Annotated in this window: 25 protein-coding genes and 2 pseudogenes (1 of these 27 running past the window's edge); 14 read left to right on the top strand and 13 right to left on the bottom strand. The window is 70.5% G+C overall.

From position 1 onward, the window contains the following. The 5 genes from CED_RS15635 to CED_RS15610 form a co-directional block, all read right to left on the bottom strand. Positions 1-243 (bottom strand): transposase domain-containing protein (locus tag CED_RS15635; RefSeq protein WP_035911804.1); only part of this gene is annotated, 243 nt, incomplete at its 3' end. Positions 244-548: 305 nt separating this feature from the next. After that, positions 549-3,638 (bottom strand): type I restriction endonuclease subunit R, encoded by a 3,090-nt coding sequence (locus CED_RS15630; RefSeq protein WP_035911801.1) that lies wholly within the window; start codon positions 3,636-3,638, stop codon positions 549-551. Between the two features lie 1,204 nt (positions 3,639-4,842). Further along, positions 4,843-6,357, bottom strand: coding sequence for a class I SAM-dependent DNA methyltransferase (locus tag CED_RS15620; protein WP_035911799.1), 1,515 nt, complete (start codon positions 6,355-6,357; stop codon positions 4,843-4,845). A gap of 327 nt (positions 6,358-6,684) precedes the next feature. Further along, on the bottom strand, positions 6,685-7,716 hold the full coding sequence (locus tag CED_RS15615; protein ID WP_035911797.1) for a replication-relaxation family protein: 1,032 nt from the start codon (positions 7,714-7,716) through the stop codon (positions 6,685-6,687). Between the two features lie 177 nt (positions 7,717-7,893). After that, complete coding sequence (locus tag CED_RS15610) at positions 7,894-8,319, bottom strand: hypothetical protein (RefSeq protein WP_152569768.1); 426 nt, start codon at positions 8,317-8,319, stop codon at positions 7,894-7,896. A gap of 250 nt (positions 8,320-8,569) precedes the next feature. Between CED_RS15610 and CED_RS15605 the strand changes: the two genes are divergently transcribed. The 4 genes from CED_RS15605 (at position 8,570) to CED_RS26280 (ending at position 14,421) form a co-directional block, all read left to right on the top strand. Further along, complete coding sequence (locus tag CED_RS15605; protein WP_035911794.1) at positions 8,570-10,057, top strand: site-specific integrase; 1,488 nt, start codon at positions 8,570-8,572, stop codon at positions 10,055-10,057. Further along, entirely contained in the window at positions 10,057-11,766 is a 1,710-nt protein-coding gene (locus CED_RS26285; RefSeq protein ID WP_035911792.1) for a hypothetical protein, read from the top strand. The genes CED_RS15605 and CED_RS26285 overlap by 1 nt, the downstream gene beginning before the upstream one ends. Next, positions 11,763-13,955: a site-specific integrase gene (locus CED_RS15595; protein ID WP_035911790.1), complete on the top strand. Its 2,193-nt coding sequence runs from the start codon at positions 11,763-11,765 to the stop codon at positions 13,953-13,955. The genes CED_RS26285 and CED_RS15595 overlap by 4 nt, the downstream gene beginning before the upstream one ends. Positions 13,956-13,959: 4 nt before the next feature. Continuing rightward, the gene (locus CED_RS26280; RefSeq protein ID WP_035911789.1) at positions 13,960-14,421 is read left to right on the top strand and encodes a hypothetical protein; all 462 of its coding nucleotides are present in this window, start codon (positions 13,960-13,962) and stop codon (positions 14,419-14,421) included. Between the two features lie 120 nt (positions 14,422-14,541). On the opposite strand, the pseudogene CED_RS15585 reads toward CED_RS26280, so the two are convergent. Continuing rightward, positions 14,542-14,925 (bottom strand): annotated as a pseudogene (locus CED_RS15585) (hypothetical protein); the annotation flags it as partial. A 306-nt stretch (positions 14,926-15,231) separates the two neighbouring features. Here CED_RS15585 and CED_RS15580 point away from each other — a divergent pair. Then, positions 15,232-16,050, top strand: coding sequence for a DUF2127 domain-containing protein (locus CED_RS15580; protein WP_035911787.1), 819 nt, complete (start codon positions 15,232-15,234; stop codon positions 16,048-16,050). Between the two features lie 14 nt (positions 16,051-16,064). Here the strand turns inward: CED_RS15580 and CED_RS15575 are convergent, their stop codons facing one another. Next, a complete protein-coding gene (locus CED_RS15575) occupies positions 16,065-16,598 on the bottom strand; it encodes a DUF2231 domain-containing protein (protein ID WP_200875419.1) in 534 nt (177 codons plus the stop codon). An 866-nt stretch (positions 16,599-17,464) separates the two neighbouring features. Next, positions 17,465-18,349 carry an LLM class F420-dependent oxidoreductase gene (locus CED_RS15570; RefSeq protein WP_011438113.1) on the bottom strand — a complete coding sequence of 295 codons (885 nt, stop codon included), beginning with the start codon at positions 18,347-18,349 and terminating at the stop codon, positions 17,465-17,467. A 591-nt stretch (positions 18,350-18,940) separates the two neighbouring features. Here CED_RS15570 and CED_RS15565 point away from each other — a divergent pair. Continuing rightward, positions 18,941-21,322: a bifunctional diguanylate cyclase/phosphodiesterase gene (locus CED_RS15565; RefSeq protein WP_011438115.1), complete on the top strand. Its 2,382-nt coding sequence runs from the start codon at positions 18,941-18,943 to the stop codon at positions 21,320-21,322. Further along, entirely contained in the window at positions 21,313-22,215 is a 903-nt protein-coding gene (aat, locus tag CED_RS15560; RefSeq protein ID WP_035911783.1) for a leucyl/phenylalanyl-tRNA--protein transferase, read from the top strand. Before CED_RS15565 ends, aat begins: the two co-directional genes overlap by 10 nt. 115 nt (positions 22,216-22,330) lie before the next feature. On the opposite strand, the gene CED_RS15555 is transcribed toward aat, so the two are convergent. Next, positions 22,331-23,548, bottom strand: coding sequence for an aminotransferase class I/II-fold pyridoxal phosphate-dependent enzyme (locus CED_RS15555; protein ID WP_369807845.1), 1,218 nt, complete (start codon positions 23,546-23,548; stop codon positions 22,331-22,333). 791 nt (positions 23,549-24,339) lie between these two features. Between CED_RS15555 and CED_RS15550 the strand changes: the two genes are divergently transcribed. Beyond that, on the top strand, positions 24,340-25,077 hold the full coding sequence (locus CED_RS15550) for a class I SAM-dependent methyltransferase (RefSeq protein ID WP_035729926.1): 738 nt from the start codon (positions 24,340-24,342) through the stop codon (positions 25,075-25,077). Between the two features lie 47 nt (positions 25,078-25,124). Here the strand turns inward: CED_RS15550 and CED_RS15545 are convergent, their stop codons facing one another. Next, positions 25,125-28,487 carry a UvrD-helicase domain-containing protein gene (locus CED_RS15545; protein ID WP_035911778.1) on the bottom strand — a complete coding sequence of 1,121 codons (3,363 nt, stop codon included), beginning with the start codon at positions 28,485-28,487 and terminating at the stop codon, positions 25,125-25,127. 325 nt (positions 28,488-28,812) lie between these two features. Here CED_RS15545 and CED_RS15540 point away from each other — a divergent pair, with 325 nt between their 5' ends. Further along, positions 28,813-33,897 carry an AAA family ATPase gene (locus CED_RS15540; protein WP_035911775.1) on the top strand — a complete coding sequence of 1,695 codons (5,085 nt, stop codon included), beginning with the start codon at positions 28,813-28,815 and terminating at the stop codon, positions 33,895-33,897. Positions 33,898-33,939: 42 nt separating this feature from the next. On the opposite strand, the gene CED_RS15535 is transcribed toward CED_RS15540, so the two are convergent. Next, entirely contained in the window at positions 33,940-35,271 is a 1,332-nt protein-coding gene (locus CED_RS15535; protein WP_035911772.1) for an acetamidase/formamidase family protein, read from the bottom strand. Positions 35,272-35,663: 392 nt separating this feature from the next. On the opposite strand from CED_RS15535, the gene CED_RS15530 reads away from it, so the two are divergent. The 3 genes and pseudogenes from CED_RS15530 to CED_RS15520 all read left to right on the top strand — a co-directional run bounded on the left by CED_RS15530 (position 35,664) and on the right by CED_RS15520 (position 41,215). Continuing rightward, on the top strand, positions 35,664-36,698 hold the full coding sequence (locus CED_RS15530) for a thiamine-phosphate kinase (RefSeq protein WP_011438122.1): 1,035 nt from the start codon (positions 35,664-35,666) through the stop codon (positions 36,696-36,698). A gap of 457 nt (positions 36,699-37,155) precedes the next feature. Further along, a pseudogene (locus tag CED_RS15525) lies at positions 37,156-40,890 on the top strand (multifunctional oxoglutarate decarboxylase/oxoglutarate dehydrogenase thiamine pyrophosphate-binding subunit/dihydrolipoyllysine-residue succinyltransferase subunit). A gap of 145 nt (positions 40,891-41,035) precedes the next feature. Further along, positions 41,036-41,215 carry a DUF6104 family protein gene (locus CED_RS15520; RefSeq protein WP_011438124.1) on the top strand — a complete coding sequence of 60 codons (180 nt, stop codon included), beginning with the start codon at positions 41,036-41,038 and terminating at the stop codon, positions 41,213-41,215. A gap of 45 nt (positions 41,216-41,260) precedes the next feature. On the opposite strand, the gene CED_RS15515 is transcribed toward CED_RS15520, so the two are convergent. Beyond that, complete coding sequence (locus CED_RS15515; RefSeq protein WP_011438125.1) at positions 41,261-42,241, bottom strand: zinc-binding dehydrogenase; 981 nt, start codon at positions 42,239-42,241, stop codon at positions 41,261-41,263. A gap of 193 nt (positions 42,242-42,434) precedes the next feature. Between CED_RS15515 and CED_RS15510 the strand changes: the two genes are divergently transcribed. After that, positions 42,435-42,677: a hypothetical protein gene (locus CED_RS15510; RefSeq protein ID WP_235187101.1), complete on the top strand. Its 243-nt coding sequence runs from the start codon at positions 42,435-42,437 to the stop codon at positions 42,675-42,677. 205 nt (positions 42,678-42,882) lie between these two features. Here CED_RS15510 and CED_RS15505 read toward each other — a convergent pair whose 3' ends face one another. Further along, positions 42,883-44,109: an NADP-dependent malic enzyme gene (locus CED_RS15505; protein WP_011438126.1), complete on the bottom strand. Its 1,227-nt coding sequence runs from the start codon at positions 44,107-44,109 to the stop codon at positions 42,883-42,885. A gap of 950 nt (positions 44,110-45,059) precedes the next feature. Between CED_RS15505 and CED_RS15500 the strand changes: the two genes are divergently transcribed. Continuing rightward, positions 45,060-45,391, top strand: the 5' portion of a protein-coding gene (locus CED_RS15500) for a dTDP-4-dehydrorhamnose 3,5-epimerase family protein (RefSeq protein ID WP_035911810.1). It continues 292 nt past the right edge of the window; the window shows 332 of its 624 coding nt (coding positions 1-332); it begins with the start codon at positions 45,060-45,062; its stop codon lies off the right edge, out of view.

Raw genomic sequence — 45,391 nt, 5'->3', positions numbered from 1 at the left:
CACCACATCGAGATCGTCCAGGGTGGCGGCGAGCCGGCACGCGACCGCCTCGTAGTCGTCGTCCGCGAACAACGCGAGCGCCATCACGAAGTAGACCGCGACCCGCGGCGGGATCGTCGTGTCGGAACGCCGGGCACCTCTCCCGGTCGCCTCGANCGCCNCATCAACCGCGTCCCGCGAGACGAACGACGTCAGGACCCCCAACGANATCCAGTCCGTCAGCTGGCTACCCGTGTCCGTCACAGCCCAGGATCATGCCGTCAACCCGGCAGANCCACCCGAACCGACACACCACAGCCAGCCAAGATCCAAATAGTGGAAGTGGCATTGCCCGGAGCCCGCAAGCCCCCCTGACGCTTGAGGCCTTCCCTGGCGAAGCAGCTGCAGTGAAGGTCGGGTCGCCAGGCGGCCTCGACGCCGGCGGTTTCGGCGCCAAGGCCGCCGGTGCCGCCCGACCTGAGAAGCAGGCAGGTTAGACGAGTTCAGCCGCTGTCAGGCGACCTGTCGACTAACCTTGATCGACACCAAATATCCGACTCACCAGCCCGTCAGTAGTTCTTCTTCACGTATTCGTAGGTCTTCTCGAAGAGCACGCCAGTGACGGGCAGGCTGAAGTCCTTAAGTGTGGAGCGGATGGCCCTGCGCACCTCCCGGTCGCCGCGGTCGGAGCTGGTCCAGCCGGTGTAGGAGACCTCAACGACGATCTGGTCGATCCGTAAGGCGATGTCGGGCACGATCTTGTGCAACCCAGCAGGGGTGTTCTGCTCGACGATCTGTGTGAGTGCCCCGATCTTTGGGTCGTAGAGACGCCCGTCTTCGGCGAGCGTGCCTTCCTCGGCTGCGCGGTCGGCAGCGACGACGTCGTGGGCGACCTGGAGCGCGTCCTCGAGGAACTGCAGCGACTCCTCGACCGAGGTGATGGTGCGCTGCCGCAGCTTCTCGATCCGCTCGGCCAGGCTCTTGTACGCCGAGGACTCGATGTCCTGGCCGAGCCTGCGCTTGAGCCGGGCCTCGACGGAGTCGAGGATCTCCTCCACGATCTGCCCGGCAGCCTTCGGGTCGGGCACGGGCAGCGGTACCTGGAGCGACTCGGCGATCTTCTTGATCAGCGTGATCCCGGCCGCGTCCAGGGTGACGTTCCGAGAAACCAGCGGCTTCACCGAGATGTCACCCATGTGGGCGTGGATCAGCGCCTCGGTCTTCGCGCCGAGCTTGGCCCACAGCAGCCCCTTGTCGAGCCCCTTGGGCTGGATCGACGCATACAGCTTCGCCAGCCACAGATACGTGCTCTGGAACGGCGCCAGCATCGGGTTGGGGTCGAGGAACTCCCAGATCCGCTGCACCGCGGTGAACGTCTCCACGAACGTGGTCCGCGCCTCGCTGCCGACCGGGATCCGCTCGTGCGCTTCGGCCAACGCGGTGAACGACGCATCACGCGTGTCGATCCCGTCGAAGAACGAGGTGAGCACGGTCATGTCGGTCATGAAACGCCCGACCAGGCTGGCCACGTCGTGCACGGTCGGCTTCTCGGGCTCTGTTCCGTCCTTCGTCTTGGGGCCGAGCAGCGCGTCGCCGATGGCCTTGGCCAGGCCGATGTAGTCGACGACCCGGCCGTACTCCTTGCGTTGTCCGGTCAGCGGGTTCTTCCATGGCCGGTTGGGACGGGTGATGGTCTGGAACAGGTTGGCCGCTTTGAGCGGCTTGTCGAGGTAGAGCACGGCCTCGATCGGCGCGTTGAACCCGGTCATCCACTTCGCGGTGACGACCACGAACGAGAGCGGGTCGTCGACCTTCTTGANGCGTCGCTTGAGCCGTTCCTCGGCCTCGTCGGNGAGCAGGTACTTCTTGTACGCCGACGGGGTGCTCTTGGAGTTGTCCACGTGCATCACCACGCCGACCTCACGCAAGGCGCTGGACCCGTCCGGCAGTGTCATCGTCGCGGCGCGGCGGTCCAGTTCGGCCTGGATCGCGGTCGCGTACGCCACCACCAGCTCCTGGTTGTACGCCACGACCTGCGCCTTCTGCCCGAGCGGAGCCACGTAGGTGAGGTAGTGGTCGACGATGTCGGCGCAGACCGAGGCGACCCGCTCGGGGTTCTTCAGGATGGTGGCGATATGGCTGGCCTTGCCGGAGAGGTACTCCTTGGCCTCGTCGTCGAGCCCTTCGTCGTCGGCGAGCTCCTCGAACGCCTCGTCGAGCTGCTCCTTGCTCAGCTCGAACTTCACCGACCGGCCTTCGACGATGACGGGCTTGGTGAACCCGTCGGCGATCGAGTTCTCCATCGTGTACCGCGACAGCACCAGGTCGGGGTCCTCGGGGTTGCCGAAGAGCTTGAACGTGTCCCGTTCACCGGCTTTGACCGCGGTGCCGGTCATCCCGAAGAACGTCGCGTTCGGCACCGCCTTCCGCCACGCCTCGCCGAGCGTGCCCTCCTGGGAGCGGTGGGCCTCGTCGACAAGCACGATGATGTTGGACCGGTCGGTGAGGAGACCGGCCTCGGCGAACTTGTGCGGCGTGGTCACCACCACCCGCGGCCCGGGCTTCTTCAGCACGGTCCACAGCGACTGCTTGGTCTTCGGCACCTCAAGGGTCGGCATCCCGGCGGTGCGGAACATCTCCGCGGTCTGCCGGACCAGGTCCTTACGGTCCGCGATCACGATCACCGTCGGCGCCCCGACCTGCGGGTCGCGCAACAGCCGCGAGGCGGTGAACGCCATCAGCTCGGTTTTGCCCGACCCCTGGTGATGCCACACCAGTCCGCCGCCACCTTGGGCGTTCCTGGAACCGGCGAGCACCTTGTCATGGATCGCGACCGCGGCCTCGACCTGCGGATAGCGAGGCAGAAGCTTCACATCCTGCTCCGAGGCATCCCGGGCATGCCGGTACATGGCGAAGTCCCGCAGGATCGCCAGCACCATCGCCGGCGTTAGCAGAGTCCGGGCATCCCGTTCGACCCGCGCCGGCCCGGACAGGTTCGGGTCACCACCGGTCTCACCCCACGGCGCCCAGAACTCGCTCTCCGGATCCGGCTCGGCGCGCACCGGCGCCATCCGTAACTCAAGTCCCTCGGTCGCCACGTTGAACACGTTCGGCGCGAAGAACTGCGGATATTCCACCTCGTAGACATCGTAAAGATCCTTCGCCGCGTTGAACCACGACACCGTCTGCTTCACCGGCGTCTTCGTCTCCACCACCACGAGCGGGAACCCGTTGACGTAGTAGACGACGTCGAACCGCCGCGCCTCGTGCCCGCCCTTGATCGTCACCTCATCGGCCACGACCAGCCGGTTGGCCTCCGGGTCGTCGAAGTCGATGAACCGCCGCGGCACATGCTTCCCAGCCACCGTCACGAACGGCCGCTGCCCGCGCAGGATCACCGTCAGCGCCTCGTTGGCCGCGACCAGACCATTGGTGGCGTCGAGCATCGCCCGGTGGACCTCGGCGATCACTATATCGGTCGACTCCTCGTCGTTGACCAGGCCAGGGCTGTGCCGAAGCAGGGCGTCCCGCACCCACGACTCGACTATGACCTCGTGCTCNGCACGCGGCAGATCGGTGCCAGATATGTGTTCCCACCCGGCATCCTGCGCCCACTCCAGTAGAGCCGCTTGGATCGTCGAAGCCTCGCTCCAGCCCATGCGCTACGCGACCTCCCCCAAGAAGCGATCGTACGCCTCGGCGATCTCGGTCTCCTGCGTCAGCAAAGAGGTCAGCAAGCTCGCTCTCAGGGTGAGGGTCCGCTCATGCTCCCTCCACACCTCTCGAGCTACCTGACGCGCGGACATCACGGTGGCGGCGATCCGCTGCTGAGCGCTCCGCTCTGGGACGGGGATGGGTGTGGCACGAATCTTGCTCTGACTGATATTGAACATCGACGCGCTCGTGCCGGTCGCAGAACCCGTCAGATGGTCTCGCGCAGAAGCGAGGCTCATGGCAACTACCAGGAAATCCGGGTCCAAGTCGGGGCCAGGNGTGAGCCGAAGTGTCTTGTCGGAGAGAAAAAGCCCACCACGCACGTCTTCGGGAACTCTACAGACCGCGCCGACCTTCTGTGGGGTATTCGCGCGGGTGATGAGGACGTCACCTGGCCGAACCCTGGAGGAAAATGGCAGCGCCGTGTCCAGCAGCAAAGCTTTGGACTCGCCAGGAAGGAACTCGAATGGTGTCACAGCGCTGACTTTGAGGACGCCTTCCTCGGAAGCCGTCGGTGCAACGTTGGTCGTCTGCGGGCTCTTGCCTCCATCGATCTTGACGATGTGTCTGTCCGCGGGGACCCGCTCGACGTCGCGCAGTAGGTCCTCCGCCAAGGCAGATCCCAGCCCCTCGCCCTGCAAGGCTTCGCTGGCCAGCCCGGCGATCGTGGCGTCTACAGACGAGACGAGGTCGACGATCCGGCGCTGCTCGTCCAGCGGTGGAACCCTGATGGGGATCGCAGCGAAGGAAGTGTCGTTAACGGTCTTCCGACGTAGAACAGTTCCAGTAGCCCGGGCCTGCATCTCCCCCCAGAACCTAGGCGTCTGAAAGACAAGGCGTAGGTATTCAGGTAGCAAGNCTCGCGCGACCTCGTAGGTCAGGAACACCCCGGACACGTGAGCGCCGTCATGTGTTGATGTTGCGACGCCTACGGGGCTCTCGAAGGCCGTGATTGTCCGCAGGACGACATCGGCTGTTCGGACCCTGTACAGGGTCGAGTAATTCGTCTCTCCTCCGACGAAGGAATTTTTTGGGCCGAGGCCTTGACCGTCCTTGAGTACCGAGACTGCGCGGTACTCGACTCCTGGTTCGACTGTCACTCTTCGCCGTACTCTGCGAAGGTGCTGACCAAAGGTGGACTCTGGCCACTCAGCCATCGGCCACCCCGAAGGCGGTCAAGTCGATCCCGGCAGCGGTGAGCCGCTCGAACATCGCGGCCTCAGCTGCGATGCGCTGTGCGCGAGCATCGGCGTACGCCACTAGCGCCGTGCCGAGATCAACCGCTTCGCCTGCGGTCTTGGTGATGTAGCGGCCGATGTTGAGGTCGAAGCCGTTGGCCTTAAGCTCGTCGAAGTCGGCGACGTGGACGTACGCGCTGGGCTCGGGGCCGTCGGCGGCGAGCTCGGTGCGGTAGGCATCGGTGAGGGCCTTGATGTCGTCGTACGACATGGTGTTCTGGTTCTTGCCCTTGGCGAACCGTTCGGAGCCGTCGATGAAGACGACTTTGTCCTTGCGGTCGGCGGGCTTCTGGCGGCGGAAGACCAGGATGCAGGCCGGGATCGAGGTGGAGTAGAAGAGGTTCGGCGGGAGGCCGATGACGGCTTCGAGGAGGTCTCGCTCGATCAGGGACTGGCGGATCTTGGCCTCGGCGCCGCTACGGAAGAGGACGCNGTGGGGCATGACGACGCCGACGCGGCCGGTGCCGGGCCTCATCGAGGCGACCATGTGCTGGACGAAGGCGAAGTCGCCGTTCTTCGCCGGCGGTACGCCGCCGATGGCACGAGGATCGGAGGCCCACTGGTCGGCGCCCCAACTCTCCAGGGAGAACGGGGGATTGGCGATGACCACGTCGAACTGGGTCAGCGCGCCCGAGGGCTTCTTGAAGAGTGGCTTGCGCAGGGTGTCGCCGCGCTTGATCTCGAAGTCCTCGATCTCGTGGAGGAAGAGGTTCATCTTCGCGATCGCCGAGGTGGTCAGGTTGACCTCCTGGCCGTACAGGCGCAGGGTGCGATGGTCCTGGGCGGACTCGCGCACCTGGTTGATAGTGGCCACCAGCATGCCGCCGGAGCCGCAGGCCGGATCGTAGATCGTCTCGCCGGGCTCGGGTCGCAGGATGGCGACGAGGAGGTCGACCACCTCGCGCGGGGTGAAGAATTCGCCGGCCTTCTGGCCGGAGACGTCGGCGAACTTCTTGAGCAGGTACTCATAGCCGGCGCCGAGTAGGTCGTGGCTGACCGTGGACGGGTCGAGCGGGATGTCGTCGAATGCCTTCACCAGCCCGCGAAGAGCCGAGGGCGGCAGCCGCTCCTCGTTACCCCAGGAAGCGTCGCCGAAGATCCGGACGAGGGTCCTGGGGTTGGCCTGCTCGATGCGCTGGAACGCCCTCGCAACCGCGTCGCCGAGGTTGGCCTGGGTCTTGGTGACCACCGACCAGCGGGTGTTCCTCGGGAGCTTGAAGCGGTGGTAGTCGGCTTCGATCTCGTTGGTCAGCTCCTCGCCATACTCCTTGACCGCCTGCCTGTGCTCGTAGTCCCAGGTGTCGCTGATCCACTTCCAGAACAGCATCGGGAACACGTACGTCTTGTAGTCGGCCGCGTCGACGGGGCCGCGGAGTGCGTTAGCGGCAGCCCACAGCCGCGACTCAAGGTCGGTCTGTGTGATCACAGGCGGATGGGATCCTTCGTCGTGATGGCACTACTCCGATCATGCTGACGTTGCGCAGTGGTCGGACCGATCACGTACCGATCAGCCGATCGAACTTGTCGACCTTGTCTCGCTGGTCGGGCGATGTCGGGCGAAGCCCGGCTAGGAACTCATGAATCGTGACCGCCACCGCGCCAGTCTGCCGCAGGCACCGGCGCGCTCCTACGACCACCCAGCAGCGGACCGGTGGGCTCGCAGCCACCGCCGACCTCCCTTCCCTCACCGCTGCCGTACACGCCAGCTGGGCGATACGCCCAGCTGGCACGGCGGCGGGAGGTGAGCGGGGGGTCAGGCTGCGAGCTGTCGNCCGTCGAGTCTGGTGGGCGGCATCGCTTGGGGTGGCTGCAGGCGGTTGGACTTCCCGGGCAGCGGGNCATTCACAGGCATGGGGCTGTCAGGGCCTTGGTAGGGCCAGAGGCCGACCAGGTGGCCGAGCGTGTACCGGCCGGTGCCGGTCTGGTTCATGGGGAGCCAGCGGCGCAGGGTGGCATCGAGGTGTCGGTCGGGTTCGGCGAGGTCCGCGGCTGTGGTCGCGACGGGTACCCGTTCGGGCTGGTCGAGGTGGCGCAGCGCCTCGGCAAGCACGTCGCGGATCCTGGCCTCGCGGCGGGTCGTGGTGGTCCAGATCAGGACCGGCGTGTGGATACGGGTCGCCTTCGCGAGCCGGTGGTAGGCGTCGACCTTGAGGGCAAGGCGGCGTAGCGGTTCGGTGCCAAAGTCCAGTTCGACGAACCACTCGATCTCGGCGCCACCCTGCNCCCACNGGCCGTAGCCGTCCGGGCGGACGATGTCCCCGTACAGTCCCGCGCACCGTTCCTCTGACCACCAGGCCGTGAGCCGGCCGGGGGCGTCGGGCCGGCGGGCGCGGNGGATCAGCCGGGTGAACATCCCGTTGACCGCGATCCGGTGGGCCAGGTGCAGGGAGTGGGCGATGCCCATGGCCCGGTCGTGCTGATAGCCGATCTTCTTCGGGTCTAGGCCGTCCTCGTGCGCGAGGACGGCGGCGCCGGCGACGTCGAGGACGTAGTGCATGGGCGACAGGCCACTGACGGCCAGGGGCTGGAACCGGTCGAGGACCCGCCAGCGGTACAGCTCCAGCAGGCGGATGTTCGCCGACCGGCGGGTGACCCAGCCGAGTTCGACGATCTGGTGGGNAGTCAACACCCGGTGCTCGTGGATCATGCGGGTGATCCACCGGTCCCGTGGGGTGAGGTGGCGGGCCAGCCACAGTTGGTGCTCACCACTGGACACGATGCGGGCGGTGGGCCGGGCGTAGGTGCGGCGGCCGAGGTAGGTCTGCTGCGGAGGATTCGTGATCATGCGAAGAGGTCTCCCCAAAGAGGGTCGTCAGGCAGGCAGAGGTCGACGAACACGCAGGCAGGAATGGGCAGACGGCAGGCCAGGCCGAGGGGTGAGCGGGCTGTCGCGTCCGCGCCGGGACNCCCGCCCGCCAGCACACGGGGTGTGCGCCGGTCCCACCCGCCGGGGCGGGGGCCCTCATCCGACGGCGGCCAGCGCACCTGTCTCGTCCGGCTCCGCCGGCCCAAGGTCAACCATGTCGACGTCGTCCGGCACGACCACCGCGGGCAGCCCATCCGCAGCCGGGTCATCGGCCTCCAGCACGATCGCGGCCGTGCCGGCCTCGGACACGTCGGCGTTGGGGGCGTGTTCTTCCAGCACCCGGTGCGCCTCGGTGCGTAGTTGCGTGACCAGGGCCCGTGCCTTCTTCGAGCCGACTTTCAGCCGCTTGCGCAGCTCGTCCGAGGAGATCGGACGGCGGTGTTCCTCCCAGTAACGGGTGTCCTCACGCCGCGCCCGGTCCAACAGCGAACCATCGACCACCACGGTGTTCGCCTGCTCGGGAGCGCGCTGCGCAGGAACCGCGCCCACCTCGGCCCGCGGGCTCCCACCTTCGGTTGCCACAGGCACCGCGGTGGACGCCGCTGCCCCGGCAGTCTCCGTCGGCTGGGGTGCGGGCTGAGGGATCGTGGCGCCCTGCGCTGCGGGATGGAAGGTGGTGGGGTGGCGCATCGCACGTAGCAATCCCGGGCCAACCTCGGACCAGCCGATTCTCTCTGCTTTGTGACAGTGTCTCGTTTTCTCGTTTCGGCGGGGCTGGCTGTCTCGTTTGCCCGTTGCGGGGNGGNGCGCGGCGTTCGTAGGGTCGCGCCTCGTGTATCTGACCTTCTTCTCTAGCACTGACTGGCAGAGCTGGGATCTGGCCGCGGCGCCGGCGATCCCTGAGCGGATGCCTGTGCTGGTCGATGACGACTTGCGGTTCGATGACGACGGTGGGGTGGTCCGGCCGGCGGCCGTGGTGAACCGGTGGCTGCGGGAGTTGCCCACGAGCGGGGCGTCGGCGAGCGCGACGTGGGCGGCCTACGCGCGGGTGCTGCGGGACTGGCTGGAGTTCCTGGCCGGTCTCGGGGTCGGCCCGTTCGACGGCCGAGAGACGTTGAAGCAGGCACTTGGGGCGTACGCGGCGCATCGCGCGGACGGGCCAGTGACCGCGCGGTTCGCGGCGACGACGTGGAATCGGCACGTGAGCGTGCTGTCGTGCTTCTACCAGTGGGCGGTGGCCGAGGGGTATGCGCAGGCGGTGCCGTTCAGCTATGCCCAGGGCCGCGCCGGTTTCGCGGGCCCGGCCGGGCCCGTGCGGGTGAACCTGGCGCGGCGGCGGACACCGAAGGCGCACGTGACCATCAAGTATTTGGAGGCCGATTTCGCGGAGATGTTCGTGCGCGCGCTGGCGGGTCTGCGGCCCGATGGCGTGGCGGACGAGGGCTATCGGGGCCGGGAGTTGGAACGTAACGCCGCGGTTGCCCGGTTGGCGTTGGCCAGTGGGCTGCGCCGGGCGGAGTTCACCTACCTGCTGGTTTACGAGGTCCCGGCGCTGCCCCGGGCGGCGGGGGACCTGCCGGTGGCGCTGGCGGTGCCGGCGGGGGNCGCTAANGGNCGCAAGCCCCGGACGACCTGGGTTGATCACGCAGCGTTGGAAGCGGTGCACCGCTATGTGGGGTTGGACCGGGCGGCGAGCACGGTCGGGTCGTCGTGGCGTCCCCCGCCCCGGTGGGGGACGCCGCTGCAGGTCAGCGACCCCGACCCGATCGGCGGGCGGGNCAACGGGGNCCGGGNGCGCTGGGCGAGCCTGCGTCCCGCGGACCGGCGGCGGCTCGTCGGCCCGGACGGTGGGTCGTGCCTGCTGGCGCTGCGCGGTGACGGCGGGCCGTTCACCGCGTGGGACAGCGTGTTCACCCGCGCCTCGGACCGCATCCGGGAGGTCTTCGAGCCCCGCTTCCCGCATGTCCACCCGCACCGGCTGCGGCATTCGTTCGCGGTCGCCACGTTGGAGAAGCTGGTCGGCGGCTACTACCGGCAGGCCGCGGCGCTCACGGCGGCGACCGGCGGCGAGGGCGGCCCGGACGCGGCGTTGGCGTTGTATCTGTCCAAGGCCGACCCGCTGATGGTGCTGCGTGACCTACTCGGCCACTCCTCTGTGATGGTCACCGAGGTCTACCTGCGCCGGTTGGACACCACCCGTATCTACCGGGACGCCTACCAGCACGCCGGCGCCGCCCACGGCCTGACGGCCGACCCTGCTGCGCAGCGTGAGGCGGACGCGGAGTTCACCGGCACCGACGTGGAGGGGGACGAGTTCTGATGCCCGCCCAGCTGGGAGAGGACGGGCTCGGGATCGCCTGCGTGTTCAGCGACGGCCGCCGCCGCGCGTTCACCGTCGCGGGCGTGGCGCCAGCGCCGCTGGCCGCTGATCTGCTGGTCGGGCTGGCCGGGCTGGTCCATCCGCACGGCAGCGTCGACGCGCCGGCCACCGTCGGCTGCTACCTGACCGGCCTGAAGGATCTGGCTGCCTTCGCCCGCGGCCGTGGGCTGGCGGGTGGGGCGGGAACGCTGACCCGCGGCCTGCTGGCCGAGTACTGGCTGCAAGCCGGCTGGCTGGCCGAGTTGACGACCCGGCGGATGCTGACCAGCTACGACACGACGACCGGCGCCTTGCCGCCGCCGGTGCGGGAGCTGGCCGGCGGGCGGCTGTTCAACTCCGCGCCGGTGTCGACGCCGCTGGTCCCCTACCCGGCCGAGGAGTGGGAACGGCTGCACAAGGCCTGCCGGACGGCGGTCGATGAGGNGTTCGCCCAGCATCGGGTCATGCAGGCGGTGGCACGGCGTGGCGGNGACCCNCGCGAGCTCGGNTGGNGNCAGGANAANGTTGCTTGGCTGCTGGCCGAGCACGGTCCGGCCACCGCCACCGACGTCGCCGCGTATCTGGGCCGGACCAACCGGTGGATCGAGCTGCGCGGCGGGGTCCGCCCCGTCTGCCAGGCGCTCTACCCCGACGTCCACACGGTGATCGCCTACCGGCTGCTGCTGGGTGTCTATACCGGGATCGTGCCCGACGGCATCGCCGACCTCGGCGTGAGCGACCTCGACTGGGCCGGGGACGCCACCGTGCTGCTCGCCTACGTCAAGGGCCGGCGGGCAGCCGAATCGGTCACCCTGCCCGCCAAGGCGGTCCGGCTGCTCGAGCAGTGGCTGGCCCACAGCGCGCCGGCTCGGGCCTTCGCTCCCGCCGGACTGCGCGGCCATCTGTGGGCGCACTTCCACTACTACGCGGCCCGCACGGGCAGCCGGCAGCAGTGGTGGACGACGCAGGTCCCCGCGCCGACCCAGCGGGCGTGGGCGCAGCGCCGGGGCCTGACGGTCGACCGGCGCCGCATCCGCACGACCTACCTGTCGCTGCGGGACCGGCGGTCCTGGCACGGCAGTTCCCGGACGCTGATCGACCCGAACCACAGCCCGGCCGTGGAAGGCGACAGTTACCTCACCGCCGCCACCCCCGCCCAGCGTGAGGCGGTCGAGGCGATCATCGCCGACGCGCAGCACGACATGCTGCGCCGCGCCCACCCGCCGGTCGTGCTCGGCGACGCCGACACGGCCGCCGCGGTGGCTGGCTTCCCGCGGCTGGCCGCCGACCTCGGTGGCGATGACGCGGCGGTGGCCGTACTGGTCGGCGGGGAGCAGGACGTGTTCGCCGCCGCCTGCACCGACCCGCATGCTGGGCTGCACGGCCCGTCGGGCAAGCCGTGCCCGGCCCGGCCGTGGGTCTGCCTGCTCTGCCCGCTGGCGGTGTTCACCCCACGGCACGCAGCGAACCTGCTACGGCTNAAAGCNTTCTTCGCCCGCCAATGGCAGGCCATGCCCTCCGCCCAGTTCATGGCCGTCTTCGGCCCCTATGCCACCCGGATCGACGAGGTGCTGGCCCGCTATCCCGCCACGGTGCTGGACAGCGCCGCCTCGTCGGTCACCANCCGGGACGACGNCCTGCCGCTACGACCCGAGGAGCGCACCGCATGACCCGCGCGACCCACACCGCCGAGACCGTCGGCCCCACCGGGTCGTCGGTGTTCGCCGGGGTCGATGTCTGCCAGGCCGCCGGGCTCACTGTCCGGGCCGGCGGGCAGCGGCCCAGGTTCGACGACGACATCTGGCTGTTCGGCGACGTCGACGGCGTGCCGGCGCACGTCCACGACTACGAGCTGCGGATGGACTTCACCGCGATCACCGCCCCGGCCTGGCGGCGCCTCGCCAAGGAATACCTGCTCGCCCGGCTGGCACCCACCCTCGACGAGGTGGCCGTGCTCGCACACGCCTACCGCACACCGCTGGCTCTGACCAGCTGCCACCAGCGGCTGCGCGCGCTGACCGGCTGGCTGAACTGGCTGGCCAGCCACGGCGTGTCCAGCCTGGATCAGGTCAGCCAGACGCACTGCGACCAGTATCTGAACCAGCGGCGCAGCCGGCACGATCCCGACGGGAACCCGCTCAGCCCGCTCGGCGACTACACCGTCCGCCTGATCGCCGCGGTCATCATCGAGCTCGCCTACTACACCGAGCTGTTCACCGCCGACCGCTACCCACCCGGCTTCCTGCCCTGGTCGGGACGATCAGCCTGGGCGGTGACCGGAGCCGCACCCGCCAGGGCGAACACCACCCCAGTGGTGCGCCAGCAGGTGCTGGCGCCGATGCTCGCCGCCGCGCTCCACCTCGTCAGCACGCTCGCCGAGCCCATCCTCATGCTGCGCCGCGGGCTGGCCGCCCACCAGGACCAGGTGCGGACGCTACCCGGCTCACACGCCACACCCGCCGCCCTGCGCGCCGTGCTGCGCCGCCACGAGTCCACCGGCATTCCGTTGGAGCAGGTCGCCGACCACATCGCCCGTGGACGGCGGGCCCGCGGCTGGGCCGCCGACGACCCGCTGCTGCCGGTCAACCTGCACGCCCTGGCCCGCCAAACCGGCCGCGCCAAGATCAGCAACGCGACCGTGCAGGCGCTGCGGCCAACGATCGAACACACCCTCCGCCTCGTCGGCGTCGAACGGCCCTGGGGCCGCGACGCCCCACACGTCGAGCGGGCCGACGGCGCGGGCAGCGTCCGGTGGACACTACCGATCGACGAAGCCGACGTGCGCTACCTGGCCGACCACCTGTTCACCGCCTGCCTGCTGGTCACCGCCACCGTCACCGGGATGCGCGAGTGCGAGCTGATGGAACTGCGCACCGGCTGCCGCCGCCCACCCGCCGAGGAGGCCCTCGGCCGACACCGGCTGGCCGGCACCCTCGTCAAAGGCCAGCCCCTCGGCGGCACCCGCGACGAATGGGTCGTCGTTCCCGAAGTCGACCACGCCATCGCCGTCGCCGAACGGCTCCACAGAACGGAGCGCCGTGACGGTGACCTATTGTTCGGCCGGTTTGCCTTCGCGTCCCGCTACCAGCACCTACGCGCCTGGGTGAACGGGCCGGCCGGCGACCGGCTCGGCCTGGCCCCCATCCCCGACGACCCGATCACCCCGCGGATGCTGCGCCGCACCCTCGCCCAGGAACTCGCCTACCGGCCCGGCGGCCTGCTCGCCACGAAAATCCATTTGAAGCATGTGTCCGTCGCGACGACCGAGGGCTACGCCGCCCGGCCCGGCGGCGCCCAAGCCAAACTGCTCGCCGAGATCAGCGAGCACGAGACCGAACGCAACCAGCAGCTGATCCTCGCCGAATACCGCAACTACCAGCAGCAGATCATGCCCGCTGGGCCTGGCGGCCGGGACCTGACCGCCTTGTTCGCGCACGTCGACGCCGCGCTCGCCGCCCACGCCCCGAGCGCGCCCGGGGTCCTCGACAGCGACAAACATGTGATCAACCTGCTGGCCAAACGGGCCGGGATGCTGCACCTCGGCGTCGCGAACTACTGCTGGTTCATCGACCCGGCCCGGGCGCTCTGCCTGACACTCGCCGGCACCCCGACCGCGGACAAGCCCCTGGCTGGCATGTGCGACTCCGCCCGCTGCCCGCAGGCCACCCACCACCCCTGCCACCGCGGCGTCTGGGCCGACACGGTCACCCAGACCACCGCCTTCCTCGGCAACCTCGGCCGCACCCACACCGCCGAACGCGCCCGGCTACGCGGCGAACTCGCCCGCGCCCAACGCGTCCTCGACGCGATCGACACCGCGTCTGGATCATCCACGGCTTCCGACGCCGAAAGCGAGTAGCCCCATGCGCGTCAGCGACGCCCAGCGCCGCGACACCGAAGAACGCATCCGCGCCGCCGCCCGCGCGCTGCTACGCGGCGAACTACCACCCGGCGGCAAATGCGACACCNCCNCCCTGGCCCGCCTCGCCGGGATCTCCCGAGCCACCCTCTACCGCAGCTACCCGCACCTCAAAACCGAGTTCGAAAAGCAGTTCGCCGACCTTCACGCCACCGGCGGCACCGTCGTCGACTCCCGAGATGCCCAGATCACCCGCCTCAAACGGGACAACGCCGACCTGCACCGCCGGCTCGCCGAACGCGACAGCCAACTCGCCGAGCACGAAGCGTTCAGAACCCTCGCGATCNCCCGGCTTGCCNCCCAACACGACGAGANCCNCCGCCNCCGCNCCGCCGCGGCGGCCCCCGCCGGCACCGTGCGCGCCCTACCTACCCGACGGTCCACCGGCCAGATCGGACCATGCTGACCGCGCCAGACCGGGGAAAGCCACGAGCCATGACCTGCCTCACACCCAAGCGCTCCGACATGGCTCGAAACGAGACACGACCGCTCCCCGCCGAATTAAACGAGACAAGCAGACTGCGGACGAAAATCCGATAAGCAGCGCCGGGCCGGCGTCGAACGCGGCCTTGCCGTACTGGCCGGCGATCACCGGCTCGGCTACATTCAGCGCCAGGGTCACCACGCTGGAGAACACCAGCAGCCGCCGAGCCGGATGCAGCAGTTCCGGCGGCGCGCCCTGCACCGCCAGCTGCCGTGTCCCCAGCAAAAGGCCCACCACGGACAAGTCGACCGCCGGGGCCACCAGCGGCGCGACCCAGACCGGCACTCCCAGACGCAACCCGAGCTGGAACACGTTGCCGAACCCGAAGGCGAACGTGAGCCCGACAACCACAACCATGATCACCGTGACGAGGGTGACCGCCACGTCACTTCCTGCTGCTGACTGTGCTCCAGCCGGAGCGTCCATCACGGCGGCGCCATCCGCGGCCATCAGTCACCGCTCCCGGTCAGGGCCCGCGCCGCTACCGGCCGAGATCCGTCACTGGGCGTGATAGCCGCAGGTACGCGAGCCGAAACCACCAGGCTCGTCTTCGCCCGGCTTTGCGTGGATCCTGTACGAGCCNCCCCGGGGACACGCGACCCGCCATGCCCGTCGGTTGCAACCCGGGTGCTCACGGGTCGGCCGCCCGCCACGGACCGGGTTCTCGCGCCAAGCTGTGTCAGCCTAGGTTGGGAAGAAGCGCGGCGGGCTGGAGACACGGGTGGGACGTGGATGGCGCGGATGAACTGGGAGCTGCGGACGTGTGCCCGCAAGGGCCACGTCACCTACCGTCCGGACGAGACATCGCTGGCCGAGCGGCTGACCGCCCGGACCGCCGTCGGTGTCAGCTGGCGGTGCCTACGGTGCGGCGACTTCGTCGTCGGGGAGCCGGCCCTGTCCGGACCGGCTGAGGACGCACCGCTGCTCCTGCGCGGACGGGCGCTGCGCGACGCGACGGTCCTGCGGCTGCTCGCCGTGGAACGGATACTCCGGGCGCTGCTCATGGTCCTGATCGGCTACGCCATCCTCCGGTTCCGCCGATCGGAGGGGCAGCTCCAGCAGCTGTTCGACCGGGCCGTGCCCGCGGCGCGCCCGCTGGCCGACGTCCTGCGTCTCGATCTCGACCATTCCCCTACAATCGATCGCCTGCACCACCTCCTNCACACCCGTCCCCACACCCTGCTCCTCGTCGCGCTGCTGCTGTTCGGCTACGCCGCCGTACAGGTCGTCGAGGGGATCGGGCTATGGCTACTCAAGCGCTGGGGCGAGTACTTCGCCGCCGTCGCCACGNCGGCGTTCCTGCCGTTGGAGATCTACGAACTCACCGAGCGGATCACGGTCCTGCGCATCGGAGCGCTTGTCATCAACGTCGGTGCCGTCGTCTACCTCATCGTGAGCAAACGGCTGTTCAGAGTCCGGGGTGGGGCCGCCGCGTTCGAGGCCGAACGGCACGCGGAGTCCCTGCTCGAGGTGGAGCACTCCGCCCAGGCCGATCCGGCCCGTCCCGATCCTGCGGTACCGCAGGATCCTCGTCCGCAGGCCTTCACCTGAACCGGGCAGGCCCATCACCGGGCAGGCCCATCACCGGGCAGGGGAGTCCGGCTGAAGCTGCCGTGCCAGACGGCCTGGGCACCACTGTCGCCGATCCGGTAGACCTGCACGACCGAACCGGCGGCGACGACCAGGCTGAGCNCGGCGAGAACCGCCACGAGCACCGTCCGGCCGGGACCGGTCGCGGTGCGCGCCGGAGCCGTTTCCGTTCCGGTGGCGGCCGAGCGGCGTGCGAGCACCCACGACGCCGCGGCCGCGACGAACAGCCCGGCGGCCCAGGGCAGCAGGGTGTCGCCGAGTTCGGCGTGCCGGCGGACCAGCTCGTTCGAGGGCACGCGTGCCTCGAGCCACTCCCCCGCATGGGTGGTGAGCGGCACGCTCACCAGCGCGACCAGAGCGACCAGCGGGGTGATGACGCCCAGCCGGCGCCGCGCCGCCGGCCACACCGCGGACAGCACCACCAGCATCGCTGCCAGCGGCACGAGGATGACAACCACATGCACGAGCAAGACGTGCGCCGGCAGTCCGTTGATCTCCGTTGGCCCCACGGTCGCTCCGATCGTCATCTCGTGATGTCCGCACCACGAGCCGTCACAGACAGGAGAAATCCCGCCCCGCATTACTACAGTAGTAGTAGTACTAATACTACTACTATCGCCTCTGTCGTAGATGAAGCGGGGCGACTAGGGACGCACCGTGCCCAGGGCGAGGCGGAAACGCCGGGGGCCGGGACGGTCTCCCTCGGGGTGCACCAGATCTCGTCGAACTCGCGTACCGCCCGGACATACCGGTGCGGCGCGAGCAGCCGCAGCCGCTCGGCCGGCCGAAACCCCAGCTCCGGCTCGGTGACCGCGAATAGCAGGCAGTAGGCACGCCGATAGGCGACTCCCGGGAATACTTTCCCGAGCTCGTGCCGACGGACCATTTCCGCGGTCGCCGCGGGCGGTGTGAAGCTTTCTCCCCCCAGCGAGACCACGCACCTGCTCGGCGAGCCGTCCTGCGTCAGGCCCCGGGCCTCACGGAAGCGACGAAGAGTACTCGGAGTCCAGCCCGGGTGCTTCTCGTTCGACATCGACGACCTAGTTCCAACGACATCGTTCCAACGACCTCGTTCCGCTGCCCCGCCAGTTCTCCCACCAGCAGAGTAGTCAGACGGATACCGCGGACGGGCGACAATGTCGGAATCGAGCGCTGGACATCCCTCAAGGTCCGTTTCCTGTCCGGTCACCGGACTGCCCGGGTAATCGCCTGCCGGCTGCCCTGGTCAGTGCGGCCGACACGCGTTGGACTCATGACCAGCGGCTCCGCTCGGGCTGACGGGAGGTCCCCGGGTCCNGCGCCGCGCACGGGCCTGGCCGAGAACGAGCTGCCCCCCTTCGGGACCGGCCTGGAGATCTGGGTCGGGAGATCTGGGTCAGGAGATCTCGGCGAGCCCGGCGACCCGCGGAATCACCTCTTCACCGAGTATGTGCAGAGGCTCGACGTGCCAGACGTCGCGCACGCCACCGAGAACCGCCTGGACACCGAGTTCGGCCAGGTCGTTCAGCTCGTCGAGAATCCTCGCCACATTCTCCCCCCTCGGTCCGACGTCAAAGGAGAAGACCACGGTCTTGAGGATGTCGTCGTAGTTCCGACCCTCGCGTTCGCAGTGTTCACGCAGCACCTGGAGCTTGCGCGCCAGATCGGGACCGGGGAAGAGGTTGCACGCCTGTGCGTACCGGGCCACGAGGCGCAGCGTCTTCCTTTCGCCACCCCCACCGATCAGGATGGGTGGATGCGGCCGCGTCAGCGGCCGCGGCGAATTCAGTGGACGGGCCAACTGGTAGTACCGGCCAGAGAAGGGGCTCTCGTCACCGCTCCACATCCGCAGGCAGATCTGCAGCGTCTCCTCCAGCCGTTCGAACCGCTCGGCCAGCGGCGGGAACGGCAGACCGAGACCGACCGCCTCCTGTTCGTACCAGGCGGCGCCGATGCCCAGCCAGGCCCGCCCGCCGGAGAGCACGTCCAGCGTCGTGACGATCTTTGCCAGGGCGCCGGGCGCCCGGTAGACCGTCCCGGTGACCAGGGTCAGCAGCTTCGCGCGGCGGCTGTGGGCGGCCAGGAAACCCAGCGTCGTGTACGCCTCCAGCATCTCGTTCTCGGCCGGACCGACCATCGCGATCTGGAAGAAGTGGTCCATGACGGCCAGGTAGTCGAATCCGACCGTGTCCGCCACGCGGACCACCTCGGCCAGATCTTCCCCGAGCCGCCCGGAACCGTGCGGGGAGGTGAAGTCGGGTAGTTGCAGACCGATCCGCATGTGCGCTCCTCCCCCGCCTCCAGCGCGGAAAGCGGGACATAGCCGATATTTTCCCATCTGTCGCGCGGCGACAGCCTCCAGCCGCGGTGACCATGATCGGGACTCCCTGACGTGATGAGTCGACGACACGACCACGCCTGCGCGCGGTCACCCCACCCGAACCCAACGCCACGCCCGCAAATCGCAACAAATTTCGATATATAAATGACAAGAGGCTGAGATGCACGAGAATGTAGGCATGCCCGGCCAAGCCTCCGTCATGATGGTCACATGAGGCCCGGGTGGCGGGACCTCCGGGGTGTCCGTACCCTTTCCCTCGACGGAGGTAGCCCTACTCCTCCCGCAGGACCGGTCGCCATCGGCGCCGGTCGATTACTGGATCTGCGGAGTCGGCACCATGGCGGCACCGGAGAGGGGCCGGAGGGGGAGTCGCCACCATCGCCCGCCCACGGCGCACCCATAAAAGATCATATTTTTCGGCGAAACGGCCGTCGGTGCCGCTGGTGTCGTCGCCGCGGCACCGGGCGATGGCCGTCGGCACGATGCCGGGCACGTGCACAGGTTTCCACCACTCTGCGGGGGGATGACCGGTTGACCGCCTCTCTCCCTCCCCCGTGCCGGTTCCGTCTGATCCGGATTGCCCAGCTCGTCCTGATTGTCGCCACGGTCTACCTGTCCGTTTCCGCGTTCGTCACCGTGCCCCACATCGGCAACGAGACCGGGTCGCTGCGTTACGGCGTCGCCCTCGGCTCGGGCCTGATCTGCCTGGCGCGGGCGGTGTTGATCCGCGGCGAACGCCTCCCCTGGGCCCTGCTCGGTACCGGGCTCATCAGCTACGGAGGCGCGACGATCTACTACAACGCGGCGGTCGCCGGCCGGCAGGACGACGACCTCGGGCCGTCGCTGGCCGATCTCGGCTGGCTGCTCTTCTATCCGGCGTGCTATGTCGCCGTCATCCTCCTGCTACGCAGAAGAGTGCTCCGGCTGCACACGAGCGTCTGGATGGACGCGCTCGTCGGCCTGCTCGGCGTGGCCGCGCTGACCAGCGGCATCGGCGTGGCGATGGCGAACGCGTATCCGCGCTACAGCGCGTGGACGATGACGGTGAACCTGATCTATCCGCTCGCCGACCTGCTGCTGATCCTGCTGATCGTCACGGTGTTCAGCCTGCTGGGCTGGCATCCCGGCCGGGTGTGGTGGCTGCTGGGCATCGGGCTGGTGGGCTTCGCGATAGCCGACTCGCTCCTGCTGGTCATCGTCACCACGGACAAGGACCCCGGGTCCGGCCTCCTCGGCACGCTGTGGCTGTTCTCGGTGCTCATGCCGGCCCTGGCCGCCTGGCTGCGACCGCGCTGGCACCCACCGGCCAAGATGTCCGGCTGGGGCGTCATCGCGGTCCCACTGGTGCTCACCGTGATCGCGCTCGGTCTGCTCGTCCTCGGCGCCACGGTCCAGCTGCCAAAGGTCACCGTCGGACTCGCCGCGGCCACGGTGCTGACGGCCCTGGCCCGCGCCGCGTTCACCTTCATCGAGGTCCAGCAGCTCGCCGAAAGCAAGGTGCTGGCCCGCACTGACGAGCTGACGGGCCTGGCAAACCGGCGTGGCTTCATCGAACGGCTGACGAAGGCCGAGCAGCGCGCCACCGGGGTGGGCACCTTCGCCCTCCTCCTGCTGGACCTTGACCGGTTCAAGGAGATCAACGACTCGCTGGGGCATCAGGTGGGCGACGCGCTACTGGCGCAGGTCGGAACCCGTATCTCCGACGCCCTGCGTCCCGGCGACCTGCATGCCCGCCTGGGCGGCGACGAGTTCGCGGTCCTGCTCGAACACGCGGACATCGAGGCCGCGAAACGCGTCGCCGACCGGGTGCTGGCCGTGCTCGGCGATCCCTTCGACGTCGGCGGGGTGACCCTGCACGTCGGCGCGAGCATCGGCGCCGCCGTGTACCCCGACCACGCCGAGGACGCCCACATCCTGTTGCAGCGTGCGGACGTGGCCATGTATGCCGCGAAGTCGGGCCGCACCGGCGTGGAGTCCTACCGTCCCGGCTCCGACGTGAACAGCCTCGTCCGCCTCGACATGATCGAGTCCCTGCGCGCGGCGCTCGGCACCGGCCAGCTGGAGGTGCACTACCAGGTCAAGGTCGACCTCGATTCCGGGCAGGCAAATGCCGTGGAGGCCCTGGTCCGCTGGCGGCATCCCAGCCGCGGCCTGCTCGGGCCAGAGGAATTCGTCCCCCTGGCCGAACAGGCCGGTTTCATCCGGATGCTGACCATCGAGGTGCTGGAGACCGCCCTGGGCCAGTGCCGGCAGTGGCACTCCGCCGGATTCGACGTAGCGGTGGCGGTGAACCTGTCCGCCTCGGACCTGCTGGACCGTGGCTTTCCCGAACAGGTCAGCGGCATGCTCTCCGGCTTCGGGCTGAGCCCGACGGCACTCGAGCTGGAGATCACCGAGACCACGTTGATGCTCGACCGGGTCCGCACGGCCGCCGTACTCGGGGAGCTGCGCGACCTGGGGATCGGAATCGCCGTCGACGACTACGGCACCGGGTACTCCTCCCTGGCCAGGCTCTGGGAGCTGCCCGTTGACGTGCTGAAGCTGGACAAGTCATTCATCCAGCGCATGGAGGTCGATGGCCGGGCCGAGGCGATCGTCCGTTCGACGGTCGGGCTCGCCCACGCGCTCGGCCTGCGCATCGTCGTCGAGGGCGTGGAGACCGCTGGAGCGATGCGGATGCTGCGGGATTTCGGCTGCGACCTGGCTCAGGGCTACTTCCTCGGCCATCCGGGCCCATCTGAGCAGGTGACCGAGCAACTGCGGCGACGGGCGCCGTCGGCTGGCATGATCGATCCGGAGACGATCGGCCGGACGGAGGAATGTCCCGGCGATCTCTCCCCGACGATGGAGAGTGCCGTGCTGAACGCCCCAGTCGCCCCGGATCGGACGCCGGCGGTCAAGTCGTGGCGCTGACGGCGCCGCCCCGCGATCTCGGCCCCACCGTATGGGACGGGTTCTCGCTGCTGAGCAGCCCCCGCCAGGCCCCGGTCGCCGTCGGCGGTGAGCTGGATCCGGCGACGTTGATCGGCGCCTACCGGGCCGGCGCCTTCCCCTGGCCGGCGAGCGAGGCCGACGGCGGCAAGGTCCATGAGGACGACGAGGCCCACGGGGACGACAGCGACGACGCGAGCAGCGGGACCCGCGGGGGCGGGGGGTGGCTGCGCGAGATCCTGCGGGCGGCGGTGGCCGCCCGACGCATCCCCCATCTGCCCCCGCACCGTCCCGGTGGGCTGGACCTGCCCTGGTGGAGCCCCGACCCCCGGGCGGTGATCCCGATCGGCCGGCTGCGGGTCAACCGGACACTGCGCAAGCGGCTACGTAACTGCGGGTGGACCACCACCGTCGACGAGCGCTTCGTCGACGTCGTCCGCGGCTGCCGCCGCGGCGGTACCTCCGAATGGATCACTCCCCAACTGGTCGAGGGCTACGCCGAGCTGCACGCCCTGGGCTGGGCGCACAGCATCGAGGTCTGGGAGGGCGACGAGCTGGTCGGCGGCATGTACGGAGTGGGCGTCGGCGGCGTGTTCGTCGGTGAATCGATGTTCCGCACCCGGACCGACGCCTCCAAGGTGGCTCTGGCCGACTTCGACGCCCGGTTCACCGCGGCCGGCGGGGTGCTGCTGGANGTGCAGATCGCGACCCCGCATCTGATCGACCTGGGTGCGGTGGAGATTCCACGGGCCGATTTCCTCGCCGTTCTGGCCCGCGTCCGGGATGCCGACGTCCGCCTCGACCGCGACCGGTATCCGGTCGCCCGCCTTGCCCCGCATGGCGCCTCCGGCGCAATGCGGGGACCCCTGGCCTAGGGCGCCGTCCGGGGTCTCCGTCACCTCGCCTCCGGCGAGCTTCCTGGGAGAGCCGTCGGGCGCCTCCGGCGCAATGCGGGGGCCCCGGTAGGAGCCTGTCTCGGCGAGGTGGGGTTCAGTCGCCGGCGCGGGCCTGCGGGACCGACACCAGGGGAAACCGCTCGACCGCCTCGGCCAGGACGGCCAGCAGATGATCGATCTCGGCGTTGGTGTTGGCCGCGGTGACCTGGATGCGCACCCCGACCTGCTCACGGGGAACGACCGGGAACGGCACCACACTCGCGAAGATCCCCCGTTCGAACAGAAACCGGCCCAACGGCTCGGCCTGCGCGGCGTCGACCAGGGGAATCTCTATGATCGGAAAGCCGCTGGCGTTGAGCGTGNACAGACCGAGCCCGCGCAGGCCGTCGAGGAACCGGCTGGTCAGGCGGTGCAGCCGGGCCCGGATGGCGTCCCCGCGTTCCGCGTTGACCCGCAGCCCGACCAGCCCGGTCGCCAGGGACGCCACCGGCGACGGGCCGGAGAAGACGTACGGGCCCGCGGTGGACTTCAGATACTCCTTCACCTCCGTGGGGCAGGCGACGAAGGCGAGCAGCGACGAGTACGCCTTCGAGAAACCGCCGACCAGGACGAGATCGTCGTAGGTCTCGCCGAGATGGCGGACGATTCCGTTGCCGCGGCTGCCGTAGGGGCTCGACGCGGCGGGATCACGCTCGCCGACGACACCGAACCCGTGGGCGTCGTCAACGTAGAGCAGGGCGTCGTGCGCACGGGTGAGCGCCGCGAGTTCGGCGAGCGGCGGGCCGTTTCCGGTCATGCTGTGGACGCCGTCGACGCACACCACCCGGGGGNGAGGGCTCGTCCGCAGCCGGCGTTCCAGCCGGTCGAGCCGGTCCTCGCGGAAGCGCGCCACGGCGGCGCCATGGGCCGCGGCCACGACCGCGCCGTCATGTGCCGTCTGATGGGCGTGCACCTCGACGAAGAGGGCCCCCTTGCCCACGAGGGCGGGCAGCACCGACAGCTGGATGTGGGTGATGGTCGGGAGCAGCAGCGCGTCCTCGGCACCGAGGAGAGCTGCGAGCGTGTGCTCGATGTCGTCGTACATCCGCGGGCTGGCGATCAGCCTCGACCAGCTCGGGTGGGTGCCCCAGCGGTCCAGGTACTCCGGGACCGCCTCGATGATCTCCTGGTCGAGATCGAGGCCAAGGTAGTTGCACGACGCGAAATCGGTGAGCCAATGATCACCGATCCGTATCCGGCGGCCGTCGATCTCGTCCACCGTCGCGTCGTAAAAGGGCGCGTGGCGGCGCAGGCGGTCCAGTTCGGCCCGCATACCCATAGGCTGATCAAGAACGTGTCGCCAGGCCGGCGATAACGCCGAGACAGGGGACGAAGGCAAGTCGGGACTTTCGTAGGTCTGCGACATCCCCGCGGCCTAGCCCATGCCCTGGGCCACGGCGATCGGCCGGGCGGGCAGGATGATCACTAGCATCCCAAACAGTCCAGATAGTCCAGATAGTCCAGATTCTCGGAAGGCAGTCGGCCCTGCCAGCGGAACCGGGTGCACTACCACCATCACCAGCCCTCAGGATCGCCGGGAACACACGTCGCCGGGTTCAGGGAACGAAGAAGCACCAACGGACCAAAGGAGTATTCAACACGTAAACAATAAACCTCAGGGCCCGGATAATTCCACAACAAGCGTGGTATGCCCCTGATCCGCGCAGCGGAGCCGGGAGATCGGGCGGACGCCGAGGCCACTGCGGACCGGGCGTCCACGCCACGGCCGGGGCGGATCCGACTGGCGGCCCGGGCGGCTCCCGCCGCCCACCGAAGGCCCGCCGCCGTGGTGTTATCGTCCCCGGCATGTCTGACACGGCGGCATCCGCGGCGACCTCCACCGCGTCCACGGCTGCGGCTTCCACGGCTCCCCCCGCAGGCTCGAGGCAGGCCCCGACACCCTCCGCGGCGACCCCGGAACCGGGTGGCGAGTCCCGGGCCGCGGCTTTCGGGACCGCGCCGCCGGCCGGCCCGTCCGGCCCGGTGCCGGCGAGCGGAGCGGGCACGGCGAGCGGAGCGCAGGCGGCGGCCACTCCCCGCGAGCGGACCAAGGAGGGTCCGCTGGTGCGCGCCCTGCCCTATTCCGGGTTCGGACTGTCGCGCTCGAAGACGCTGTTCCTCGCGCACCGCAAGGAGCCCGTCGACCCGGCTGGCTTCTACTCGCTGATCGCCGCGGACTCCGTGCGCCAGCTGATGCGGTACACATCCCTGACCGGCCAGCTCGTCCTCGACGTCGGCGGCGGCCCGGGTTACTTCCGCTCGGCCTTCCTCGACGCCGGCGCCCGGTACGTGTGGGTCGAGCCGGACGTCTCGGAGATGGAGGCCGGTGGCATCGAGGTTCCCGGCCGGGTCCGGGGCAGCGCCTTGGACCTGCCGTTCCTCTCCGGAAGCGTTGATCTCTGCTACACGTCAAACGTGCTCGAACACGTCCCCGACCCGTGGCGGATGTGCTCCGAACTGGCCCGGGTGACCCGCCCTGGCGGGCTCATCTTCCTGAGCTACACGAACTGGCTGTCCCCCTGGGGCGGCCACGAGACCGCACCCTGGCACTATCTGGGTGGTGACCGGGCGGCGGCGAGGTTCGAACGCCGCAAGGGCAAGGCGCCGAAAAACATCTACGGCAAGACTCTATTTCCGGTGTCGGTGGCCGACACCCTCGCCTGGGCGAAGCGGCGGTCCGACGTCGAGATCCTCGACGCGATGCCGCGCTATCTGCCCGACTGGGCGAAGGTGATCATCAGGATTCCCGGTGCCCGCGAGATTGTGACCTGGAACCTCGCGATGGTGTTGCGCAAGCGCTGAGCCGCCGGGCCGCGCGAGTGTCGGTCCAGCGGCTCCGGCCCGGTGGCTCAGAGGAGTCGCAACTGCTTGCCCGGTGCCGGCCGGCGCGACCGGCGCCGCCCGCCCTCGGCCGGGACGCCCTCGGCCGGGACAGAGGACAGCAAAGCCGGCCTGATGTCCGCAAGAAACGGTGAGGGACGGGTCGTCACGACCGACCCGGCGCGCCGCCGGCTGGCCGCCGAGGTGAGGACCAACCGATGCCTGGCCCGGGTGACGCCGACGAAGAAGAGTCGGCGCTCCTCCGCCTCGGCGTCCTTCGTGCCGGCGTCGGCGGTTCCGTTGACGCCACCGCCCGGGATCCCACCGCCCGGCGCCTCACCGGCCGGACCGAAGCGCATCGGCAGCAGCCCGTCCTCACAACCGACGATGATGACCAGGCCGTATTCCAGACCCTTGCTCGCGTGCAGGGTCAGCAGCGAGATCCGGTCCGCCCTCGGGTCCAGCCCGTCGACCTCGGCGGCGAGCGTGACCGACGTGAGGAAACCCGCCAGGTCGTTGCCTGCCGCTGCGGCGGCCGGTGCGAGCAGCTCCACCGCCAGGCGCAGCTCGGCCTCGGTCGGCACCCGTCCGCCGGAGAAGCCGGGAAACCCGTCGGACGGCACGGCGCCGAGCTCGCTTCTCCTCGCCTCGGCGAGATCGGTGGCCCGTGCCGCCGCGTCGCGCAGCAGACCCGACACCGGACGCGGGACGCCGGGACCCGAGGGATCCGTGGTCGTCAGGTCCTGCAGCAGGGCGAGCAGGTCGGCGACCGCGGGAGCGTCCGCGAGCGGGAGATGAGAGCGCCGCTGGAACGGGAAACCGCGGGTGGCCAGCGCTTCCATGATCGGCTCGGCCTGGCGGGCGGTCCGGTAGAGCACGGCGATGTCCGCGAAGGAGAACCCCGCGTCGACCGATCCGTCCACCCCCGAGTCCAACGCGTGGAACGAGGTACCGCCGAGCGCCGCGTCGATCGTGTCGACGACGGCGATCGCCTCCTCGGCCTCACTGCGGTAGCGCCGCAGCAGCACCGGGCCGTCGCCCTCGGCGCCCCGCACGGCGGTCAGGGTCCGGTCCGGGACCAGACTCGTGGGCGCGATCACATCGAGCGCCGTCCGCACGATGGTGCGGGTGGATCGGTAGCCGCGGGTCAGGGCGACCGGGCGGGCACTCGGGTAGTCCTGCTCGAACCGCAGGAAGAACCGGACGTCCGCACCCCGGAAGCTGTAGATAGCCTGGTCCGGGTCGCCGATCACGCACAGGTTGGCCGTGGGGGGACACAACAGCCCCAGCAGGCGGTACTGGAGTTCGTCGGTGTCCTGGTACTCGTCGACCCAGACGTGGCGCCACCGCCGCTGGTAGTGCTCGGCGAGATCCGGGGACGACCGCAGCAGGGTCAGCGGCAGGGTGATCAGATCGTCGAGATCGACCATGTCCCGATCGCGCAGCGCGGCGTCGTAACGGGCGAGCGCCCCGACCAGGTCGTGGTCGCGGATCGCCTGGCCGAGCGCTCGGTGCCGCTTGAGCTCGGCGACACCGGCCGCCACCCGCCGGCGCGTTCGGGCGTCGCCCTCACCGTGCAGTGCCGCGGCGATTAGCTCCACGCGCACCGCGTCGTCCGCGACCTGGACCTGCGGGCCCCGGGCGAGTTTCGCGTGCTGCTCACGGATGATCGTAAGCCCGAGGCCGTGGAAGGTCGTCGCGAGCACCCGTCCCGCGGCGTCACCCAGCAGGCCGGCTAGCCGTTCGGCGAGCTCCCCGGCCGCACGCCGGGTGAAGGTGACCGCCAGGCACTCCCCGGCCGGCACCCCGTGCTCAGCGACCCGGTGTGCGATCGCGTGGACCAGCGTACGGGTCTTGCCCGTTCCCGGTCCGGCGAGGACGAGCAGCGGACCGGACAGGTGCGAGGCTGCCAGCCGCTGCTCGGGATCCAGCCCGTCAAGCACCGACGGGGTATCGCCGGAAACCGGCGTGAACAGCTGGCTGTCGGCCACCGCGGCATCCCCCGGCACCACCGCGGCATCGGGTGCCGGACGCGCCCGCGCCGCGAGCGCCTCGTCGAGGGAGGGTCCCGCATCGATCCGGTCCTGCCCACCAGCCGCGCCGGACCCCAGGTCGAACAGGGTGCCACCGTCCCGGGCGAGCTCCCGGGGTTCGAACAACCGGATGACGCCGTATTCGCCGTCGAACCCGGCCTGCCGGATCACCTCCCCGCGGCGCAGGCGACTGATTGCCTCGACCAGCTCCGGCGATCCGACCCCAGCGATGTCCGTGAGCGGTACGTCGCCGAGGATGTCGAGCTCCGGGCCCAGACGGGAGACCAACGACGTCACCTGGCCCGCGACCGCCTTGCTCTTCGGGCCCACGCCGAGAATCTCCCCGACGACCTCCGGCAACGGAACCAGCGAGGTGACGTCGGGCGCCGTGACGGGGCGGTGGCCGGGCCGCCGGTCGGCCAGCGCCTCGACCCGGTTGAGGACCCCGACGGTGAGGCCACCGCCGCAGGTGGGGCAGCGTCCGCCGACCTCCCGGGTCTGGTCCGGCGTGAGGACCACCCCGCACTTGCGATGCCCGTCGAGGTGGTACTTGCCCTCTTCCGGGAAGAACTCGACGGTNCCCGCGAAGCCGTCCCCGCCGCGCAGCGCGGCCTCGATGGAGAAGTAGTCGAGGTCGCAGGTGAACGCGGTCGCCTCCCGGCCGAGCATCGGCGGGGNGNGGGCGTCAGAGTTGCTCACCAGCCGGTAGCGGTCGAGACCGGAGATCCGCCAGAACATCTCCGGGTCCGCCGAAAGCCCCGTCTCCAGGGCGAAGACCTCGTCGGCGAGGTCGCCGTAGCAGTCCTCGACGGCGTCGAACCCGGACTTCGAACCGAGAACCGCGAACCAGGGCGTCCACACGTGCGCCGGGACCAGATAGCAGCCCGCCCCGCCACCAAGGGTGATCTCCAGCAGATCGCGGGAGTCCAGGCCCAGGATGGGACGCCCGTCCGCGGCGAGGTTGCCGATCCGAGCCAGCGCCGCCGTGATCCGTCCGGCGGCCTCCCGGTCGGGAGCGTAGAGAAGATGATGGACCTTACGGGTCCGGTCGCCCCTCTTGTAGATCGTCGAGATCTCACTAGAGATCATGAAGCGGGTCGCCGTCCGGCAGGAGGCCGGTAACGTGCGCAGCACCTCATGCTCAAGATCGGACCGCAGCCGGAACAGGCCGGGCTCGGCCGGGACCAGCTTCGTCGCGATCTCCTGAGACCAGGCCGGATGGGTGAAGTCGCCGGTGCCGACGACGGCGATGCCCTTGCGTGCCGCCCACCAGGCCAGGTGCTCCAGATCGCAGTCACGACTGCAGGCACGCGAGTACCGGGAGTGAATGTGCACATCAGCGTAGAACCGTGACCTCACGGATGCGTATGTTGTCGCACCCGCCTCACCATGCCGCCGGCGGCACGCCGCAACCTCACCCGAACCCGCACCCGCACCCGCACCCGGCGCACCCCGCGGACGGGCTACCCCCTCCTGTCGCTCCGTCGGAGAGGGGCACGTCATTATGCGTAGGATGCCGGCATCCTGCCGACCTCGCGGACGGGGCGTCACAGATCGGTGGCGCCACGGATCGGGAGAGCGGATCGGGAGAACAGCGCCGACGGGAGGAAAGTCACGTGTCGACAACCGACGGACGGCGTTTCCCTCCCGGCGCGGGCGCCGGGATCTCCAGAGCGAGGTCCTGATGACGACGCAGACCGCCGGCCCCGAGCGGCATGCCGCCCTCGCGGACCGCTGTCACCGGCTGGTGCGGTTCCTCCATGAGGTCGCGGCGGCCCGGTCGGGCCGGATCCGGACCATCGAGGAGCATCCGCTCACGGTGTGGCTCGCCGACATCCCGGCCGGCGTGCCGCTGTCCGAGCACGCCGGGGCCGGCGAGGTGCTGCTGACCGCCCCCGCCGCCACCGTCCTACCCCCACCGCCGCCACCGCCCGCGATCCTCGCCGGCCAGATCGTGCTGCCCGACGCGGCCGGCGCCGATCCCGACCAGCCGCCGGTGTGGAACGGCGCCGCCGCCGAGCAGACCGCCGCCGAGCAGACCGCCGCGGCGGCGGCCTACCAGGCCTGGTTGCCGCGATGGCAGCTCTGGGCGACACGCGCGCGCGTTGACGCGGAGCGACGCAATCTGCACAACACGCTGCACGCGGTCGCGGCCCGGGTGGCCCAGGAGGGTGACGCGCTGGAACTCGTGCTGGCGACCGGCCTGCTGACCTGGCAGCCACCGGGCGGCCCCACCGTCCGCGAGCACCTGCTGAACACCCGGCTGACCTGCGACATCGACCCGGTCACCTCCGATATCAGGGTGCGGGTCCCGGCGGGGGCCACCACGCGCCTCGCCGACGGCCCGCTACTCGACGGCATCGCCGGCTTCCGCCGGGAACGGACGAACGCGCTGCACGAGCGCCTGCGGGGACGACCGTCGGCGCCACTGGGTCCGGACGACATCCGGCTGCTGCGGGACTGGCTGGCGCTGGCGCTCGACGTGCCGACGGACGGCTTCGAACCCGACCTCGCGCCGCCCGCGCCCGACAGCGCGTCACGCCCGCGGGTGACCTTCGCCCCGGCCTTCGTCCTGCGCACCCGTGACCAGGCCGCCCTGCTGACCTACTACGAGCGGATGCTCGACGTCCTGCGGGGTGACGGACCTCCGCCGCTCGGCCTCGTCCAGCTGGTGGAGACCCTCGACGCCGCCGACCGGTTGGCCTGGCTCGAGGCAGAGGGAGCGACGAGCGGCGCCGAACTCGGTGCGGACCCGCTGCTCCCGCTCCCGGCCAGTCCCGAGCAGGCCCGGGTGCTGGAGCGGCTTCGCCACGACAACGGCGTCGTCGTCGAGGGCCCGCCCGGCACCGGCAAGACGCACACGATCGCCAACCTGGTCTGCGCCTTGCTGGCGGAGGGGCAACGGGTTCTGGTCACCAGCCAGAAGTCGCAAGCCCTGCGGGTCCTGCGGGAGAAACTGCCCCCGGACCTGCAGCGGCTGTGCGTGTCGTTCACCGATACCGAGGAGGCGCGCGACGCACCGGTCGACCAGGCCGGGAACGCGGGGGCGGACCTGGACGGCCGGCCCGACGCAGTCTTCGACCCCGCCCCGGCCGGGGCCGAAGACGAAGCGGACGAGCTTGGCGGCATCGGCGTGGGTTCCCCCGAGCTCGCCGCGAGCGTGAGCGCCCTGGCCGCGGAGAAGGCCACCTATCACCCCGAGGCGCTCGACCGGCGGATCGTGCGGGCCGCCGCGCGCCGGCAGGAGGCGATCCGCGCCCGCGATGTCCTGGCGGACCGGGCCCGCGCCCTGCGGTTGGCCGAGCACACGGTGCATCCGGACAGCGAGGTGGCCGCGGGCTGGGGCGGGACGCGGGCGAGCATCGCGGCGCGGGTCCGGGCCGAGGCCGACGCGTCGCGGTGGCTGCCGCGGCCCGTGCCCCGGAGCGCGGCAGCCACCACCNCCGCGAGGACCACGGCGACGGGGTCCGGGTCTGTCGGCCCTGCGCCGGTTCCCCCGCCGTTGACCGACGCCGAGGCGCTGGAGCTCCACGCCCTGCTGCGATCCGGTCAGGTGCGATCCGGTCAGGTGCGATCCGGTCAGGACGTCGGCGCGGACCGGTCCGCCGGCCCGGTGGTCGAGATGAGCCGATTCCTACCCGCCGAGCGGTTCGCGGACCTGGTGGCCACCGCCCGCGCGGCCGACGAGGCGGTCCGCCTTGCCCGCGCGGCCGTCCGTCCCGCGACCCGGGGTCTCCTCGACACGCTCGCCGCCGTCGATCCCGCGGTGGTCTCCCTCGATCCGCTACAGCAGGCGGTCGCCAGCCTCTCCCGCGCGCTCGAGGAGCTCGACGGGCGCGGGCAGCGGTCGAACAGACGGCACTGGGTTCCGGCGGCCCTCGACGACGCCCTCGCCGGCCGGGACCGGGTCCTCTGGGCGAAGGTGGCCGCGGCCACGCCGATGATCGCCGAGGCGACGCGGCACGTGACCGAGCTCGGTCTGCACGCGGTCGCCCTTCCGACCTCCGCCTCCCCGGACGGCTCCGCCTCGGCGGCCGACGCCGGCTCCCCGGCGGATCCGGGCTTCGACCCCGCCGCCCTGCTCGCCCGGGGGGAGGCACTGCGCGAGTACCTCGACGCCGGGGGCGAGCTACGGCGCAGGTTCCGGCCGAAGGTCCAGAAGGAGGCGGACACGCTGCTGACCCGGACGCTGGTGGACGGCGTCGCGCCGACCACCCCGGAGCTGCTCGATCTCGTGCTCGTCCGGCTCCGGGCGGAGGTCGCGGTCGAGGCCGCGACCCGCGGATGGGTCCTGGTCGGGATCGCGCCGCGGCCCACCGATCCCTTCGAGGTACGCCTGTCCCGGCTGGTTGAGGCGCAGGAGGCCGTCACGGAGATCCAGGCGATCGTGGCGGCGCGGAACCGGGTCGTGGCAATCCTGGAGGACATCGTGCCCGGCCGGGCACCGGCGATGGACTCCGCCGAGCGCGTCCGGGATCTCGCGGCCGTCATGGCCGCGCTGCGCCCGATGGCAGCCGCCACCGACGCCGAGCGGGCGCTGGGGGAACTGCGGGAGGGCTACGCCGGGCTTGCCACCGCGGCGGGCACGCCGTCCGAGGTCGCCGAGCTGGCCGGCGCGGTAGCGGCCCGCAATGTGGCCGCGTACACGCGGACCCGGGCCGCGCTCGCCACCACCATGGCTGCCCGGGAGGTGGCGCTGCGCCGGGACGAGCTGCTCGGCCGGCTGCGCGCGGCGCATCCCGACCTCGCCGATCTCCTCGTCTCGACGGCCGGCGCGACCCGGCCCAATGGAGCGGAGATCTGGCCGGCCAGGCTCGCGGCGTTCACGACCGCCTGGTCCTGGGCGGTGGCCGCGAGCTGGCTGACCGCCACGGCCCCCGGCGCCGCCACGGCCCCCGGCGGCCCGGCTGGACCACCTGTCGATCTGGACGCCGAGCTGGACGCGGCGGAGGACATGGTCGCCGCGGCCACCGCGGAGCTGGCCGGCGCCCGCGCGTGGAAACACTGCCTCGAACGGATGGGCGCCGAGCAGTCGGCCGCGCTGCGCGCCTATGCCGACGCGGTGGCGGCCAGCGGCACCTTCGGCGGCCGCCACGCCGAGCGTTTCCGCCAGGCCGCCCGGGAGGCGATGGAGATCGCCCAGACGGCGGTGCCGGCCTGGGTCATGCCGATCCGGGAGGTGCTGTCGACGATCCCGGCGGTGCGCGACAGCTTCGACGTCGTGATCGTCGACGAAGGCAGTCAGGCCGGGCTCGACAGCCTGTTCCTGCTCTGGCTCGCCCCACGGGTGATCGTCGTGGGCGACGACCGGCAGTGCACGCCGCCGGTGGAGGTCACGGACGAGCTCGACCGGGTCTTCGACCGGCTGGAGGCCCTGCTGCCGGAGGTGCCGGCGTGGCTACGCGTCGGGTTCACCCCCCGGTCGAGCCTGTTCACGCTGTTGCGAACCCGCTTCGGCGAGGTGATCCGGCTGCGGGAGCACTTCCGGTGCATGCCGGAGATCATCGAGTGGTCGTCGGCCATGTTCTACCGGGACGCGCCGCTGCTTCCCCTGCGCCAGTTTGGCGCCGACCGGCTGCCGCCGCTGGTGGCCCGGTTCGTTCCCCACGGTTTCACCACGGACGCGGGCCTCGGTCCACGCANTCCGGCCGAGGCCGATGCCCTGGTCGCACAGGTGCTCTCCTGCGCCGAGGATCCCCGGTACGCCCGGCTCTCCTTCGGCGTCGTCGTCCCACAGGGCACCGCACAGGCGGCGCTGATCCGCGACCAGCTGGCCGACCGGATGTCCGCCGCCGAGCACCAGCGTCGACGGCTGCGGGTGGGCGTCCCCGCCGACTTCCAGGGTGACGAGCGCGACGTCGTCTTCCTGTCCCTGGTGGTGGCGCCCGACTCGCGCATCACCCCGCTGACCCGGCTGGAGTACCAGCGGCGGTTCAACGTCGCGGCCTCCCGGGCCCGCGACCAGGTCTGGCTGTTCCACTCCGTACCGGTCACCGATCTTGACCCTCGCGATCTGCGGCACAACTATCTGAGCTACGTGCTGTCCACGACGCACCCGGCGGCCGGCGGCCGCGGCGAGGAGCCCCCGGCACTCGCCGAAGTGCCGACCAACCGTCCGCATCCGGCCTTCGGATCCCTGTTCGAACAGCGGGTCTTCCGGGAGATCGTCGGCCGCGGCTACCTGGTCACCCCGCAGGTGGAGATCAACGGTCGGCGGGTCGACCTGGTCGTCTCCGGCGGTCGGGCCCGGCTCGCCGTCGAGTGCGACGGGGACGTCGGCTCCGGTCCGGACGAGATCGCGCACGAGTTCGCCCGGGAGCGCGAGCTGCGCCGGGCGGGCTGGCGGTTCTGGCGGGNCCGCCAGTCCGAGTTCGAACTCGACGCCGACGCCGCGTTGGCCTCGTTGTGGCCGCGGCTGGCGAGGGCCGGTATCGCGCCCGTGAACACCGGGGCGCGAGGACTGCGGGACGAGGCCGCCACCGGCCTCCCCCGCGTCGAACATTCCACCGTCCGGGCGAGCGCCGACGAGGCGCTGCACCGGTGGCGGCCCATCGCCCTGTCCGATCTGGAGGGCCTCGACGACGCACCGCCGGACGCCGATCCGCGCGGTTCGGCCCGTGATTCGGCCCCTGCCCTCCGGCGAGGCACGGGCACGGCCCCGGGCGCCGGTGGGGGAGACTGCTCCCCGCGTGCCGAACGGGTCGGTCAGGCCGGCGGCCCGGTCACCCCGTCCGGTTCGAACGGCGCCGGCAGGACGTCGGGATCGTGATCGTCGTGGGATGCCTCGACACCTGCTCCGGCGCCCGGCCGGTCACGGGGTGTCCGGGCCGCCGGCTTCCGCGTCGATCGGGGGTGAGGCACCGGCCGGCTCGGCCCAGTGAATCCGCACCGCGCGACCGATCTTCTCGTCGGCCCGATCCGGCGTCTTCTCCGCGGCGTGTTCCGGATCCGTCGGGTCCTCGGTCTCCGAGTCGCCCACGCCGACGATCCGCACGAGTCCGGATCGCGGCAGTCGCGGCTTCGCGATCGGCAGTTCGGTGAAGTCCGCCCGACGGATGCGGCAGAACGCGCTCTGGGTGCCGGTGCCGAGCTGGCAGGCCCCGAAGTCGGCCGCGGCGGACAGGTAGGCGAGCGCCTCGGTCCGGTCGAGCCCGACCCGGCTCTGCAGGAAGACCACCGCCGACCGCGCCGCGCGGCGGACGGACTCGGCGAGGTCAACGTCGAGCCCCAGGGTGACCCAGGCCGTGTCGGTCTCGATGAACGGTTCCCGCAGCGCGCCGAGAACCGACCGGGCCGCCGTGTCACGCAGCACGGTCAGCCGCAGCGTCGCCCGTAGCGGGCCATCCAGGGCGGTGGCACCGATCTTCCCGTCCCCGAGGGCGTAATGCGGATCGCCGACGGCGAACAACGCGCCGCTCACCTGGACCGGCAGGAACAGCCGCGCGCCCGCGCCGAGTTCCCGGCAGTCCAGGGCGCCGCCGTGCAGACCGATCGAGGTGGAGGGGACGATCTTGGTGGTAGTGTCCACGCCGACCGCCATGATGCCCAGGAACGGCGCCAACGGAAACCGGGTCCTGCTGCCGTTCACGCTGGTCAGGGCGCCGAACAGGCGGCCCCGCCGGCGCTCCACCGCACAGAAGGTGGTAACGGTGCGGAAGCGTCGCCAATGGCGGGCGTCGGCGTCCGCGTCCGGCGGCCCCCCCNCGGGGNACTCCCCTGCAAGCAGGCCCGCGCCATGGCGGGTCGAGACGATCCCATACCGTGCGCGGGGATGCAGCGAGACCACCTCAACCCGCAGCACGTCCCCCGGTTCCGCGCCCCGGATGAACACCGGTCCGGTGACGATGTGGGGACCGTCCACCCCGAACCGGTGCGGGATACCCGAAGCGGCGATCGCCCGGGCGTCGGCCAGCACCTCCGACGGCGCGACCCCGAAACCGGCGAAGAAGGCGTCGGGATCGCGCCCCTGGTCGCAGAGGATCCCCTCTTGGCTGACCGTGTCGAAGGTGACCGTGGCGCCGGAGTCGATACTGAGAACCGGCCTGGTCAGGGCGTTCGGCAGCTCACCCCATCTGATGGTCTCGGGGGTGGAGGGCAGGTAGTGCCGTCCCTCGATCCTTCCTCGGCCAGGCTGCAGCGNCACCCGACCCTACCTGGACCGATGCCTGGTCAGCGGACCTCCGCTGGGCCGGATCGCCTGGGCGCGCGGCTGACCGACCCCACGGATCACGGCAGGCCGCGGACAACATACACGCGGACAGGTCTGGCTTCGCACGCGCGTCAGATTTCCAGCAGCATATGTCGGGAAGGTGACGCAGACGTTGCGATCACGGTCATTCCGCTGTTTCCGGGTAGGCGGTGCGGCCAGGGCCGCATCCGGCACGCCCCGGACTCGCCACCATCCACCCGTCGGTGCCGCCTCCGGCCGGAAGCCGCGGGACCGGTTGGTCCGGTCGGTCCGGCGGGCGGCGGGGTCGGGAAACTCCGCCTGAGGATGGAATATCTAGATCATCTAGATATTGGAGGATATGGCGAATGGGAAGTCACGGGAGACCCCCGGCGGGGGCGACGCTGCGCGATCTGGGCGAGTTCGGCTTGATCGAGGCCGTGACGGCGCGTTTCTCCCATGGACGGGACGTGCTGGTCGGCCCCGGGGACGACGCGGCGGTGCTGGCCGCCCCGGACGGTCGGGTGGTCGTCACCACCGACCTGCTGCTCGAAGGACGCCACTTCCGCCGGGACTGGTCGTCCGCGGTGGATGTCGGGCACAAGGCCGCCGCGCAGAACCTCGCCGACGTGGCGTCGATGGGGGCGAGGCCCACCGGCCTGTTCCTCGGCTTCGCCGCACCCGGCGACCTCGCGGTCGACTGGGCCCTGGCGATGGCCGACGGAATGGCCGAGGAATGCGCGCAGGCCGGTGCCTCCGTGTCCGGCGGGGACGTCAGCTCCGCGGATTCGATCATGCTCGGGGTGACCGCGCTCGGTGACCTGCAGGGCCGGCCGCCGGTCCTGCGCTCGGGCGCCCGGCCCGGCGATGCCGTGGTGCTCGCTGGTCGTCTCGGGTGGGCCCAGGCGGGGCTGGCCCTACTCACGGCGGGTTCGGCAGCCGGCGACTCCCGATGGGTCGACGACCCGAGATGGAAGGAACTGATCGCGGCGCACCGCCGGCCCCGGCCGCCCTACGCGCTCGGGCCGGTGCTCGCCGCCGCGGGCGCGCACGCCATGTGCGACGTCTCGGACGGTCTCGTGGCGGATCTCGGTCACATCGCCGTGGCCTCGGGGGTGTCCATCGATCTCGCGTCGGAAGCCTTCCTGATCGACGAGGCGATGCGGTCGGCCGGGGCCGCCCTTGATGTGGACCCGTTGCGCTGGGTACTCGGCGGCGGCGAGGATCACCCGCTGGTCGCCTGCCTTCCCCCAGGAGTGACCCCGCCGGCCGGGTGCATCGTGATCGGTTCGGTCCTGAGCGGCGCGGGATCGGCCGGCGCGGGGGTGACAGTGGACGGGGAGCGCCCCGTAGGCAGCGATGGGTGGGATCACTACGGGCAGTCCGCGACGGACGCATCCTGACTCCGGACACACCAAGGGACAACGACACCAAGGGACAACGACACCAAGAGACAACGACACCAAGGGAGAAAAGACACCGAGGAGCAGAAACATCAGGAGGCAGACGCCGGCCCGCCAGGTCGCCTCACGGGCGTAGGTCGCTCGAAGCGACATTTATTGGGTCCGGGGGCCATGATGCGGGCCGGCGTCACCGAAGCATAACCGACGGCCCGCCCGGGAGTATCCCCACCGCGCGGTGAACGATGGAACGATCTCGCTCTCGCCCTGATTGGCTGTAGCTACCGGACGTTCCCGGCGCCGGTCCGCCCATCCCGGAGAACACGCCGAGCAATCTACTCGTAACCGATCATGGACGGGCCAGGCCGGGATGCCCAGAGCGGGTAGGATAGGCAGACGGTGGCGGAAGGGCCTTATCGGAGGCCGAGAAGCGAGACCGTGGATAGAGGCGAATGGCCCCGTGACAGCACCGACGGTACCTGCGTCAGGACCTGACTTCGGACCCAACGAATGGCTGGTCTTCGAGATCTACCAACAGTTTCTCGAAGATCCGCAGAGCGTGTCGCCGGAGTGGCGCGAGTTCCTCTCCGATTACCACCCCGGCGCGCCGCCCGCCGCCGCGGGCGGCGCCGGGCAGGCCGCCACGGCGGCACCTAACGGGGAGGTTTCGCCGGATGGTGAGGTCTTCCACACTACGCCTGTTCCGGTGAAGCCGAGCACGGCCGCGCCGTCTACTCCGGCCGCGCCGGTCCCGGCGTCGGCACAGCCCGCCGGGCCCCCGAAGCAGGCGGCACCCGCCGACAGGCAGGCTCCGGAGGCGGCCACGCCGCTGCGCGGCGCCGCCGCCCGCGTGGTCAGCAACATGGAGACCTCGCTGCACATCCCGACGGCGACCTCGGTGCGGGCGGTGCCGGCCAAGCTGCTCGCGGACAACCGCATCGTGATCAACCGGCACCTGGCCCGCTCCAGCGGCGGCAAGGTGTCCTTCACGCACATCATCGGCTACGCGATGGTCAAGGCGCTGGCCGCGCATCCCGTCATGAACGCCTCCTACACGGAGGTGGGCGGCAAGCCGGCCGTCGTCCAGCCGGAGCACATCAACCTGGGCCTCGCCATCGACCTGGTGACCCCGAAGGGCCGCCAGCTCGTTGTCGCCGCCGTCAAGAAGGCCGAGACGCTGGACTTCACCCAGTTCTGGCAGGCCTACGAGGACCTCGTGCGCCGGGCCCGGACGAACAAGCTGACCACCGACGACTTCACCGGCGTCACCATCAGCCTGACCAACCCCGGCGGCATCGGCACCGTGCACTCGGTGCCCCGCCTGATGGAGGGCCAGGGCACGATCATCGGCGTCGGGGCGATGGAGTACCCGGCCGAGTTCTCCGGCGCGTCGGCGAACACCCTGGCGAAGCTCGCGATCTCCAAGATCATCACTCTGACCAGCACCTACGACCACCGCATCATCCAGGGCGCCCAGTCGGGTGAGTACCTGCGCCGGATGCATCAGCTGCTCCTCGGCGAGGAGGGCTTCTACGACGAGATCTTCCAGTCGCTGCGGGTGCCCTACGAGCCCGTGCGCTGGGTCGCCGACATGCCGGTCGTGCACGAGGGCGACCTCGACCACAACGCCCGGGTGCTGGAACTGATCCACGCCTACCGGGTGCGCGGCCACCTCATGGCGGACACGAACCCGCTCGAGTTCGCCATCCGCNGCCATCCCGACCTCGACATCATCAGCCACGGGCTGACCCTGTGGGACCTCGACCGCGAGTTCGCCGTCGGCGGCTTCGCCGGGCACCGGACGATGTCCCTGCGCGACGTCCTGGGGGTCCTGCGCGACTCGTACTGCCGTCGGGTCGGCATCGAGTACATGCANATCCAGGAACCGGATGAGCGTGCCTGGATCCAGGCCCGGGTCGAGCGGGCCGCGGAGCGGCCGGACCCGGCCGAGCAGCTGCACGTGCTGGAGCGGCTCGGGGCCGCGGAGGCGTTCGAATCTTTCCTGCAGACCAAGTACGTCGGCCAGCGCCGGTTCTCCCTCGAGGGCGCCGAGTCGACGATCCCCGCCCTCGACGAGGTTCTCTCGCGTGCCGCCGGCGCGGGGNTGGACGAGGTCGTCATCGGCATGGCCCATCGCGGCCGGCTGAACGTGCTCGCCAACATCGTCGGCAAGTCCTACCGGCAGATCTTCGCCGAGTTCGAGGGCTACCTCGACCCGCAGACGGCGCACGGCTCCGGCGACGTGAAGTACCACCTCGGCGCCGAGGGCGTCTACACCGGCCAGGACGGCCGCACGGTACCGGTTTCGGTGGTCGCGAACCCGTCGCACCTCGAGGCGGTCGACCCGGTCACCGAGGGCGTCGTCCGCGCCAAGCAGGACATTCTGGACAAGGGCTCGGCGGGTTTCACCGTTCTGCCGGTACTCGTCCACGGCGATGCCGCGTTCGCCGGGCAGGGGGTCGTCGCCGAGACCCTCAACCTGTCCCAGCTGCGGGGATACCGCACCGGTGGCACCGTGCACCTGGTCATCAACAACCAGGTCGGATTCACCACCTCGCCGGACTCCGGCCGGTCGTCGGTGTACGCCACCGACGTCGCCCGGATGGTCCAGGCACCGATCTTCCACGTGAACGGGGACGACCCGGAGGCGTGTGTCCGGGTTGCGGCGCTGGCGTTCGAGTACCGCCAGGCGTTCCACAAGGACGTCGTCATCGATCTGGTCTGCTACCGGCGGCGCGGGCACAACGAGATGGACGAGCCCTCGTTCACCCAGCCGTTGATGTACGACACCATCGCCAGCAAGCGTTCGGTGCGCAAGCTCTACACCGAGGCGCTGATCGGCCGCGGGGACATCACCCGCGAGGAGGCCGAGCAAGCGATGAAGAGCTACCGCGCGGAGCTCGAGAAGGCCTTCGCGCAGACCCGGGACACCNCCCCGGCGAGCTCGTCGCCGCAGCCACGCATCATCNCCNCCCCGGAGGAGGCCGCCGCGGCGGCCGCGGTCAGCACCGCCGTGTCCGACGAGGCCGTGAAGAAGGTCATCGAGACCCAGGTCAACCTGCCGGAGGGCTTCACCGTCCATCCACGGCTGCGTCCCCAGGTCGAGCGGCGGGCCCAGATGGTGGAGACCGGCTTNATCGACTGGGNGCNGGNGGNGACCCTGGCCTTCGGAACGCTCCTGCTCGACGGCCGCTCGGTGCGGCTGACCGGTCAGGACAGCCGGCGGGGCACCTTCGGCCAGCGGCACGCCGTGCTGGTCGACCGGCACAGCGCCGCGGACCACACCCCGCTGCGGACCCTGCGCCACGGCCTCGACGGCACCATCGTGAACGACGGTGTCGGCACCTTCTACGTCTACGACTCGCTGTTGAGCGAGTTCGCGGCGATGGGCTTCGAGTACGGCTACGCGGTCGCCCGGCCGGACATGCTGGTGCTCTGGGAGGCGCAGTTCGGCGACTTCGCCAACGGCGCCCAGTCGATCATTGACGAGTTCATCACCGCCGGTGAGGCCAAGTGGGGCCAGCGGTCGGCGGTCACCCTGCTGCTGCCGCACGGCTACGAGGGTCAGGGTCCCGACCACTCCTCCGCCCGCATCGAGCGCTTCTTGTCGCTGTGCGCGGACAACAACATGACGGTCTCCGCACCCTCGTCCCCCGCCAGCTACTTCCACCTGCTGCGCCGGCAGGCCCTCTCGCCGGTCCGGCGTCCGCTGGTGGTCTTCACCCCCAAGTCGATGCTGCGGCTGAAGGCCGCAACGTCCACCGTGGCCGAGCTGACCGGCGGCGGCTGGCAGCCGGTGATCGACGACGGGTCCGTCACGGACCCGTCGGCCGTGCGCCGGATACTGCTCACGGCGGGCAAGGTCTACTACGATCTCGCCGCCGCCCGGGGGNAGCACGACGACGCCGAGCGATTCGCCCTGTTGCGCGTCGAACAGCTCTACCCGACGCCCGGGCCGGAGCTCGCGCAGGTCCTGGAGCGTTACCCGAACGTGACGGACATCGTCTGGCTCCAGGAGGAGCCGGCGAACCAGGGCGCCTACCCGCACATGGCCCTCAACCTGACCGAGTTCCTGCCCGGCGACATCCGGCTGCGTCGCATCTCCCGGCGCGCCGCCGCGGCCCCGGCCTCGGGGTCGTCGAAGGTGCACGAGCGCGAGCAGCAGGCCCTGGTCGAGGCGGCGTTCGAGAACTGAGCACGCGGCCGGCGGAGCGTCGCCCGATCCGAGGACCGTCCCGCCGCACCGGTGGTGTTCCCGGGCCGCCGTGCCCGGCAGCGCCACCGGCGTGCGGCGGCCGGTCCGGCTCGCCAGCCATCCGCTCGCCAGACAGGGGGCAGCGATGTACTTCACCGACCGGGGGATCGAGGAACTCGCCGCGCGGCGCGGCCCGGAGAGCCTGACCTACGAGGGTCTTGCCGACTCGCTGCGCGTCTTCGTGGACCTGTATCCCGACTTCGAGGACGCGATCGACCGGCTCGCCACCTGGCTGGCCCGCCCCGAGGAGGACCCGGATCTCTAGCCCGCCCAGCCCCGAGCCAGGAGTCCCCGCACCACGACGAAGGGGCTAGGCGGGGGGGCGGAGTATCAACTTGCCGAAGAACTCACCGCCGAGCAGCTGCTCGAAGGCCGCCCGGGCATCGGCCAACGGGCGCACCTCGTGGATCAGCGGCCGCACCCCGGTCCGTTCCACGAATGCAACGAGATCGACTAGCTCGTCCCGGCTCCCCATGGTGGAACCGATCACCGACAGCTGGAGAAAGAAGATCCGGGTGAGGTCCGCCGGCGGGTTCGGACCACTGGTGGCGCCCGAGACCACGATGCGCCCGCCGGGGCGCACTGCCTTCACCGAGTGACCCCAGGTGGCGGCGCCGACGGTCTCGATGACCGCGTCGACCCGGCGCGGCAGCCGGGCACCGGGTTCGAGAACCTCGTCGGCGCCGAGGGCGGCCGCCCGCTTCCGCTTGGTCTCGTCCCGCGAGGTCACGAAAACGGTGTGCCCGGCGGCCTTGGCGATCAGCAGCGCCGCGGTGGCCACCCCCCCACCGGCTCCCTGGATGAGCACGGTGCCGCCGCCCCCGGCGGGCAGCCCCGCCCGGGAGACGACCATCCGGTAGGCGGTGAGCCAGGCGGTCGGCAGGCAGGCGGCCTCCTCCCACGACAACCCTGCGGGCTTCGGGATCAGGTTGCGCCGCGGCACGGCGACCCGCTCGGCAAGGGTTCCCGGGTACAGCTCGGACAGCAGGGTCCGCTTCGGGTCCAGCGTCTCGTCCCCCCCGCCCGCTGCCGGATCACCGATCACGCTGTGGACGATGACCTCCTGCCCGTCGGGGGTCACCCCGGCGGCGTCACAGCCGAGGATCATCGGGAGCCGATCCGCCGGCAGGCCCACTCCACGCAGGCTGAACAGGTCGTGATGGTTGAGCGAGGCGGCCCGCACCGTGACGGTGACCCACCCGTCGAGCGGCGCGGGTTCGGGCTGCTCCCCGATGGCCAGGCCGTCGAGCGGGGAATCGGGGTGGAGGGACATGGCGGCGGCGGCTAGCACCCTTCGAACCTNCGGCTACTGGCGTGCAGACGCGAGCGAGGCCGACCGGCGCGGATCCACTCAGGACAACCGACAGGCGACGCCACGGACGAAGGGGACCATCCGGGCCGGCAACCGCGCCTGCCAGGCCGGTGTGCTGAACTCGACACCGTGGGAACAACAAGGGTGGACACCCAATGGTAAACAGGCCGTGGTGACCCACGAGGACATGCCCGACTCGCCACGCAGAAACGGGTCGAGCCGGCGGCTGGGCTGGCGCCGCCGACACCCCGCGCCCGTCCCGGAGGCACCCGCGACGGTCATCGTGGACGGCATACCGGTCATCACGGTGGCTCCCGCCGACTTCGTGTGCTGCTCTTACAAGGGATGTGGGACCCTGCGCCCGCTCGCGGAGGCGGTGGAGAACCGGCCCTGCCCGGGATGCGGCCGGGTCTGAGACCCACGCGGGCTGAGACCACGCGGGCTCGCGAACGGCCCGGGAACGCGGCTCAGGACCCGTAGCGGGACTCGGGGGACTCGACCGTCAAGGGGGGGGACCCCGCGTGGCACGGGCCCCGTGGAGGCGTCCAGGGACCCCGGAGAAGGTGCACCGGGATCCCTGGACGCCCTTGGCTGGCACGACGGCGATCAGCCGGCCCTCGTCAGCGGCGGGCCACCCCGTCCGCCCGCGCGGCCGCGGCCGTCGCCGCGGCGACGGCCGGGGCGACCCGGTCGTCGAACACGCTCGGGATGATGAGATCCTCGGCCAGCTCGTCCGCGATCACCGCGGCGAGCGCCCTCGCGGCGGCGAGCTTCATGCCCTCCGTCACGCGGCTGGCCCGGACATCGAGCGCTCCCCGGAAGATTCCGGGGAAGGCGAGGACGTTGTTGATCTGGTTCGGGTAGTCGCTGCGACCGGTCGCCACGATCCGCGCGTACTTGTGGGCGACCGCCGGGTCGATCTCGGGATCGGGGTTGGCCATCGCGAAAATGATCGCCTCCGGCGCCATGGTGGCGACCGCCTCCTCCGGGACCTGCCCGGCGGACAGCCCGAGGAAGACATCGGCGCCGGCGAGCGCGTCGGTGATGGACCCGGCCAGGCCGGCACGGTTGGTCTCGGCGGCGAGCGCGGCCTTGCTCGGGGTGAGGTTGTCCCGACCGGCGTAGAGGATGCCGCGGCTGTCGCCAACCGCGATGTCCCCGATGCCGGCGGCCAGCAGGATGCGGGCCACGGCGGCGCCGGCAGCGCCCGCGCCGGACACCACGGCACGCAGATCACCGAGGGTGCGTCCGGTGAGCTTCGCCGCATTCTCCAGCGCGGCCAGCGCGACGATGGCCGTTCCGTGCTGGTCGTCGTGGAAGACCGGGATGTCGACGCGGTCCTGCAGGAGGCGCTCGATGGCGAAGCAGCGCGGTGCCGAGATGTCCTCGAGGTTGATCCCGCCGAAGCTCGGAGCGAGGCGCGCGACGGTGTCGACGATCTCCTCGACGTCCGTGCAGGCAAGGGCCAGTGGCACCGCGTCCACACCACCGAAGCGCTTGAACAACGCGGCCTTGCCCTCCATCACCGGCAGGGAGGCCGCGGGGCCGATGTCACCGAGGCCGAGCACGGCCGTCCCATCCGTGACCACGGCAACGGTGTTAGACCGCCAGGTGTAGTCGTCGGCAAGGGCCGGAGTCCCGGCGATGGCGGTACACACCCGCGCGACTCCGGGCGTATAGGCCAGGGACAGGTCTTCCCGACTGTTCAATGGAGCGGTAGCGTTGATGTTGATCTTTCCTCCGCGGTGCAGGGCGAACGCGGGATCGTCGTCGGACGGCCGCGGGCTGAGCCCGGCGAAGTCCGACGTGGTGGAACCGAGAGTCGGCTGGTCAGTGGTTGCGGTCACGGAGGTTGCTCCTCGAACGAGCCGCCGGCGGACCCCGCGACGATCGCGGTCTCACCTGGGCTGCGGCTACAACGTACTCATACTCCCGTGCGGTGCGTGTTNCGCGGAAGAACAAGCCTGAGCGGTACCGCCTCATCGTGTAAGGCGGGCGATCGACCGGGTGTCGCCCGGGGTTGCTTCCAATATGGCACGCGCGGCCGCCCCTGCTCCCGACGGCGCTTCGCCGACGGCGAACCGACAACGAACGTATCGGCAACGGAAACGAAACATACCGCCACGGAGAGGATGCCGACGCCCGAGGGAAGCATCACGTGATCAGAAGCGGGGGTCTCCCCCGGCTACCGGCAACCCACCGACACGCCCGCCCGGGCCCAAAAGGTAATCCGTGCACAGCGATGCTTTCCGTCGTACTCGGGCGATGCCCATTCCGGCAATGACGGTAGCACTCCNGATGATTTCCGTCGGTGACCGGAACGACGGCTCCGGTGCCCCGGCGACGGCGATCTCCGGCATCCTCCGTCGACGGCTCCGTCCCTGGTCAGCTGCCCAAGGAGGTGCACGACAAGGGCACTCCGACGGTGTGACGACCAACAGTTCTGACGGTATGGCGACCGACAGTTCGTACGCGCTGAACGAATTCGTCGACACCGACGGAAGAACCATCGTCAGCATGGATATCGACCTGGCCTGGTCGCTCGCCGGCCTCCTGGCGGGCGAAGGTGCAACGCGCCCGGATCGCCTTCAATTCGGTTCCGCCATGGCCCGCGTCCGGTTGTTACGACATCGCTATGTCCTCGTTAACCGACACCAAGGAGCGGGAGAAACGGGTGGAATTTGTCACCTGCTTCGCCGCGGCCCCTCCGTCACGACCGGAGTCCGGGGCCGGCTCGGGTCCGACGCGTGGTCCGGCGTCCTGGGAGGCGCGGGACCGAACCGGTACCTTCGCACACGTGGAGATCAGCGAACTATCGGTTCCGGACGCCTGGGTGTTCACCCCGCGCCAGCACTCCGACAGCCGCGGGACCTTCCTGGAGTGGTTCCGCTCGGACGCTCTCGCCGAGGCGGTGGGGCATCCGCTCACCCTGTCGCAGGCCAACCACAGCGTGAGCCGGGCCGGCACGCTGCGCGGGGTGCACTACGCGCAGGTCCCCCCCAGCCAGGCGAAGTACGTGACGTGCGTGCACGGCCGGGTGCTGGACTGCGTCGTCGACATCAGGGTCGGCTCACCGACCTACGGGACGTTCGCGGCGGTCGTCCTCGACGACGTCGACCGGCGGGGCCT

The organism is Frankia sp. CeD (assembly GCF_000732115.1).
GTDB lineage: Bacteria > Actinomycetota > Actinomycetes > Frankiales > Frankiaceae > Frankia > Frankia casuarinae.
The sequence above is the reverse complement of the archived record's forward strand: the minus strand, read 5'-3'. Positions and strand labels throughout refer to the sequence as shown.

Excerpts from the sequence above, each read along its gene's own strand:
- CED_RS15570 (WP_011438113.1), bottom strand. The coding sequence starts at position 18,349 with ATGCGGATCGGTCTGCAACTACCCGACTTCACCTCCCCGCACGGTTCC.
- CED_RS15530 (WP_011438122.1), top strand. The coding sequence starts at position 35,664 with ATGGGAAGTCACGGGAGACCCCCGGCGGGGGCGACGCTGCGCGATCTG.
- CED_RS15595 (WP_035911790.1), top strand. The coding sequence starts at position 11,763 with ATGACCCGCGCGACCCACACCGCCGAGACCGTCGGCCCCACCGGGTCG.
- CED_RS15520 (WP_011438124.1), top strand. The coding sequence starts at position 41,036 with ATGTACTTCACCGACCGGGGGATCGAGGAACTCGCCGCGCGGCGCGGC.